This is a genomic window from uncultured Granulicatella sp., from assembly GCF_963521425.1.
GTDB lineage: Bacteria > Bacillota > Bacilli > Lactobacillales > Aerococcaceae > Granulicatella.
This window is the reverse complement of record NZ_CAUQUN010000010.1, coordinates 1-57,017: the sequence shown is the minus strand read 5'-3', so window position 1 is coordinate 57,017 and position 57,017 is coordinate 1. Positions and strand designations below refer to the sequence as shown.

Annotated in this window: 57 protein-coding genes, 1 pseudogene and 1 other annotated feature; of the genes and pseudogenes, 56 read left to right on the top strand and 2 right to left on the bottom strand. The window is 33.8% G+C overall.

Going from position 1 to position 57,017, the window contains the following annotated elements; all coding sequences use genetic code 11:
• The first annotated feature begins 62 nt into the window (after positions 1-62).
• From RWO76_RS04115 to RWO76_RS04025, 19 genes are all read left to right on the top strand, one after another.
• Entirely contained in the window at positions 63-1,028 is a 966-nt protein-coding gene (locus tag RWO76_RS04115; RefSeq protein WP_314354434.1) for a hypothetical protein, read from the top strand.
• Between the two features lie 51 nt (positions 1,029-1,079).
• Positions 1,080-1,276: a binding site (T-box leader), on the top strand.
• Positions 1,277-1,355: 79 nt separating this feature from the next.
• Positions 1,356-2,621 carry a tyrosine--tRNA ligase gene (gene tyrS / locus RWO76_RS04110; RefSeq protein ID WP_314354433.1) on the top strand — a complete coding sequence of 422 codons (1,266 nt, stop codon included), beginning with the start codon at positions 1,356-1,358 and terminating at the stop codon, positions 2,619-2,621.
• Positions 2,622-2,883: 262 nt separating this feature from the next.
• Entirely contained in the window at positions 2,884-4,188 is a 1,305-nt protein-coding gene (locus RWO76_RS04105; protein ID WP_314354432.1) for a CHAP domain-containing protein, read from the top strand.
• Between the two features lie 343 nt (positions 4,189-4,531).
• Positions 4,532-5,728 (top strand): tRNA epoxyqueuosine(34) reductase QueG, encoded by a 1,197-nt coding sequence (gene queG, locus RWO76_RS04100; protein WP_314354436.1) that lies wholly within the window; start codon positions 4,532-4,534, stop codon positions 5,726-5,728.
• A gap of 4 nt (positions 5,729-5,732) precedes the next feature.
• Positions 5,733-6,242 carry a tRNA (uridine(34)/cytosine(34)/5-carboxymethylaminomethyluridine(34)-2'-O)-methyltransferase TrmL gene (gene trmL, locus RWO76_RS04095; protein WP_314354431.1) on the top strand — a complete coding sequence of 170 codons (510 nt, stop codon included), beginning with the start codon at positions 5,733-5,735 and terminating at the stop codon, positions 6,240-6,242.
• Positions 6,243-6,254: 12 nt separating this feature from the next.
• On the top strand, positions 6,255-6,437 hold the full coding sequence (locus RWO76_RS04090; protein WP_314348543.1) for a hypothetical protein: 183 nt from the start codon (positions 6,255-6,257) through the stop codon (positions 6,435-6,437).
• 13 nt (positions 6,438-6,450) lie between these two features.
• Positions 6,451-6,621: a hypothetical protein gene (locus tag RWO76_RS04085; RefSeq protein WP_314354430.1), complete on the top strand. Its 171-nt coding sequence runs from the start codon at positions 6,451-6,453 to the stop codon at positions 6,619-6,621.
• A 122-nt stretch (positions 6,622-6,743) separates the two neighbouring features.
• Positions 6,744-8,411 (top strand): alpha-glucosidase, encoded by a 1,668-nt coding sequence (locus tag RWO76_RS04080; protein ID WP_399543088.1) that lies wholly within the window; start codon positions 6,744-6,746, stop codon positions 8,409-8,411.
• 231 nt (positions 8,412-8,642) lie between these two features.
• Positions 8,643-9,122: a hypothetical protein gene (locus RWO76_RS04075; protein ID WP_314354428.1), complete on the top strand. Its 480-nt coding sequence runs from the start codon at positions 8,643-8,645 to the stop codon at positions 9,120-9,122.
• A 51-nt stretch (positions 9,123-9,173) separates the two neighbouring features.
• Complete coding sequence (locus tag RWO76_RS04070) at positions 9,174-9,650, top strand: hypothetical protein (RefSeq protein ID WP_314354427.1); 477 nt, start codon at positions 9,174-9,176, stop codon at positions 9,648-9,650.
• A gap of 51 nt (positions 9,651-9,701) precedes the next feature.
• Positions 9,702-10,178, top strand: a complete 477-nt coding sequence (locus RWO76_RS04065; protein WP_314354426.1) for a hypothetical protein — start codon at positions 9,702-9,704, stop codon at positions 10,176-10,178.
• 12 nt (positions 10,179-10,190) lie between these two features.
• Positions 10,191-11,402 carry a biotin/lipoyl-binding protein gene (locus RWO76_RS04060; protein ID WP_314354425.1) on the top strand — a complete coding sequence of 404 codons (1,212 nt, stop codon included), beginning with the start codon at positions 10,191-10,193 and terminating at the stop codon, positions 11,400-11,402.
• Positions 11,395-12,087: an ABC transporter ATP-binding protein gene (locus tag RWO76_RS04055; RefSeq protein ID WP_314354424.1), complete on the top strand. Its 693-nt coding sequence runs from the start codon at positions 11,395-11,397 to the stop codon at positions 12,085-12,087. The genes RWO76_RS04060 and RWO76_RS04055 overlap by 8 nt, the downstream gene beginning before the upstream one ends.
• Positions 12,077-13,300, top strand: coding sequence for an ABC transporter permease (locus tag RWO76_RS04050; RefSeq protein ID WP_314354423.1), 1,224 nt, complete (start codon positions 12,077-12,079; stop codon positions 13,298-13,300). The genes RWO76_RS04055 and RWO76_RS04050 overlap by 11 nt, the downstream gene beginning before the upstream one ends.
• A 102-nt stretch (positions 13,301-13,402) precedes the next feature.
• The gene (locus RWO76_RS04045) at positions 13,403-13,897 is read left to right on the top strand and encodes a hypothetical protein (protein ID WP_314354422.1); all 495 of its coding nucleotides are present in this window, start codon (positions 13,403-13,405) and stop codon (positions 13,895-13,897) included.
• Positions 13,898-13,925: 28 nt separating this feature from the next.
• The gene (rpiA, locus tag RWO76_RS04040; protein WP_314354421.1) at positions 13,926-14,606 is read left to right on the top strand and encodes a ribose-5-phosphate isomerase RpiA; all 681 of its coding nucleotides are present in this window, start codon (positions 13,926-13,928) and stop codon (positions 14,604-14,606) included.
• A 334-nt stretch (positions 14,607-14,940) separates the two neighbouring features.
• Positions 14,941-15,414, top strand: a complete 474-nt coding sequence (locus RWO76_RS04035) for an S-ribosylhomocysteine lyase (RefSeq protein WP_314354420.1) — start codon at positions 14,941-14,943, stop codon at positions 15,412-15,414.
• 43 nt (positions 15,415-15,457) lie between these two features.
• Positions 15,458-16,342: a MetQ/NlpA family ABC transporter substrate-binding protein gene (locus tag RWO76_RS04030; RefSeq protein WP_314354419.1), complete on the top strand. Its 885-nt coding sequence runs from the start codon at positions 15,458-15,460 to the stop codon at positions 16,340-16,342.
• Positions 16,343-16,345: 3 nt separating this feature from the next.
• Positions 16,346-17,035 carry a 5'-methylthioadenosine/adenosylhomocysteine nucleosidase gene (locus RWO76_RS04025; RefSeq protein ID WP_314354418.1) on the top strand — a complete coding sequence of 230 codons (690 nt, stop codon included), beginning with the start codon at positions 16,346-16,348 and terminating at the stop codon, positions 17,033-17,035.
• Positions 17,036-17,087: 52 nt separating this feature from the next.
• Here RWO76_RS04025 and RWO76_RS04020 read toward each other — a convergent pair whose 3' ends face one another.
• Positions 17,088-18,245 carry an aminotransferase class I/II-fold pyridoxal phosphate-dependent enzyme gene (locus tag RWO76_RS04020; protein WP_314354417.1) on the bottom strand — a complete coding sequence of 386 codons (1,158 nt, stop codon included), beginning with the start codon at positions 18,243-18,245 and terminating at the stop codon, positions 17,088-17,090.
• A gap of 215 nt (positions 18,246-18,460) precedes the next feature.
• Here RWO76_RS04020 and RWO76_RS04015 point away from each other — a divergent pair, with 215 nt between their 5' ends.
• The 6 genes from RWO76_RS04015 to RWO76_RS03990 all read left to right on the top strand — a co-directional run bounded on the left by RWO76_RS04015 (position 18,461) and on the right by RWO76_RS03990 (position 26,660).
• A complete protein-coding gene (locus tag RWO76_RS04015; RefSeq protein WP_314354416.1) occupies positions 18,461-21,217 on the top strand; it encodes a DEAD/DEAH box helicase in 2,757 nt (918 codons plus the stop codon).
• Positions 21,218-21,424: 207 nt separating this feature from the next.
• Entirely contained in the window at positions 21,425-22,813 is a 1,389-nt protein-coding gene (gene mnmE, locus RWO76_RS04010; protein ID WP_314354415.1) for a tRNA uridine-5-carboxymethylaminomethyl(34) synthesis GTPase MnmE, read from the top strand.
• A 33-nt stretch (positions 22,814-22,846) separates the two neighbouring features.
• Entirely contained in the window at positions 22,847-23,323 is a 477-nt protein-coding gene (locus RWO76_RS04005; protein WP_314354414.1) for an 8-oxo-dGTP diphosphatase, read from the top strand.
• A gap of 18 nt (positions 23,324-23,341) precedes the next feature.
• Entirely contained in the window at positions 23,342-25,240 is a 1,899-nt protein-coding gene (gene mnmG, locus RWO76_RS04000; RefSeq protein ID WP_314354413.1) for a tRNA uridine-5-carboxymethylaminomethyl(34) synthesis enzyme MnmG, read from the top strand.
• A 9-nt stretch (positions 25,241-25,249) separates the two neighbouring features.
• A complete protein-coding gene (gene rsmG, locus RWO76_RS03995) occupies positions 25,250-25,963 on the top strand; it encodes a 16S rRNA (guanine(527)-N(7))-methyltransferase RsmG (protein ID WP_314354412.1) in 714 nt (237 codons plus the stop codon).
• A 10-nt stretch (positions 25,964-25,973) separates the two neighbouring features.
• Positions 25,974-26,660: a hypothetical protein gene (locus RWO76_RS03990; RefSeq protein ID WP_314354411.1), complete on the top strand. Its 687-nt coding sequence runs from the start codon at positions 25,974-25,976 to the stop codon at positions 26,658-26,660.
• Positions 26,661-26,699: 39 nt separating this feature from the next.
• On the opposite strand, the gene RWO76_RS03985 is transcribed toward RWO76_RS03990, so the two are convergent.
• Positions 26,700-27,701, bottom strand: a complete 1,002-nt coding sequence (locus tag RWO76_RS03985; RefSeq protein ID WP_314354410.1) for a nucleoid-associated protein — start codon at positions 27,699-27,701, stop codon at positions 26,700-26,702.
• 100 nt (positions 27,702-27,801) lie between these two features.
• Between RWO76_RS03985 and RWO76_RS03980 the strand changes: the two genes are divergently transcribed.
• The 31 genes and pseudogenes from RWO76_RS03980 to RWO76_RS03830 form a co-directional block, all read left to right on the top strand.
• Positions 27,802-28,293, top strand: a complete 492-nt coding sequence (locus tag RWO76_RS03980; protein WP_314354409.1) for a methylated-DNA--[protein]-cysteine S-methyltransferase — start codon at positions 27,802-27,804, stop codon at positions 28,291-28,293.
• Positions 28,294-29,238: an aromatic acid exporter family protein gene (locus tag RWO76_RS03975; protein WP_314354408.1), complete on the top strand. Its 945-nt coding sequence runs from the start codon at positions 28,294-28,296 to the stop codon at positions 29,236-29,238.
• Between the two features lie 162 nt (positions 29,239-29,400).
• Positions 29,401-29,826: a 50S ribosomal protein L11 gene (rplK, locus tag RWO76_RS03970; RefSeq protein ID WP_005607816.1), complete on the top strand. Its 426-nt coding sequence runs from the start codon at positions 29,401-29,403 to the stop codon at positions 29,824-29,826.
• Positions 29,827-29,926: 100 nt separating this feature from the next.
• Complete coding sequence (gene rplA, locus RWO76_RS03965; RefSeq protein WP_314255808.1) at positions 29,927-30,616, top strand: 50S ribosomal protein L1; 690 nt, start codon at positions 29,927-29,929, stop codon at positions 30,614-30,616.
• A gap of 508 nt (positions 30,617-31,124) precedes the next feature.
• Positions 31,125-32,576: an amidase gene (locus tag RWO76_RS03960; protein WP_314354407.1), complete on the top strand. Its 1,452-nt coding sequence runs from the start codon at positions 31,125-31,127 to the stop codon at positions 32,574-32,576.
• Between the two features lie 77 nt (positions 32,577-32,653).
• Entirely contained in the window at positions 32,654-33,862 is a 1,209-nt protein-coding gene (locus RWO76_RS03955; RefSeq protein ID WP_314354406.1) for an NADH-dependent flavin oxidoreductase, read from the top strand.
• Positions 33,852-34,820, top strand: coding sequence for an MsnO8 family LLM class oxidoreductase (locus RWO76_RS03950; protein ID WP_314354405.1), 969 nt, complete (start codon positions 33,852-33,854; stop codon positions 34,818-34,820). The genes RWO76_RS03955 and RWO76_RS03950 overlap by 11 nt, the downstream gene beginning before the upstream one ends.
• A gap of 14 nt (positions 34,821-34,834) precedes the next feature.
• The gene (locus tag RWO76_RS03945; protein ID WP_314255800.1) at positions 34,835-35,167 is read left to right on the top strand and encodes a glycine cleavage system protein H; all 333 of its coding nucleotides are present in this window, start codon (positions 34,835-34,837) and stop codon (positions 35,165-35,167) included.
• A complete protein-coding gene (locus tag RWO76_RS03940) occupies positions 35,160-35,954 on the top strand; it encodes a protein-ADP-ribose hydrolase (RefSeq protein WP_314354404.1) in 795 nt (264 codons plus the stop codon). The genes RWO76_RS03945 and RWO76_RS03940 overlap by 8 nt, the downstream gene beginning before the upstream one ends.
• 42 nt (positions 35,955-35,996) lie before the next feature.
• Complete coding sequence (locus tag RWO76_RS03935) at positions 35,997-36,869, top strand: NAD-dependent deacetylase (RefSeq protein WP_314354435.1); 873 nt, start codon at positions 35,997-35,999, stop codon at positions 36,867-36,869.
• Positions 36,856-37,878 carry a lipoate--protein ligase gene (locus tag RWO76_RS03930; RefSeq protein WP_314354403.1) on the top strand — a complete coding sequence of 341 codons (1,023 nt, stop codon included), beginning with the start codon at positions 36,856-36,858 and terminating at the stop codon, positions 37,876-37,878. The genes RWO76_RS03935 and RWO76_RS03930 overlap by 14 nt, the downstream gene beginning before the upstream one ends.
• 369 nt (positions 37,879-38,247) lie before the next feature.
• The gene (locus RWO76_RS03925) at positions 38,248-38,550 is read left to right on the top strand and encodes a hypothetical protein (RefSeq protein ID WP_314354402.1); all 303 of its coding nucleotides are present in this window, start codon (positions 38,248-38,250) and stop codon (positions 38,548-38,550) included.
• A gap of 153 nt (positions 38,551-38,703) precedes the next feature.
• Entirely contained in the window at positions 38,704-38,973 is a 270-nt protein-coding gene (locus tag RWO76_RS03920; RefSeq protein ID WP_314354401.1) for a hypothetical protein, read from the top strand.
• Positions 38,960-39,928, top strand: coding sequence for a replication initiator protein A (locus RWO76_RS03915; protein WP_314354400.1), 969 nt, complete (start codon positions 38,960-38,962; stop codon positions 39,926-39,928). Before RWO76_RS03920 ends, RWO76_RS03915 begins: the two co-directional genes overlap by 14 nt.
• A gap of 58 nt (positions 39,929-39,986) precedes the next feature.
• A complete protein-coding gene (locus RWO76_RS03910) occupies positions 39,987-40,754 on the top strand; it encodes an AAA family ATPase (RefSeq protein ID WP_314354399.1) in 768 nt (255 codons plus the stop codon).
• Between the two features lie 2 nt (positions 40,755-40,756).
• Complete coding sequence (locus RWO76_RS03905) at positions 40,757-41,629, top strand: ParB N-terminal domain-containing protein (RefSeq protein WP_314354398.1); 873 nt, start codon at positions 40,757-40,759, stop codon at positions 41,627-41,629.
• A 46-nt stretch (positions 41,630-41,675) separates the two neighbouring features.
• Complete coding sequence (locus RWO76_RS03900; RefSeq protein WP_314354397.1) at positions 41,676-41,987, top strand: hypothetical protein; 312 nt, start codon at positions 41,676-41,678, stop codon at positions 41,985-41,987.
• A gap of 29 nt (positions 41,988-42,016) precedes the next feature.
• Positions 42,017-42,394, top strand: a complete 378-nt coding sequence (locus RWO76_RS03895) for a hypothetical protein (RefSeq protein WP_314354396.1) — start codon at positions 42,017-42,019, stop codon at positions 42,392-42,394.
• A gap of 105 nt (positions 42,395-42,499) precedes the next feature.
• On the top strand, positions 42,500-43,381 hold the full coding sequence (locus RWO76_RS03890; protein ID WP_314354395.1) for a hypothetical protein: 882 nt from the start codon (positions 42,500-42,502) through the stop codon (positions 43,379-43,381).
• 161 nt (positions 43,382-43,542) lie between these two features.
• Complete coding sequence (locus RWO76_RS03885) at positions 43,543-47,325, top strand: SpaA isopeptide-forming pilin-related protein (RefSeq protein ID WP_314354394.1); 3,783 nt, start codon at positions 43,543-43,545, stop codon at positions 47,323-47,325.
• Between the two features lie 82 nt (positions 47,326-47,407).
• Positions 47,408-47,677, top strand: coding sequence for an HU family DNA-binding protein (locus tag RWO76_RS03880; RefSeq protein ID WP_314354393.1), 270 nt, complete (start codon positions 47,408-47,410; stop codon positions 47,675-47,677).
• 47 nt (positions 47,678-47,724) lie between these two features.
• Entirely contained in the window at positions 47,725-48,165 is a 441-nt protein-coding gene (locus RWO76_RS03875; protein WP_314354392.1) for a hypothetical protein, read from the top strand.
• Positions 48,166-48,201: 36 nt separating this feature from the next.
• Positions 48,202-48,429 (top strand): hypothetical protein, encoded by a 228-nt coding sequence (locus tag RWO76_RS03870; RefSeq protein ID WP_314354391.1) that lies wholly within the window; start codon positions 48,202-48,204, stop codon positions 48,427-48,429.
• Between the two features lie 9 nt (positions 48,430-48,438).
• Positions 48,439-49,218, top strand: coding sequence for a hypothetical protein (locus RWO76_RS03865; RefSeq protein WP_314354390.1), 780 nt, complete (start codon positions 48,439-48,441; stop codon positions 49,216-49,218).
• 3 nt (positions 49,219-49,221) lie between these two features.
• Complete coding sequence (locus tag RWO76_RS03860) at positions 49,222-49,578, top strand: PrgI family mobile element protein (RefSeq protein WP_314354389.1); 357 nt, start codon at positions 49,222-49,224, stop codon at positions 49,576-49,578.
• Positions 49,532-51,877: a VirB4-like conjugal transfer ATPase, CD1110 family gene (locus RWO76_RS03855; protein ID WP_314354388.1), complete on the top strand. Its 2,346-nt coding sequence runs from the start codon at positions 49,532-49,534 to the stop codon at positions 51,875-51,877. The genes RWO76_RS03860 and RWO76_RS03855 overlap by 47 nt, the downstream gene beginning before the upstream one ends.
• Positions 51,878-51,887: 10 nt before the next feature.
• Entirely contained in the window at positions 51,888-54,329 is a 2,442-nt protein-coding gene (locus RWO76_RS03850; protein WP_314354387.1) for a phage tail tip lysozyme, read from the top strand.
• Positions 54,330-54,370: 41 nt separating this feature from the next.
• Positions 54,371-55,075, top strand: a complete 705-nt coding sequence (locus RWO76_RS03845) for a hypothetical protein (RefSeq protein WP_314354386.1) — start codon at positions 54,371-54,373, stop codon at positions 55,073-55,075.
• A complete protein-coding gene (locus RWO76_RS03840) occupies positions 55,075-55,299 on the top strand; it encodes a hypothetical protein (protein ID WP_314354385.1) in 225 nt (74 codons plus the stop codon). The genes RWO76_RS03845 and RWO76_RS03840 overlap by 1 nt, the downstream gene beginning before the upstream one ends.
• A gap of 12 nt (positions 55,300-55,311) precedes the next feature.
• Positions 55,312-56,394, top strand: a complete 1,083-nt coding sequence (locus RWO76_RS03835; RefSeq protein WP_314354384.1) for a hypothetical protein — start codon at positions 55,312-55,314, stop codon at positions 56,392-56,394.
• A 2-nt stretch (positions 56,395-56,396) separates the two neighbouring features.
• A pseudogene (locus tag RWO76_RS03830) lies at positions 56,397-57,017 on the top strand (hypothetical protein); the annotation flags it as partial.

Genomic DNA, 57,017 nt, shown 5'->3' with positions numbered 1-57,017 from the left:
ATATTGACAAATAAAAGGTGGGTTTGCTAAGATATTCACACAAGTAAAGGGGAGTGAAAATAATGAGTAAAATGAAGTTTTTATTAGGTGCGATGGCGTTATCAACTTTTGTAGCAACAAACAATGTTCAAGCTGCTGAAAATGAAGGGATAATTCCAAAATGTGTAGTTCAAGAGAACGCTCTTGTTAAAGGGGATGCACATGTACCTGTATCGAAGTGTGGACAACCATTTAGATATAGTACGCCTAAATGGAAAGTTGAAAAAGACGGCAGCAAAGTATTATATCGTGATGGAAAACGTGCGTTAAAATGGCAAGCAGTCGATAATACTTGGGTATTTATTGGAGATAACTTCAAACCATTAAAAGGTTGGCAAGTATTACCAGTTGTTCAACAAGGTTTGATTAATGTTGTTGAAGGCGATGATATTCATACATCTGTGCCAGATAAAGGGTATTTTTACTTTAATGAACAAGGCTATTTACAAGAAAAATGGGTATTCGATGATGGACATTGGTATTACATTCCAGAACGTGGTGTTGTTTCAAAAGGTTGGGTAGAAGTAAAAGATAAATGGTATTATTTCGATATATCTGGAAAAATGCAAACAGGATGGAAAAATTTGAATGGAGTTTGGTACTACTTAAATGAATCTGGTGCAATGGAAACAGGTTGGGTTCAAGTAAAAGGAAAATGGTATTATTTGAATGAAAATGGAAGTATGCAAACAGGATGGAAAAATCTCAATGGAGTTTGGTACTACTTAAATGAATCTGGCGCAATGGAAACTGGCTGGGTTCAAGTGGAAGGAAAATGGTATTACTTCAACACTTCAGGTGGTATGGAAACAGGTTGGGTGCAATGGAATGATGATTGGTATTATTTTGCACCATCAGGTGAAATGAAGACAGGCTGGGTTGAGTCATCTGGAAAATGGTATTTCTTAAAAGACAGTGGTAAAATGGCTGTTTCAGAAAAAACATCAGATGGTTATCAAGTAGATGCAACTGGAGCGTGGGTTCGCTAGTAAAAGCAGTTGACAGTTTTAAGGATTGTCAGTATACTGATAACAATTAAATCGAGAGCAATGATCAAGCGCAGTAGAGACTAGCATCGGAGCAAAAAGAGAATTGTCGGTAGGTGCAAGACAATCCAACCTAGAATCGAAGTACACTTGAGAGCAAACTGTGACAAACAGCGTCTATCCGCGATAAGGATTTGAGAGGTAGTTTTTAACTACAAAATGGGTGGTAACACGGCAAAGTCGTCCCTAATAGCTTCTTAGCTATTAGGGGCTTTTTTTATTTGCTAGAAAACTGTGTAAGAAAATTGCAACAATATAAGGAGGATTTGTATGAATATTATTGATGATTTAATGTGGCGTGGTGCCATTAATCAAATGACAGATGAAGAAGGTTTGCGTCAATTAACGCAAGAAAAATCAGTTTCATTATACTGTGGTGTGGATCCAACAGGAGATAGTATGCATATTGGACATTTAATTCCGTTTATGATTTTGCGTCGTTTCCAACTAGCAGGTCACCGTCCAGTTATTGTAATTGGGGGAGCAACAGGTTCGATTGGAGATCCAAGTGGACGTACAAGTGAACGTGTTTTACAAACAAAAGAACAAGTGCAACATAATGTTGAAAAATTAACTGCTCAAATGAAACGTTTATTCTTAACAAGTCAAGAAGACCAAGAAGCTGTTCGATTAGTGAATAACTATGATTGGACAAAAGAACTATCTTTATTAGACTTCTTACGTGATTATGGGAAACATTTCAACTTAAATACAATGTTAGCAAAAGATGTTGTTGCAAGTCGTTTAGAAGTAGGGATTTCATTTACAGAGTTTTCTTACCAAATTTTACAATCCATCGATTTCTTACAATTATTCCGTAAAGAAGATGTTCAAGTGCAAATTGGCGGAGCTGACCAATGGGGAAATATTACAGCCGGTTTAGAATTAATTCGTAAAGTAGAAGGAGCAGAAGCTCGTGCGTATGGATTGACAATTCCATTGATGTTAAAATCTGACGGTACAAAATTCGGGAAATCAGCTGGTGGTGCAGTATGGTTAGATCCAGAAAAAACAACTCCATATGAATTCTACCAATTTTGGCTAAACCAAGATGACCGTGATGTGATTAAATATATTAAATACTTTACATTCTTAGAAAAAGAAGAAATTGAAGCATTAGAAACAGCTGTGCAAGAAGAACCGCATAAACGTCAAGCACAAAAACGTTTAGCAGAAGAAGTAACTCGTTTTGTACATGGTGAAGCAGCATTACAAGATGCCTTAAAAATTACAAATGCTTTATTCACTGGTGATGTTCAACAATTAAATGCGGATGAAATTGAACAAGGATTCAAAAATATGCCAACATTTGAAAGTGAAAAAGTAGAACAAAACTTAGCAACTTGGTTAGTAGACCTAGGAATTGAGCCAAGTCGTCGTCAATCTCGTGAAGATATTCAAAATGGTGCAATCTCGATTAATGGAGAAAAAATTACAGATTTAGAACATGTCTGGACTCCAGAACAATCCTTTGAAGGTCGTTTTGTATTAGTTCGTCGTGGTAAGAAAAAATATTTCTTAGTCAAATTAAAATAGTATTTGCTAAAAGGTTAGAGAAATCTAGCCTTTTTTGATGTTAGAAGTATGTCTATGGCATGAGATTCATGACAAAATAAAATAATAAATAGTGAATGATTTCAACAAAAAAACGGAATGTTACAGTTTTGTTACAATGACGATACAATTCTGCGAAAATCAACATAGGGTTTTAGTCCTATGTTATGATGTTACCAGTAAGAATTATAAGCACTTTCATTTAGTGCCATTTATATAAGTAAAGCCGTTTGGAGGGAATCATTTGAATAAGAAGTTATTAACTTTCGTAGTAACAGGAACAGTATTAGCATTAGGTTCTTTAGCACCATCAGTAAATGCTCAAGATATTGAAACACAAATTAACTCAGCAAATTCTCAAATTCAAAATTTAAATAATCAAAAACAAGCAGTAGCAAGTCAAGTAGAACAATTATCTCAAGATTTATCAAATGTACAATCAAGAATTAATTCAGTTCAAGCAGAACAAGAAACTGCTAAAGCAAACTTAGAAGTATTAAAATCAGAAATTTCAAAACTTGAAACATTGATTGCCGAACGTAATGTACGTTTACAAGATCAAGCTCGTGCAGTACAAGTGAATGGAGCACGTTCATACGTAGACTTCTTATTAAATGCGGATTCTATTACAGATGTAGTGAATCGTATTGGGGTTATTGTTGACTTAGTTGGTGCAAATCGTCAATTAATGCAAGAACAATCTCGTGATAAAGAGCAAGTTGAAACGAAAGAACAAGCTCAAAAAGCTAATTTAGCAAAACAAGAAGCAAATGAAGCACAATTACAAAATTTACAATCTGAATTAAGTGCAACATTTACAAAACATAAAGTTACTTTAGCAAATCTTTCAAATGAAGAATTAGAAGCAATTGCAACTCGTGATGGTTTAGTTCAAGAAAAAGAAAGATTGGCTGCTGAAAAAGCTCGTGCAGATGCTGAAAAAGCAGCAGCACAAAAAGCAGCAGAAGCAGCAAAAGAAGCAATGTTAAAAGCAACAGAAGAAGCAGTTGCAACAGCAGCAGCTACTCCAGCAGCCGCAACAGCAGCTACTCCAGCGACAATTGCAGCTAAGAGTGAAGCAGCTTCTACAACTTCAACAGTAGCAACAACTGTATCAACTCCAGCACCAGCTAAAGCAGCAAATATCGTGGTTGGTGGCTCGTTTGCAGCTCCAGACCCATCGTTTGTAGCAGCTTTAAATGGTGGATATTTTGGACAATGTACATATTATGTATATAACCGTTTTGCACAATTAGGAGCACCAATTAGCACTCCAGCATTAGGAAATGCTGCTGAATGGTCAGGAAATGCTGCTGCTGCAGGTTATGGAGTTTCATCAACTCCACGTGCTGGTACAGCAATTGTGTTCCAAAGAGGCTTAGCAGGAGCAGATCCTGTATATGGTCACGTTGGATTCGTTGAACGTGTAAATGCTGATGGATCATTATTCATCTCAGAAATGAACGTACAAGGTGTAAACGTAATTTCAACTCGTACAATTCCTGCAAACATTGCTGCTCAAGCAACGTATATCAATTTTGGATTATAATATGAATGAAGGATGAATCTCATTAAGGGATTCATCCTTTTTTCTTTATGGAAGAGGTGCTAGCGGTTTTATATGGTCTCAGTTACGGAATTTGGAGTGAGTGGAATTTTACAAAAAATCGCAAAAGATTTTTTATAAAAAATGTTGATTTTTTTATAAAAAAAAGTTAAGATAAGTTCATCGCTTTATTTAGTAAGTATTTGCTAAATAATCGACTCTCTAGACTAACGTTAACTTTCGCCGTGATTGACACCGAAGGCTAGCGTTTTTTTTTTATCGTTTTTTTATGAAAAATGAGTTACAATAAGAAGAGTAATCAATGAAAGTGAAAGGAAGTGAATCGATGGATACAGCTCTTTTAAAAGAAAAAATTCAAAAGAAAAGTAAGGAACTGGGTATCGATAAAATCGGATTTGCTTCTGCTGCACCCTTTGATCATTTAGCTCAAGGGATGCAAGAATCTAAAGAGTTAGGACATACAACGGGATTTGAGCATCCAATTTTAGAAGAGAGAATTTATCCAGAGAAGATTTTTGATTCTCCTAAGACGATTATTTCGATTGCTTTGGCATATCCGACTTTACCGAGTAAGAAGCCTGAACGTGTAAAAGGTGAGCGACGTGGAGCTTTTGCGAGAGCTTCTTGGGGAGAAGATTACCATTTTATTTTATCTAGAAGAATGGAAGCTTTAATTGACTATATTAAAAGTGAAGTGAATCAAGAAGATGTTGCGTTTAAACCAATGGTGGATACGGGAGAATTAATCGATGTCCGTGTTGCTGAACGTGCTGGGATAGGTTTTGTTGGAAAAAATGGTTTATTAGTGACAAAGGAATTTGGTTCCTATGTTTATTTAGGCGAATTAATTACGAATATTGAATTTCCAGTGGATAGTCCCGTTGATTACGGTTGTGGAGATTGTACACGCTGTGTAGATTTTTGTCCAACTAATGCTTTATTAGGAAATGGTAAAATGAATGCCCAACGTTGTTTATCCTATCAAACACAAACGAAGGGCTTTATGCCGAAGGAATATCGTAAAAAAATAGGGCATGTTATTTATGGTTGTGACATTTGCCAGCAAGTTTGTCCGTATAATAAAGGGAAAGATTTTCATTTACATCCTGAAATGGAACCATCTGTGGAAGAAACGCATCCATTGTTAAAACCATTAGTGACGATTTCGAATAAGGAATTCAAAGAGCGATTTGGAAAGATGGCTGGTTCGTGGCGTGGAAAGAAGCCACTGCAGAGAAATGCGATTATTGCGCTAGCAAATTACCGTGATAAAACAGCTGTTCCTCTATTATTGAAAGTAATGAAGGAAGATATGCGACCTGTTATTAAAGGAACTGCAGCTTGGGCTGTGAGTGAGATTATTTCAGAATCGAGTGAAGAACTGATTCATTATTTTACAGAAATGTTAGAAAAAGCTCGAAAAGTTGAAGCAACAACGAAAGAAGAAACCGATTTAGTTGTTGAATTAGAAGAAGCAATTCAAACATTACACGAAAAACTACCAAAAAATCCTGAGGAGTGATTTTATGACGATTAATCATATTGTATTATTTGAACCACAAATTCCAGCGAATACTGGAAATATTGCGCGTACTTGTGCAGCAACGAATTCACCGCTACATTTAGTGGGGCAATTAGGATTTTCAACAGATGATAAGCATTTAAAACGTGCGGGTCTAGATTATTGGAATGATGTGGATATTACGTATCATGATTCACTAGAAGCATTTATGGAATATTTAGGTAATCGTCCCATTTATTTAATTACAAAATTTGCGAATCATACTTATGATGAAGTCGATTTGGCAAAGGATGAAGAGCAATTTTTCATTTTTGGAAAAGAAACAACAGGATTACCAGAAGAATTTATGCGTGAACATGAAGAAAGTTGTTTAAGATTACCGATGAATGACACTCACGTTCGTTCCTTAAATTTGTCGAATACAGCAGCAATTGTTGTTTATGAAGCATTAAGACAGCAAAGGTTTAAAGGCTTAGAATTAGTTCATACTTATGAACATGATAAATTGAAATAAGGAGACAGGCAGATGAAGAACATTCCTTTGTATTTATGGAATACGATTATTTATGCATTATGTACCCTTTCGTTTGCGTTACTAGCAGTGATCGATAATAAATGGTATGCATTAGTCGCTGCTTTATTTGGAATTTCTAGTGCTTTTAATGCGTATCGATATGTTAAAGATAAACAGAAAAAAGAAGAGAAGTAATGGAGGTGTGAGAATGAAAGATTTAGTTTATGCAATAATCATGTTTATAATAGCATGTGCTTGTGTTATATTAACGGTTGTACATAATAAATTATTTGCTATTTTAGTGATTTTCTATTTATATCGTACTAGCGTTTATGCTTATAGATATTATCAATATCGTAAATATAGCAAGCGTTTATAAGACAGCAATTATTTTTCAAGAGATAGACGGAAACAATCGTTTATCTCTTTTTTGTTGCTTGACAGTGTGAGGGAATTGTATCAGAATAAAGTCATTAACGATTGTGAAGGAGGCTACCAATGATGGAAAAAGATTGGTGGAAAGGCAAAGTAGCTTATCAAATTTATCCAAAAAGTTTTAATGATAGTAATGGAGATGGAATTGGAGATTTAAAAGGAATTACTGAAAAACTCGATTACTTACAAAGTTTGGGAATTGATATTTTATGGTTGTCTCCTGTGTATAAGAGTCCGTTTGTCGACCAAGGATATGATATTGCAGATTATTATGCGATTGATCCACAGTTTGGAACAATGGAAGATATGGAAGAACTAATTGCTGAAGCGAAAAAACGTGGTATTTCAATTATTATGGATTTAGTAGTGAACCACTGCTCTGATCAACATGAATGGTTTCAAAAAGCATTAGCAGATCCAGATGGCCCTTATGCAGATTATTTCTATTTTATTGAAAGTGAAAAAGAACCCAATAACTGGGAAACTTATTTTGGAGGCAGTGTGTGGGATAAAGTTCCTGGAACAAATAAATATTATTTACACTCATTCCATAAAGGACAACCTGATTTAAATTGGCAAAATCCTGTCGTACGTGAAGAAATTTATACAATGATTAATTGGTGGTTAGAAAAAGGAATCGGAGGATTTCGTATTGATGCCATTATTAATATTAAAAAGGATTTAGAGTGGCGTTCATTACCATCTGAACAAGAAAATGGGCTTGTTCCTGTTCGTTATTCATTAGTAAATGCGCAGCCAATTGAACCATTTTTACAAGAAATGAAGGAAAAAACATTTGAGCGCTATAATGCTTTTACAGTAGGAGAAGTATTTAATGAAACGGATGAAGAATTACATTTCTTTATTGGTGAAGAGGGAGTATTCTCGTCTATTTTTGATTTCAAACAAACGATTTTAGGACAAAAAGGAAATGGTTGGTATAGCCATTATTTGCCTACTGCAGAAGAATTAAAAGATAGTATTTTCAAGGCGCATCGTCGTGCGGATTCCATTGGTGTATTATCAACGATTATTGAAAATCATGATGAGCCACGTGGAGTTTCTCATTATATTCCTGAAGGAGAAGTAACAGAAATTAGTAAAAAAGCTCTTGCGACCGTGCAAATGCTTCGAAAAGGGATTCCTTTTATTTATCAAGGACAAGAGATTGGGATGGAAAATCAAATTTTTGAATCGATTGAAGATTTTGATGATATTAATACATTAAATGAATATCATGTTGCAAAAGAAGCAGGGCTAACAGATGAAGAAGCGTTGAAGGCTATTTCAAAATATAGTCGTGATAATGCTCGTACTCCAATGCAATGGAATAGTGAAGAGAAGTTAGGATTTACAACCGGAGAAGCTTGGCTTGTTTCAAAACAGCCACAAAGAGACATTAATGTAGAAGCGCAGGAAGATAACCCACAATCCATCTTGAATTATTATAGAGCGCTAACTGCTTTGTATCGTGATGAAGTTTATGGTTCAACCATTCGTGAAGGGAAATTTGTTCCTGTTTTAGAAGAAGTGAAAAATATGATTGCTTATGAGCGACGTGGGGAAAAACGTGTGCTTGTATTAGTCAATTATCAAGCAGAATCTCAAACGGTAACTTTACCAACACCGATAAGAAAAGTATTGCTAGCCAATATTCCAGCACAAATGAATGGACAAGGAGATCAACTTTCTCTTGCTGGCTATCAAGCGCTTGTCTGTGAATTAGAAGATTAATAGACTGAAGGAAACGCTCTTTTTGGAAGAGCGTTTTTTTATTGTAAATCATAGATCCTTAAGAATGATTAAATACGAAAAATTCCTATATGAAAACGGAAACAACCGGTGTATAATGAGCGTAATAAAAAATAAAGAAACTTATTGACAAAAAAGAATGCTGGGTATATAGTTAGCTAAAAGAGTAACTAACCTATTCTTTTTAAAAAAAGTTTTGAGGAGGAATGTATCATGGATACACAAAAAGTTGAACAATATGCAGAAGTTATAAGAAAAGTTTCTAAGGGGTTAAAAGTTTGGAATATTATTGGGATTGTTGGAAATGCTTTTGGTCTTTTAGGAATGGCAATATTATTAATACCACAAGTTCAAGAAGAATTAGCAAAAGTAAAAAATCCATATCTCACAAAAGAAAATATTGGATTTGGAATAGCAGTTCTTGTAGTGTTTTTATTAATATGTATTTTTTCAACAATTTTATACCACAAAATTGGAAAAAGTGCTAAAGCTCAAGTATTACCTGATAAAAATTTATTACATTATGCGATTGGGGTTTTTGCGTTTTCAATTGTGATGCAAGTTGTGAATCAATTGATGAGTGGATTAGGATTTGATATTACTGCATATATTTTCCCTGCGATTGTTGCTGGATTACTAGCATGGGTATATGTGACATACCAAAAATGGGAGCAAGAAGTAGCGAAAAAATAAAAAAATGTGATTTTTTTGGAGTTGTAAAATAATCGCTAGGAGGAATGAAACATGGATACACAAAAAGTTGAAAAATATGCAGGAGTTGTTAGTAAAATTGCTACCGGCTTAAAAGTTTGGAATATTATTGGAATTTTTGGGAATCTCTTTGTATTAATTGGAGTAGCGTCTACATTTGTTCCAAGTGTGCAAGAGGAGTTAGCCAAAAAAGGTGTAGAACATAGTTCTGAAACGACAGGAGTTTGGGTAGCACTTTTCCTATTATTCTTCCTATTATGTATTTTTGCAACAATTTTATATCACAAAATTGGAAAGAGTGCTAAAACTCAAGCATTACCAGATAAAAATTTATTCATCTATGTGATTGGCATTCACGCATTTTCGATTTTAGTGCAAATTGCTAGTAATCTTTTCAATCATAAAGAATTCAGTATAACTACTTTTGTTATTCCTGTGATTATTGCTGGAGTACTTGCATGGTTATATGTGACTTATCAAAAATGGGCACAAGAAGTATCAAAAAAATAAAAATGATGTGATATTTAGAAGTTTGAAAACAACCGTTAGGAGGAATGAAACATGGATACACAAAAAATTGAAAAATATGCAGGAGTAGTTAGTAAAATAGCTACCGGCTTAAAAGTTTGGAATATTATTGGAATTTTTGGGAATCTCTTTGTATTAATTGGAGTAGCGTCTACATTTGTTCCAAGTGTGCAAGAAGAATTAGCCAAAAAAGGTGTAGAACATAGTTCTGAAACGGCTGGGGTTGGAGTAGCAGTTTTTCTATTATTCTTCCTATTATGTATTTTTGCAACGATTTTATACCACAAAATTGGAAAGAGTGCTAAAACTCAAGCATTACCAGATAAGAATTTATTCTTTTATGCGATTGGAATTCACGTCTTTTCAATTTTAATGCAAATTGCTAATGATATTTTCAATCATCAAAAATTCAGTGTAGCTACTTATGTTGTCCCAGCGATTATTGCCGGTTTATTAGCGTGGTTATATGTAACTTATCAAAAATGGGCACAAGAAGTAGCGAAACGTTAAGGAGAGTTATGAATGAGTAAAACATTAAAATGGAGCATGATTAGCGTAATGGTATTAGGAGCTGTTATTGTAATCGTATTAGGATTTTTAAAATTACGCTCTCCAGAAAAGAAAGAAGAACACCATTATACAATTATGGAGTTAACGGAACAGGAGCCTTTAGTATTAGATGGAAATATTGAAACGGCTAAAGAGCAAAGCTATCATGTGGATCCTCAAAAAGGGCAAGTCGCTCAAGTAAAAGTAACAGATGGTCAAGAAGTAGAAGCAGGCGATGTGTTATTTGAATATGATAATGAAACGCTTAGTGACGAAGTTGCCGATTTAAATCGACAAGTGAGTCGTCTAGTTGCTGAACGTGATCGTCTATATCAAGAATTAGAAACACAAAAGAATCGTAAAGCTCAAGCAAAACAAGAGTTAGAAAAAGAGGTTCCTGCTCAAAACCAACAAGGAGCAGCGAATCAAACAGCTCATGTAGGAGCTATGGATACGACAGCCTTTGACCAAGCAATCGAGGGAACTCAAAAAGCCATTCGTGATATGAACAATAATATTGAAGATGTAAACACAAAAATCGAACGTCTTTCTAAAAAAACAAGCTCAAGTGTAACAGCAGATATTGCAGGAACGATTAGTATTAATCCAGAAGGGAAAACAAATGTACAATTAGCCTTCATTAAAATTACAAGTAAAGATAGCGAAGTGAAAACGACAGTTTCTGAATATGATTATGAATCTGTTGAAAAAGGAACTGATGTAACTGTATATGTGAAAGCTCAAGATCGAGAGATTAAAGGAACGATTTCATTTGTTTCTACTGATCCGTCAGGAAGTGGTGCTAATCCAGTGCCAACATTGCCAACTTCTCCAAGTTCAGCTTCTAGTAGTGGAGGTCATAGTGTTGCTCGTTATGATGTAATTGTAAAACCAGAAATTTCTCTTCCGAATGGCTTTACGGTTCAAGTGAAAATCCCTCAAAAAGGCTTAGTATTAACTGAACAAGCCATTCAAAAAGATGGAGAACAAGAATATGTGTATTTATATGATAATGGGGTAGCTAAACGCAAAAATATTAAACGTGTGAAAAAAGGATTCCAATGGATTGTTCAAGAAGGATTAAGTATTGGAGATAAAGTGATTGCAAATCCAGATTCAGACATTACAGATGGAGCAGCGGTGTCTTCTACACAATTGGAAGAGTCGGTGAAGTCCCATGATTAAACTAGAACATATTCATAAATATTATAAAGTTGGAGATGAGCAGTTACATGTATTAAATGATGTGACTGTCCGTATTACTCAAGGAGAATTTGTTGGAATAATGGGACCTTCTGGTTCTGGGAAATCTACCCTCATTAATATATTAGGATTCCTAGATTCTAAATATGAAGGAAAATATTCTTTCAATGATGAGTCTGTTTCCAATTTGAGTGATAATCAAATTTCCAAAGTTCGCAATTCTACGGTTGGATTTGTTTTTCAAGATTTTAACTTAATTGAACAAGCAACAGTCGAAGAAAATGTTCGTCTACCTTTATTATATCGTGGATTAACGCCTCGACAAACTCATTCAAAAGTAAAACAAGCGCTTGAAAAAGTAGGTCTAGGAGATAAATTAGAAAAATATCCTCGCCATCTTTCAGGTGGTCAAAAACAAAGAGTGGCAATTGCTCGGGCATTAGTGAATAGTCCAAAATTCATTATTGCTGATGAACCAACAGGAGCATTAGATAGTAAAACTTCTACCAGTATTATGGATATTTTATATCGTTTAAATCGTGAAGATGGTGTAACGATTGTAATGGTGACGCATGATCCGACTTTGACGAAGTATTGTTCTCGTGTTATCCATGTAATTGATGGTGTGATTCATGAACAAAAGGAGGGGATTCCACATGAAATTTAGTGTATTATTAGGATCCGCTCTGCATTCTTTAAAAGGAAATGCTCGTCGTACAATTTTAACGATGTTAGGAATTATTATCGGAATTGCAGCTGTTATTACGATTATGAGTCTTGGGAAAGGATTCCAAAAAATGGCTGTTTCAGGATTAGCTGGTGAAGATAATGGGAAAGTAACTGTACAATTTTTCTATCAACCTGATAATCCACAATCTGTTCAAAAAGTAGAAAAAGCTTTTTCAAAACAAGACCGTATTGGTGTAGAAAGTATTGAAGGAGTTTCGGGAACAGAAATTCCTGAAACAAAGGAACAAAATTATATTTTCGGTGTTTCGATTCCAACAAAGAAATCGACAGAACATGTTGTACTTGGATTAGAAAAAGCTGCAACAAAAGAGTCTTTGACGGTTGGAGAAAATATTTCCCAAGTAGATATTGATGCGAATAAAAAAGTAGCCATTATTGATGAAGAGTTAGCAAAATTGTTGTTTGCTAGTTCAAAACAAGCGCTAGGACATGGGGTAACCATTGATGGAGAAGTGTACTATATTAAAGGGGTTAAACCAACGAGTAAAGTAGATGCGCTGCAAGCCATTTTTACTGGTGCAGATCCTTATAAAGCCGTCCATATTCCAGCTACTACTCATCAACATTATCATAAAAAAGAAGAAAACGTGAATGGACTAAAAGTATTTATTAAACCAGGCTATGTAGCAAAAGATGTCGCAAAAAAAGTGGAAACTCATTTAAATGAAGTGGGTTCAAAACATACTTCTGGGAAATATAATTTTATTGACGTAGCTGCTCAAATGGATATTATTGGAAAAGTGTTAGATGGCCTAACTTATTTCGTTTCAGCAGTAGCCGGAATTTCTTTATTCATTGCAGGTGTTGGGGTGATGAATATGATGTATATTTCAGTATCTGAACGAACAAAAGAAATTGGGATTCGTCGTGCAATGGGAGCTACTAAAGGTTCGATTCAATTACAATTTTTATTAGAAGGAATTATGATTACTTCTATTGGAGGAATTATCGGATATGTAACAGGGGTATTAATTGCGATGTTGATTTCGAATTTCCTACCATTCAAAATTTATACCGACTGGACAGCAGTAGCATTAACCGTTGGAGTATCTGTCTTTATTGGAATTGTATTTAGTGTATTTCCTGCTAAATCTGCTGCGAATAAAGATGTCATTGAAATATTACGTTAAGAGGTTGGAGAAACTCCAGCCTTTTTTCTTTGAAATGATTGAAACATGAAAGAGAAACTTGTACTATAGATATGGCAATAAAACGAAGAAAGAGGTGAGCGCATGAAGATTTCAGAAGGAGATTTTATATTTGAATTAAACTTTTTAGCTATCCATCCTCAAACTCACAACATACAAACAGATGTGTTCTTACAAGTTTCTCATCATGAACAAGCTTATCAAGAAGTCATAAACTTATTATCTGTAGCACAATTGGAAGAATGTCTGTTGGCGATGAAGAACTTATTAGAAAAAGGAGAAGAGTATTCTTCAGAATTTGAACAATCTAGATTAGCTGTGTTATTAGAAAAATTGGAAGAGGATTATGTAATGACATGGGTCATTGCACCAGAAAATATTTTAACAACGGCTTCTCAAGTCATTGGAATTGATCTGGCTCAATTGGATGAAGAAGAAGTGTTTCTTTATCAAGAAGAAGAGGAGAAGAAACAAACGAAAACGGTTGAAGTAGAATTGAGTTTGTCTGCTGAAGAAATGCGACAAATCTATGAGCAATTACAAGAAGATTTGAAACGAGTAAAAGAATTTATGCTATAATAAGAATAGTTGAATCATATTGGAGGGTATGCGTGTGAACATGAAAGAGATGGTCGGCAAACAGGCCGCAACTTATATTGAATCAGGTATGACAGTAGGTCTAGGGACAGGTTCTACAGCTTATTATTTTGTAGAAGAAATTGGTAGACGTGTAAAAGAAGAAGGCTTAGATATTATTGGTGTAACAACTTCAAAACGTACAAAAGAACAAGCTGAGAAGTTAGGAATTCCATTGAAAAGTGTAGACGAAGTAGATTTTATTGATGTAACAGTTGATGGAGCAGATGAAATTGCTCCTGATTTTTCAGGAATTAAAGGTGGCGGTGGTGCGTTATTATTTGAAAAAATTGTTGCAGAACAATCAAAACGTATTATTTGGATTGTCGATGAATCTAAAATGGTGGATTATTTAGGTCGTTTCCCACTTCCAGTAGAAGTGATTCCTTATGGTTCAGAACAATTATTCAAAAAATTCGAAGCAAAAGGCTATCGTCCAAAATTCCGAGTATTAGAAAATGGAGAACGTTATTTAACAGATAGTCAAAATTATATTATTGACTTAGATGTATTCCCAATTAAAGATCCTGTGACATTTGGATCAGAATTAAAAGCTCTAACGGGAGTAGTGGAACAAGGATTATTTACAAATATGACAGAAACAGTTTTAATTGGAACGCCGGCTGGTGTGAAAGTGCAAACTTTAGAATAATAGAGAGAAAAGGTCTGGGATTTTTATTCCAGGCTTTTTTTTGCGCTTACTTAAGAAAGTGTCGGTGAGATTAGAGATAAACTAATTTTTATGTTCATTATCATTCACAAATAACCTTTATAGCGGATTTGTATAGATTTGATACAGGTATAACTAATACGAATAACGAACTATATTTATTTAGTATAAGGGAAAGTTCGTTTTTACGTTGAATTTCAATGGGGACTACTGTATCATTTCGATATAACTTAATTGAAATGATATAAAAAAGAGTGGGAACGGTTCTTTTATTAGAAGTTTTATTCTTTTTTTATCATGACAGGGGGAATTCAATATGGCTGAAGTAGAAAGCTTTACATTAGATCACAACAAGGTGATTGCACCTTACGTGAGATTAATTTCAAACGAATACGGGAAAAAAGGAGATGTTATTTCGAATTTTGATATTCGCTTTTTACAACCAAATAAACAAGAAATGCCGACCGGAGTAATTCATACATTTGAACACTTATTGGCAGATTTACTTCGTGATCGTATCGATGGGATTATCGATATTTCACCGTTCGGTTGTCGTACAGGATTCCACTTAATTTTATGGGAAGAACGTTCCGCAGAAGATATTGCTCGTGCATTAAAATCAACTTTAGAACAAATTGTTGAAAAGATTCAATTTGAAGATATTCAAGGTATTTCTGCTGTTCAATGTGGGAATTACCGTGATCACTCTTTATTTGGAGCAAAGGAATATGCTAAACAAGTATTAGAGCAAGGAATCAGTATTGATCCATTTGAACGTAGAGTGATTTAATCGCATATACAAATATTAGTAACACCCAGGGGAGAATTTCCATATGAACTTAAAAACTATTACAAAATCTTTATTTGCACTTTCTGCAGTTGTAGCACTAGCTGCTTGCAGCAATCAAACTACATCAAACTCAACAACTTCAAATTCAAACTCTTCAAATACAGCATTAAAAACAGTGAAAGTTGCTTCTGTTGGTTCTGATGCTGAAATTTGGAGACATATTGCCGAAACAGATCAAGCAAAAAAAGCAGGATTAAAAATTGAAGTCGAAGAATTAAATGGGGGTGTGCCATTAAACCAAGCAGTTGCAGAAGGTTCCGTAGATGCGAATGCCTTTCAATCAATTGGATATTTACAAGGATTTAACGCCTCCAATAGTTCTAAACTAACACCGATTGGAACAACTTATATCGAACCTATGGGACTTTATTCTAAAAAAGTAAAATCATTAAATGACCTACCAAATGGTGCTAAAATTGCAATTCCAGATAATCCTTACAATACAACACGTGCGCTTCGTTTACTAGAAACTGCTGGATTGATTAAATTATCAGCAGATTTCAAAGAAGGTACAGGTACTCCAAGTGATATCGTAGAAAATAAGAAAAACTTTGAATTTTTATTAATTGATGATACTACAAGTATTCGTGTATTAGATGATGCAGATTTAATTGCTATCGGAAATACGATTGCTCTTGAAGGTGGATTAAATGTATTGAAAGATGCTTTATTCTATGAAAAAGCAGATGCATCCACTATTACAAGTATTAATGTGATTGTTGTGAAGAGTGGAAATGAATCTAATGATGATTATAAGAAATTAGTAGATTTATATCATGATGCAGATGTTCAAAAATTCATTTCAGATAAATTCCAAGGAACAAAAGTAGAAGTGAAGAAACCTATTTCTGAAGTGTGGGGTAAATAATCGATGAAAATAGCGATTGTTGCTGCGATGAAAGAAGAGCTTCATCCTTTTGAAGAACACTACGCACCAAAAAAAGAAGTGTTTTCAAAAGGTCCGATTCGAATTCTAGAAGTTCATGAGAATCTCTATCTTGTTCAGTCTGGAATTGGAAAAGCAAATGCTGCAGCTACAGCAGCATGGCTTTGTGATAAAGTTCAACCGGAACTAATCATTAATACTGGAACTACGGGGAGTTTTAATGAAGATTTTGCGCTTGCAGATGTCATTGTTTCAACGAAATTTGGATATAGTGATGTGGATGCGACAGGTTTTGATTATGCATGGGGTCAAGTTCCTCAAATGCCAGAATCGTATCCCGTAGATAGTGAATTGAAGGAAAGAGTTGAACGCATTTTACAGGAGCGTATTACAGAATTTGGGATTCACAGTGGTTTTATTGCAACGAGTGATTCTTTTATGAGCTCGATTGAAACTGTACAAAATATTCGTGAACATTTACCGGATATTGTAGCAAGTGATATGGAATCAACGCCATTAGCTCAAGTTGCTCATTTCTATGATATTCCTGTGTTGAATATTCGTGGGGTAAGTGATCATGTTGGGGGAGAAGCTCCAGATACATTTGAGGCAACTCTTGAACTAGCTTCAAAACATGCGTTTGAGGCAGTTTGTACTCTTGTGGAAGAGTTGTAGTAAGATTATGAATATAAAGTAAAAAGGCTGGGGTGAATCCCAGCCTTTTGTATTAAGCTAAATATTTTTCTAATCGAGTGACTACTTCTGTTAAGTTTTCCATTGAAGCAGCGTAGCTGAAACGAACGTAGCCTTCTCCACCAGGTCCAAATGAAACCCCAGGGATTAATGCTACTTTAGCATTTTTTGCAAGGTCACGAACGAATGCCCATGAATTTGTTCCGCATTTTGCAGGAATTTTAGCAAATAGATAGAAAGCTCCATCAGGACTTGCTACTTCGAATCCTAAGCGACGTAATTCTTTTGCAAGATAATCACGACGTTGTTGGTATTCTACTTTCATAATATCGCAGTCACCTTGTCCGTGTAACATTGCAGCTAAAGCTCCATATTGGCTTGAGCTACTTGGAGAAGTAACCATATATTGGTGAGTTTTAACAACTTCTTTAATAAATGGAACAGGTCCAAGAATGTACCCAATTCTCCATCCAGTCATTGCGTGAGATTTAGATAAACCTGTAATTACGATTGTTTGATCTGGTAAGAATGAAGCTAATGAAGTGTGAGTACCGCTATACGTTAATTCAGCGTAAACTTCATCACATAATGCCCAAAGTCCGTATTCTTTTAAGACAACGCTTAAAGCTTCTAATTGTTCTTTAGAATAAGTTACCCCTGTTGGGTTACTTGGATATACTAATACAACTGCTTTAAAAGTTTTTTCTGGATGAGCTTCGATAGTAGCACGTAATTTTTCTGGAGTTAAAATAAATCCATCTTCACTAGTGTCTACTGTAATAAAGTTCCCTTGGTTCACCATTGTAATTGGCATATATAATGGGAAAACTGGAGTAGGAACAATCACTGTATCTCCAGGATTCAAAATCGCTTGGAAGCTAGCGTTAATCGCTTCAGTAGCTCCGATAGTAGTGATAACTTGTTCTGCTGTATAGTTTAAATTGAATTTTTTATTGTAGTATTCTGCTGTTGCTTGGCGTAATTCAGGAATCCCAGCATTTGGAGTATAGTGGGAATGATTATCACGAATTGCTTGAATAGCAGCTTCTTTAATATGTTCTGGTGTGTTGAAATTTGGTTCACCTAATGTTAATTTGATGATTCCAGGAATTTGAGAAACTTCTGCATCAAATTGACGAATATCTGAAACGGCAATTTTTTCAACGACTTGATTGAATGGATGTTCTAACATTTGTTAACCCCCTGTGTTATAGATAGATAAATTGTACCTTTTTTATCAAACATTAGCAATATGGAAACGAAAAAAGTCGAAGGAATCTCTTTTCTTTAGATTGAAATAATTTAAAGAAACTTTGTGAAGAATGTGTTATGATGTTTTTAATCATTTGATATTGTAAAGAAATTTGTTGATTAACGGAAGTAATAGAATAAAAGGGGAAATTCTAATTGAATAAAAATGAGGCAAAAGAATTATTAAGAATTATTCAACCGAATATAAAGAAATTAGAAGAAGAAAGTTTACCAGTATTAGGGGAAAAAATAAAATCTATTATTAAAAATAAGCAGAAATTATTTTTTGAAGAATGGGAAAGTCAATTACCATTTGGATTATTGGATTTATTAGAAAGATATAATGGATTATTAAGAAAAAATAGTGTGAAAAAAGAAAAATTTTATCCTTCTATTTTTCATGAGAAGGATGAAGCTTTAGGGGATTTATTTGTATCCTATGCTTCTTCATTAAAAGAATTGAAGCAGTATAAAAGCGACAATCTACATAAATTAAAAGTATTAGAAGAAAAGCTATCCTTTATTGTTGAACAGGATGCCATGTTTTTATTGATGCTATTTAAAAATAAAGCTACAAAAACGAAATTATCTGAAGCTAAATATTTAGTAGATACAAATAAAAGTTTGTTAGATGAGTTTTTATTTAAAATGGGATATTTAGACAAAGAAAGTAGTGGGCTAACGAATCCATGGCAAGATTTGGTGCTAGATGCAGAATATTTATTTTCATTTTTTGAAGAAGATATTAAGAATCATAGTGTTGAGTCTGATATATTAAAAGAATTCTATCAAAAAGCAAAAGAAAAACAAGAATTATTGGAAGGGGATAGTAAACGATATGTAGAAAAACAAATTATAAAAGATTGGGAAATCTTATTTAATCAACAGTTTGAAAAAGATTTATCGATGCTTTCATTTTCGACTATTGAAGATTATTATCAAAAAGAGCAAAAAGTCATTCCAATCAGTATTCAAAATGGCTATAAATCAGTATTTACAATGATACAATCTGGAGAAGAACTAAAAGATAAGTATGCTTTAACTGAAGAGGAGTACGTGTTTCTATCAGATGTATTAAAAGATATAGCTGATAAAGTAAAACAGTCTACTCGTCCAAAAATTCGCGTTAGTAATTTGAGTTTTGAACAACGTAAATTAATCACAGAATTATTTGTTTATAAAAATTATTCGAAACAAAGAGAAGAAGCTGAAGAAAAGTTTTTTGAGCAACTGACTAAGTGGTTTGAAGAATATGATAAATTAATGATTTTAGCAGAAAATCGTTATATTGCAGATACTTTGTTGGATGAAAAAGATTTTTCAATATGGTGTCAGTTAGAAAATTGGTTATATCAGGAAATCTTAGAAATTAATCAAAACTTTAACAAATTATTAGCCCTTACGACTCTTAGATATAATGAAATACTTTTTGACGCAGCAGAGCGGGAGTTTAAAGAAGAAGCAGCCACGTATTATGCTCTGTTAGAAAAAATTACTGGAAAAGGATTAGATAATAGTACTTCGGACTTGCCTAAATTTATTATTGAAAAAGTGAATCAAGTTCAAATTAATGAAAATCAATTAAAAGTAACGATGCGTCCATATCAAGAATTTGGAGCGAAATTTTTACTTTATCAAAAAAATATCCTTTTAGGAGATGAAATGGGTCTTGGTAAAACGATTCAAGCGTTAGCAGTAGCGAATCATCTGTTCCAAGAGCATCAAAGAAAATGTATGATTTTGTTACCTTTAAGTGTATTAGAAAATTGGAATAAGGAAATTCTTAAGTGGACAGAATTACCGGTATATCGATTTTCTGCTTCAAACAAAAATAAAAAGGAAGATTTTATAAAGTGGAATCAAGAAGGTGGGATCATATTAGCGAACTATGAACAGGCGAAATACTTTGTTCAAGAATTAGAGGGATTACAAATTGATTTATTAATTCTAGATGAAGCTCACTATATTAAGAATGCTAATGCTATGAGAACAAAAAATTCGATTGCACTTGCACAAAGATCAAATTATAAATTATTCATGACGGGAACTCCGTTAGAAAACAATGTAAGAGAGATGCAACATTTAGTGAGAGTTTTAAATCCTGATTTACCAGAAAGTGTGTTTAGAGAACGACCAGATGAAGACAGTTTTAAAAAGGATCTAGCCAATGTCTATTTGAGAAGAAAAAGGGTTGAAGTGTTGGATGAATTACCTGAAATGGAAGTTGTTAATCTATGGTCAGAATTTTCGGAAAAGCAAATTGAATTATATGAAACAGAAGCTTTTAGCCAAGAATGTAGCGTTATGAAGTTAAGACGTATGGCGTTCTTAGGCGAAGAATCTGAAAAAATTAAACAAATTATAAGTATTTGTGAAGAGGCAAGAGAGAATGGTATGAAAGTACTCGTATTTTCATTTTTTAAAACAGATGTTCTATATAGATTACGAGAACTTGTACCACATACTGCTAGTGACATACTATCTGGAGATATTAGTCCTGCTAGAAGACAAGAAGTAATTGATGAATTTTCTCAAGATAGTAATCAAACGGTGTTGTTAGCTCAAATTGAAGCTGGTGGAGTGGGGTTGAATATTCAAAGTGCTAATATTGTTATTTTATGTGAACCTCAATGGAAACCTTCCACGGAACAACAAGCGATTAGTAGGGTGTATCGAATGGGACAAACGAGAGATGTTTTAGTTTATAGACTTCTAACGAAAGATAGTATTGATGAACCGATTATGGCATTAATTCATAAAAAAGAAGTAGAATTTGATAAGTACGCAAAAGACTCTTTAGTGGCTGAGGCGTTTGTTGCTTCAGAGAAAATGACAGAAAAAGAAGTACAAAGTAAAATTATTGAAATTGAGAGAAATCGTATTTCTGAAAGGAAGAAAAAGAATATTGCGTAAGATTGGTTTTCTATATTGAATTTATTTTAAATAGAAATGTGGCTTCTTTTTCAGGGTAGAAGACTCCTTCTACTAGCGCTTGTTAGAAAAGTATTGTATAATATCACTGAAATATAGGTAAGCAGTCAAAGTGCGAGCCACCCTTTTATCCATAAGGGGTGGAGTGTGCACTTTTTTTGTGCAATGAAGTCAAGAAAGGATATCAGTATGCAAACAGAATTTGATACGATTGCTGTGATTTCGACAGCACCTGGTGAGGGGGCTATTGGGATTGTCAGAATTAGTGGAGATTTGGCGATTTCAATCGCAAGTTCGATTTATCAATGTGGAACAAAACAATTAGAAGAACAAAAGACTCATACCATTCATTATGGTCATATTGTCGATCCTAAATCTGGGGAAGTCTATGATGAAGTAATGGTAAGTGTCTTAAGAGCCCCAAAAACTTTTACACGAGAAGATATTGTTGAAATTAATTGTCATGGAGGGATTGTGGCGATTAATCGAGTATTGCAATTAGTGCTACGTATGGGAGCAAGATTAGCGGAGCCTGGAGAATTTACGAAACGTGCCTTTTTAAATGGGCGTATTGATTTATCTCAAGCAGAGGCAGTGATGGATTTAATTCGAGCAAAAACGGATAAATCAATGCAATTAGCGATGCGTCAATTAGATGGTCAATTATCACATTTAATTCAAAACTTACGTCAAGAAATTTTAAATACATTAGCACAAGTAGAAGTGAATATTGACTATCCAGAATATGATGATGTAGAAGAAATGACTTTGCAATTATTACGAGAAAAGACACAACAAGTATTGCAAGGAATTCGTGCCTTATTAAATACAGCTAGCCAAGGAAAGATTTTGCGAGATGGATTAAAAACAGCTATCGTGGGTCGTCCAAATGTTGGGAAATCTAGTTTATTAAATGTGTTATTAAGAGAAGAAAAAGCCATTGTAACGGATATTGCAGGGACAACAAGAGATACGATTGAAGAATATGTTAATGTCCGTGGAGTGCCTTTACAATTAATCGATACAGCAGGAATTCGTGAAACGGATGATGTCGTAGAAAAAATTGGGGTAGAACGTAGTCGTAAAGCGTTAAAAGAAGCGGATTTTGTATTGTTATTATTAAATCAAAGCGAAACATTACAAGAGGAAGATATTCGTTTACTAGAAACTACAAAGGGAATGAAACGTATTATTTTATTCAATAAAACAGATTTGCCTTCAAAACTTTCAAAAGAGGATATCGCTCCTTATGCTAAGGAAGAAGAAATTGTTACAACTTCTATGTTAAATAAAGAAGGAATCGACCAATTAGAAGAAAAAATTGCGGGATATTTCTTCCAAGGACAAATGAATGAACGAGATGCGACTTACTTATCAAATACTCGTCATATTGCCTTGTTAGAAAAAGCAGAACAAGCATTAGTCGAAGTGCAAAATGGGATTGAAATGGAAATGCCGGTTGATCTAATTCAAATTGATTTTACAAGAGCATGGGATTTATTAGGAGAAATTACAGGAGACAGCGTTCAAGATGAGCTTCTAACTCAATTATTTAGCCAATTCTGTTTAGGAAAATAAGAAAAAGCCACTGTTGGAGAAAGGGAGTTTCGTATGACCAAGTTAGCAACGATTTGCTATATCGATAATGGAAAAGAATTGTTATTACTAAAGCGCAATAAGAAACCAAATGATGTGCATGAAGGTAAATACATCGGAGTAGGTGGCAAAATTGAAGCAGGTGAATCTCCAGAAGAATGTGCCATTCGTGAAATTTTTGAAGAAACAGGTTTGAAGGTTCATCAAATGGCGTTAAAAGGGATTATTACTTTTCCTGAATTTACTCCCGAACATGATTGGTATACGTATGTGTTTCGAGTAACGGATTTTTCTGGGGAATTAATTGATTCTCCTGAAGGGACTTTAGAGTGGGTTCCTTATGATCAAGTATTGACGAAACCAACTTGGCAAGGAGATTTAATTTTTTTGAGTTGGCTATTAGAGAATCGTCCATTTTTCTCAGCTAAATTTATATACGAAAATGGTGAATACATTCGTCATCAAGTGGAATTTTATACAACGAATGAATAATAGAAAGTAGGAGGAAGTATGGTAACAACTTATGAAGCTGGTAACTATGATGTTATCGTAGTAGGTGCAGGTCACGCTGGAAGTGAAGCTGCACTAGCAAGTGCTCGTATGGGTGCTAAAACATTATTATTAACAATGAATTTAGAAATGGTGGCATTTATGCCTTGTAATCCGTCTGTTGGAGGTCCTGCCAAAGGAGTCGTTGTGCGTGAAATTGATGCACTAGGCGGAGAGATGGGCAGAAATATTGATAAAACCTATATCCAAATGCGTATGTTAAATACAGGGAAAGGTCCTGCAGTACGTGCTTTACGTGCGCAAGCAGATAAGCATCTATATGCGCAAGAAATGAAAAAAACAATTGAACAACAAGAAAATCTTGATTTAAAACAAGGGATTGCGGAACGTTTAATTGTAGAAGATGGGGTTTGTAAAGGAGTCGTATCTCATACAGGAGCGATTTACCGTTCAAAAGCAGTCGTTTTAACAGCTGGAACATCTTCTCGTGGGCAAATTATTATTGGAGAATTGAAATATTCTTCTGGGGCTAATAATTCTCAACCTTCGATTAAATTATCAGAAAACTTATTAGAATTAGGATTTGAATTAGCTCGTTTTAAAACAGGAACTCCTCCAAGAGTGAAAAGTTCTTCCATTGATTATAGTAAGACAGAAATCCAACCAGGAGATGAAACACCAAACTTATTTAGTTTCACTTCTAAAGATGAAGACTATCGCTATGATCAAATTCCATGTTGGTTGACATATACAAATGAAGGAACTCATGAAAAAATTCGTGAGAACTTACATCGTGCGCCAATGTTTACAGGAATTGTAGAAGGAGTAGGAGCTCGTTACTGCCCATCTATTGAAGATAAAATCGTACGTTTCAGCGATAAACCTCGCCACCAAATTTTCTTAGAACCAGAAGGGGAAAATACGGAAGAAGTGTATATTCAAGGATTGTCGACTTCTCTACCAGAAGATGTTCAAATTCAAATGATTCATACGGTAGAAGGTTTGGAAAAAGCTGAAATGATGAGAACAGGTTATGCTATCGAGTATGATGTTGTCATTCCTCATCAATTAAAAAATACATTTGAAACAAAAATTGTTGAAAATTTATTTACAGCTGGACAAATGAATGGGACAAGTGGGTATGAAGAAGCTGCGGGTCAAGGACTTTATGCCGGAATTAATGCCGTTCGTAAAATCCGTGGGGAAGAACCATTTATTTTAGGTCGTAGTGATGCGTATATTGGAGTATTAGTAGATGATTTAGTAACAAAAGGAACGACAGAACCGTATCGTCTATTAACGTCTCGTGCAGAATATCGTCTATTATTACGTCATGACAATGCAGATTTACGTTTAACAGAAAAAGGTCGTGAACTAGGATTAATTTCAGATGAACGTTATGCAGCTTTCCAAGAAAAACAAGCAGCCATTCAAGCGGAAATTAAACGTATCCAATCAATTCGTTTGAAACCAACTGAACAGCTTCAAGCATTTTTAGCAGAAAAAGAATCCGCAGAATTAAAAGACGGTATTTTATTAAGTGATTTATTAAAACGTCCAGAGTTATCTTATGATGACTTAATTGGTTTTGCAGCAGAAGAAGTAGCTGTTTCTCGTGAAGTGAAAGAACAAGTAGAAATTTCTGTGAAATATGAAGGCTATATTGCAAAAGCCATTGAAAAAGTAGAAAAATTAAAACGTATGGAAGCAAAACGTATTCCATCGAATATTGATTATGATGCCATTAATGGGCTTGCCACAGAAGCGCGTCAACGTTTGAAATTAATTCAACCAGAAACGATTGCACAAGCAAGTCGTATTAGTGGGGTAAATCCTGCCGATGTATCGATTTTAATGGTGTATATCGAACAAGGAAAAATTGCGAAAGTTCAAGAATAGGAGAATTGTATGAAACCAGAAGAATTTTATCAAAGACTCCAAGAAGTGCATGGTATTACATTAACAGATGTACAAAAAGAACAATTTCATCAATATTTTCAATTATTGGTGGAATGGAATGAGAAAATGAATTTAACGGCGATTACCGATGAAGAAGGAGTGTATTTGAAACATTTCTATGATTCCTTAGCGTTAGGATTTCATCATGAGTTATCGAATCAAACATTGTGTGATGTCGGAGCTGGAGCAGGATTTCCAAGTATTCCATTGAAAATTGTATTTCCAGATTTAAAAGTGACAATTGTGGACTCGTTAAATAAACGAATTATGTTTTTAAACACTTTAGTAGAAACGTTAGGATTAACAGATGTGCAATGTTTCCATGATCGTGCAGAAACTTTCGGGCAAAATAAAGAATTCAGAGCATCTTATGATGTCGTAACAGCAAGAGCGGTAGCAAAATTGAGTGTACTAAGCGAATTTTGTATGCCATTAGTGAAGAAACAAGGATACTTTTTAGCGTTGAAAGCTGCTCATACAGAAGTGGAGTTAGAAGAAGCGAAAAAAGCGATTGCCATTTTAGGTGGAAAAGTGGAAGGTGATGTGTCCTTTGATTTACCGTATGAAGGTGGAAATCGTCATGTCGTAACGATTTTAAAAACCAAAGAAACTCCAAATAAATATCCACGAAAACCAGGGATTCCATTGAAAAAACCATTATAAGGAGAGTTTTATGAATAAAAAGCTTATGGGAATTGTTGCAAGTTCCATTATATTATTAACGGCTTGTGGATTAAATTCTTCTACTACAAACTTTTCATCAAATCGTTCTTCAGCGACAACACAAGTAGCAGAGTCTACTACAGAAAGTTCAACGACTGTTACAAAACCCAGTGATAAAGAATTATATCGAGATGTGTTAGATTATTTCAAAGAGATTAAGGCAAAGGGTGTACAAATTACAAAATCTCCTTTGGGATTAGCACCAGTTATTCAAGAATCGATGAATAAAAATCCAAATGAATTTTATGTTGATTTTCGAGATTTAAATGAAGACGGTGTTAATGAATTACTACTAGCTCATAAAGGAAAAGGTACTGATTCTCAATATTATATGCATGCGGTATATTATTTAGATGATGGAACAACACCTAAACTTGCTGTACAAGGATATGTAGGCTCAGGCGGAGCTAGACAAGGATTCAATGTGTTTCCGGAAGGAAAACTTTCAGAAGTAGGTTTTTCATCTGGAACAGGAAATGGATCGATTTTTGTATATCAATTAACGAAAGATTCTATGCGAGAACTGATTGCTAAAAAGGAATTTGAACGATTAGAATTTGAGTTAGAAGATGTGGGGCTAGATAAAAATAATATTATTGATTATCAAGATTTTAATTGGCAACCATTATTTAACTAAGAAAAAAGCGAAATGAAGCAGAACTTCATTTCGCCTTTTTTATGCATTGAATCGATTCATGATTGAATCGATATTTTTAATTAATACAGAAATGGATCCATCAGGATTATTGATAAACTCCACCATTTCTTTATTTTCGTAAATGTCACTTGGAATGGTAATTTCAATCCCGTTATCGAGTTTGAATTTTTGTTTGCTATATTTTTTTTCATATTTTGGTACATTTGTAACTGGAATTTTCTCTGGAATTTTTTCAGTCGCAATAGCTTGGTAAGCTGCTTCTTTTGCAAGAGGTTTATCCTTGAAGACCGTATCGAAAATAATTCCTGCATCAATTTCATCACTTTCTTCTAATTGTGTTAAGATTGCCTGTTGTGTTGTTGCGAGTGCAAGATAATTTTCTTCATCATATTTTTTAGCAACATGTGTGACTGTCTTTTTAATTTCTTTGATTTGTTCCTGTGTACTTGTTGGAGGAGTGATTTCTAAAAATTGTTCAGAGAAATACGGGATTTTTTTACCTTCTACAATATATTTTCGTTCGATTAATTGGTACTGTCCATTACTTGTATCCACAATGAATGCTTCTGATAACTTTTGAGAAGGATTTGGTAAAATCGCATGATTTTGCAAAACGGTATTTAATACTTGGTCGTCTTCATAATCTAAAAAATGCGTATATTTAGAGCTATAGTCTAAACGTAAAATCGCAAAGAAATTTCCACCTTGATCATTAATGCCTGATGCGAATACATAATCAGCAGCAGGAATATCTTCTGCTGGAGCGATAATTTCATATAATTTATGAGCAAGTTGTTGAGTTTTTTCAATAAAAGGGATACTGTCGTCTGCTAAAAATCCTAGAAGTGGTTCTTCTGGAGGTAAGACACCATGACGAGGATCGCTTTTCAATGTTTTTTCAATGATTTTTGTAAAATATTCTGTAATATAGGGATTCGATAAAGGTAATTCTTTTTGGGATAATAGTAAGTTTCCACTGTTTTTATCGAAAATGTGTAAATAAGCTTGGTGTAAAATCATAAGAACTCCTTAAAAATATTAGTAATACAAACATACCATTTCTTTTTTTGTAAGTAAATGGAGTATACTATTTTTATTCTGAGAAATGGGAGGTTGAGAAGTGTTTGAAAGAATTATACAAACCCCTTTAGGAGAAGTTCGGTTAAGAAGTGATGGTGAGTCTTTAATAGGGTTATGGTTTGTAGGGCAAGTGAATGATGCTAAGGACAACCGTGATATTGAGATGAAAAATGATTTACCGATTTTTGCGCAAGTCGAAAGTTGGTTAGAAAGTTATTTTTCTGGAAAGCAAACGCCGATTACATTTCCGTTGCAGCCGAAAGGAACCATTTTTCAAGAAAGAGTTTGGCAAATTTTGCAAGAAATTCCGTATGGAGAAACAATGACTTATGGAGAAATTGCGCAGAGAATCGCAAAAGAAAAAGGTGTAGCAACATACTCGGCTCAAGCAGCCGGGCAAGCCGTTGGAAAAAATCCAATTAGTATTCTCATTCCATGCCATCGAGTGCTAGGGAAGAATGGAGCATTAACCGGATATGCAGGTGGAGTTCATAGAAAAGAACAATTGTTAAGGATAGAAAGGGGAAAATAAATGGTATTAAAAGGAATTAAAATGATATTGGCGGCATTTGGAGCTTTAGTAGTTGCACAAGCGATAGGATTATCTTCAGCTTCCGTTGCTTCTATTATTGCGATATTGAGTGTGGTAGATACAAGAAAGTCTTCGATTGTCATTGCTTGGAAAAGAATTATTTCTATGTCCTTAGCTTTAACAATAGCAGTGTGTGTATTTTTGCTACTCGGACATTCGACAGTTGGTTTTGGAGTTTATTTACTCATTTTCATTCCACTAGCCTTTTTATTTAAAGTAGAAGTAGGGATTGCACCAAGTTCGGTTCTAGCAATTCATGTTTGGTTAAGTAAGGAGATAACTCCAAGTTTATTACTTAATGAAGCATTAATTTTATTTATTGGAGCCGGTGTAGCAATTTTAGTCAACTGGTATATGCCGAGTTACCAACAAGAGATTGAAAAGAAAAGAGAAGAAATTGAAGCAAAACTTCGTGAGATTCTCTGTTTAATGGCTTCATTTTTAAGAGAAGGTAATGGAACAAATGATGCTAAATTAATTTCAGAAGCAAAAGCAACATTAACTGAAGCGCAAAAATTATTGTATATCGAGAGTGAAAATCAATTATTTAGTCAATTTAATAAAGATTTATGCTATTTTGAAATGCGTGCGGAACAATTACAATTATTAGAAGTAATGGCAAAAAATTTAAATGATTTCCATTGTCCTGCTAGAGAAGCCGATTTGTTAGCAGAAATGTTCCATTCAACAGGAGAACAATTACATCTAACAAATACAGGTGTATCATTAATGGATGAGATTCAAGATTATATTGATGAATTTAGAAACTTAGAGCTACCAAAAACAAGAGATGAATTTGAATATCGTGCAACATTATTTCAGTTATTAAGAGATTTACAACGTTTTATTGATCTTAAAGTATGTTATTTTAGAGATCATCAATAATCGTCAAAAAATATATCAAAAAAGTTGCAAAATAGCTTGCATTTTACAAGAATTCTTGCTAGAATATCAAGGTGCATTTGTGTGCACTGGAACAAAACGTGGGAGGAGAAATCTTCATCTCCATTTAAACCACGCGCGAAACAATCAAGGAGGTAATGTCTCGTGGCTAAAAAAGTTGTAAAACTAGTTAAATTACAAATTCCTGCAGGTAAAGCTACACCAGCTCCACCAGTAGGTCCAGCTTTAGGTCAAGCACAAGTTAACATCATGGGCTTCTGTAAAGAGTTCAACGCTCGTACAGCAGATCAAGCTGGTTTAATCATTCCGGTAGTGATTTCAGTATATGAAGACCGTTCATTCGACTTCATCTGTAAAACACCACCAGCAGCAGTATTATTAAAGAAAGCTGCTAAAGTAGAAAAAGGTTCAGGCGAACCAAACAAGAAAAAAGTTGCTACTGTAACTCGTGATCAAGTTAGAGAAATTGCTGAATTAAAAGCACCTGACTTAAATGCAGCAGATGTTGAAGCTGCAATGCGCATGGTCGAAGGTACAGCCCGTTCAATGGGATTTGTAGTAGAAGGCTAACAAACATGCAGCTTCCAAAAGTCCCTAACACGAGTGTTTCACTCATGGACTTTGTGGGAGGTAGAACCGTTAAAACCACACAATAGGAGGAAATTATACAATGGCAAAGAAAAGCAAAAAATATTTAGAAGCCGCTAAAAAAATCGATTCTTCAAAAGCTTACTCAGTTCAAGAAGCAATCGCATTAGCAAAAGAAACAGACTTCGCTAAATTTGATGCATCTGTAGAAGTTGCATATCGTTTAGGATTAGATCCAAAGAAAGCTGACCAACAATTACGTGGAGCAGTAGTTCTTCCAAACGGAACTGGTAAAACTCAACGTGTATTAGTATTCGCAAAAGGTGAAAAAGCTAAAGAAGCTGAAGCAGCTGGCGCAGACTACGTTGGTGATAGCGAATTAGCTCAAAAAATCCAAGGTGGATGGTTTGAGTTTGACGTTATCGTAGCTACACCTGACATGATGGGTGAAGTTGGTCGTTTAGGTCGTGTATTAGGACCTAAAGGTTTAATGCCAAACCCTAAAACAGGTACTGTTACAATGGACGTAACTAAAGCTGTTGAAGAAATCAAAGCTGGTAAAGTAACTTACCGTGTTGACAAAGCTGGTAATATCCACGTTCCAATCGGTAAAGTTTCATTCGAAAACGAAAAATTAGTAGAAAACTTCAAAACAATTCACGAAACATTATTACGTATCAAACCTGCTACAGTTAAAGGTCAATACGTACGTAACGTTTCTGTAACTACTACTTTTGGCCCTGGGGTTAAAGTAGACGTAGCTTCTCTATAATTTTAACAATACGAAAAGAGTCGAGATATCTCGGCTCTTTTTTGTGTATAGAAAGGTTTTTTCTAATTGTAGCATTAAGACGCAAGCAGCCAGCTAAAGCTGTCTCATTGCTAAAACTTGAGCCTAAGGTCTCAAGTTTTCTTGTGCTAGAATCTGTCGTAACAGATTCTAGCGCTCATGCTACGGGAAAAATCCTTTCTATCTTTTGTTTTGTAAATGAGATAAGTTAACAAGTGACTTCTTGGAATAGTAGCTGAAGACGGCAGCAGCCTGGTAAGCGAGTCTCATGTATAAATGCTACTATGGGAAGTCCTTTCTATTTTTTTGATTTGAGGGAAGGACGTTTAAAAATGGGACTTTTCTAATTGTAGCATTAGGATGCTAGCTGTTTCGCAAAAATGCGAGTTTCATGCTATTATGAGAATTTTTTCCCATGCATTCTCATTGCCAATAAAGAACGTACATGTATATAATGACAATGCGAAATATTGTGAAAGAAGGTGGGGAGATGTTTCGAGATGCCACTAGTATGGCGCAAGCGGTTCGTAATCAACAAGTGAGTCCGTTGGAATTGGTGTTAGAAACAATTGAAAAGGCAGAGCGGTTGAATCCAAGGTTAAATGCGATTGTTTCAACACGTTATGAAGAGGCAATAGAAGAAGCAAAGAATTTTCAAGTGAAGAATCAACCTTTTGCGGGAATTCCTTTATTTTTAAAAGACTTAGGGCAAGAGAAAAAAGGGACACCTTGTACCTATGGTTCTCGTTTGTTTAAAGATTATATTTGTCATGAGACAAGTCATTTTGTGAAACGTCTAGAAGAGCTTGGGTTTATTATCTTAGGAAGAACGAATACTCCTGAGTTTGGGTATAAAATGGTAAGTGATGCTCAGTTGCATGGTTCTGTTCGTCATTTTTTAGACGAAACTGTAAATGCAGGTGGTTCTAGTGGGGGAGCTGCTGCGATTGTTGCTGCAGGAATTTCTCCAATGTCGGCTGCAAGTGATGGGGGAGGTTCGATTCGTGTTCCTGCTAGTCATAATGGGTTAATTGGGTTGAAGCCGACTCGTGGTCGTATTCCGGTGGGGCCAGGTTCTTATCGTGGGTGGAATGGAGCAACGGTTCAGTTTGCTTTAACTAAGACGGTGAGAGATACTCGGAATTTGTTGTGGCATTTGCAAACGTGTCAATTAGAGAGTCCGTTTCCATTCCCTTTGTTGCAAAAAGAACATTTATATTCCCCTAAATTAAATCGTCCATTGAAAGTGGGGATGCTATTAAAGCATCCGATTGGTGGAAAAGTTTCTAGTGAAGTGGAACAAGTTGTTCATCAAATGGCAAAGAAATTTGAATTAGATGGACATGAAGTCAGTGAAATAATAGAAGATCCGATTAATGGAGTTGAACTTCAAAAAGGATTTTATCTTATTAGTGGAGCAGAGACCGTTGTGATGTTTCAAAGGATGGAGAAACGATTGCAACGTCAAATGACTCGTTTTGATATGGAATTGATGACATGGGTGATGTATCAAAGTGGCTTAATGGTGACGGGGGCGGATTATGCACGAGTTGCGGGTGATTGGGATTGGTATGCAGAAGCGATGATGCAACTTCATGATACATATGATGTGTTATTGTTGCCGACGGTTGCGAATACTGCACCGAAACAAGATGCGTATTCGTTAGATGCTGACATAGTCGATAAAATGGAGCATATTCATGAATTATCACATGAAGAACGTCAAGAAGTTGTGTGGAAAATGTTTGAGTCGAGTGTGGAAGATACCCCGTTTACGCAACGAATGAATATTACAGGTCAACCGGCAATTAATCTTCCAGTTGGTCGTTCAAGTGACGGGATGCCAATTGGAGTGCAGTTAGTTGCTGCAAAAGGTAGAGAAGATTTATTGCTAATGATTGCTGAACAGTGGGAACAAGATAAGCTATGGAAGTTTTCATAAAAATCAAAAAATTTCCAGTATGAAGTCAGAAAAGTGATACAATAGAAATATGTGTGGTTAAGGAAGGTGTTTTAAAAATGAAAACAATAGATGCATTGTTTGAACCTTTTACATTGAAGGGAAATATTGTATTAGAGAATCGTTTTGTATTATCTCCAATGGTGACGAATTCTTCAACGGAAGAAGGGTATATTACGCAAGATGATTTATTATATGCAAAGAGACGTGCTGGTTCTGCTGCTTTACAAATTACAGGGGCAGCGTACGTTAATAAACAAGGGCAACTATTTGAATTTGGATTTAGTGCGATGGATGAGGCGGCTATTCCAGGGTTGAAGAAATTAGCTCAGGAAATGAAATATAAAGGAGCGACGGCTATTTTACAATTAACCCATGCAGGACGTTTTGCCAGTCATGCATTGAATCGAGATAAAACGGTTGTAGGGCCAAGTGCAATGAAATTACAATCGCCATTTCCGCATGAAGTGCATGAGATGACAATTGAAGAAATTCATCAAGTAATTGAAGATTATCGTCGTGCTACTAAAATTGCAATTGAAGCAGGATTTGATGGAGTGGAAATTTCTTCTGCTCAACGATTGTTGATTCAAACATTTTTCTCTACTTTTTCCAATGAGCGAACAGATGAATATGGGTCACAATCTTTAGAAAATCGTTCTCGTATTGGGATAGAAGTGTTGAAAGTCGTTCAAGAAACGATTCAACAATATGCTGGGGAACAGTTTATATTAGGGTTTAGAGCGACTCCAGAAGAAACTAGAGGAAATCAAATCGGTTATAGTATTGATGAGTTTCTAGAATTTTTCCATCAAGCTCTAACAATAGCTTCCATCGATTATTTAGCAATTGCGAGTTGGGGTCATGATGTATTCCGAAATAAAATTCGTGCAAAAGGTCCTCATCAAGGTGAATTAGTGAATGCGGTGATTTATAAAGCATTAAAAGGAAAAGTAGCAGTGATTGCTTCAGGTGGGATTAATAGTCAAGAAAAAGCGTTAGAAGCATTAGAGCATGTCGATCTTGTTGGCTTATCAACTCCATTTATTACAGATCCTGAATTTGCTGAAAAAATTAAAGAAGGTAAATCAGAAGAAATTCAATTGTCGATTAAACCGGAGAATTTAGAAGAATTAGCGATTCCTCAAGCTGCATTTAAAGATATTGTGCCGTTAATGGATTTTGGAGAGTCGCTTCATAAAGATGCTAGAGATTTCTTTAGAAGTTTGGAAGTTAACTATAAGGAGAGAGCTGTCGATGAAAATTAGTGTACTGGATTATGGCGTTGTTGATTTTGGGAAAACAAATGAAGAAGCCATTCAAGAAACGATTCAATTAGCTAAAAAAGCAGAAGAATTAGGTTATGAACGTTTTTGGGTAGCAGAACACCATCAAGTAAAAGCTTTGTCAATTAGTGCACCTGAAGTTGTGATTCCAGCGATTGCTTCTCAAACAAAGAACATTCATGTTGGTTCAGGTGGCATTATGGGCTTGCATTATGCTCCGTACAAGGTAGCTGAAGTGATGCATTCGTTAGAAGTGCTATTCCCCAGAAGAATTGATATCGGTCTAGGGAATTCGATAGGGACAAAATCTGTTTCGACAGCTTTGAAAAGTCATTATACTAAACCTCAGTTTGGGCAATGGGTAGCTGATTTACAGGAAATGATTCAGTCTAATGAAGTTGGTCCTCATACAAAGAGAGTTCCGGAACAATTTTTATTAGGAATGGGCGGTGAATCCGTTCATATTGCTGCCAAAAATGGCTTAGGATTTGTTTATGGAATTTTCCCTTATATTCCACAAGAGCCTCTTGTATTAGCAAAAGAATTATCAACGGCATATCGTAAAGAATTTCAATCGGTAAATGAGTCTGATTCTCGCTTTATTTTAGCAGTTTTTGTCGTGATTGCAGATACTGAGGAAAAAGCCGAAGAGATGGCTCAAGCATTAGACTTATGGATGTTAGGAAAACAAGATTTTAGTGAATTCGAAACATTCCCAACAAATAAGGATGTGAAGACTCGAGAAGTAACACCAACGGAAAGAAAAACAATCGAAGTCAATCGTCAACGGTTAATTGTTGGAGATTCTCAGGCGGTAAAGGCGCAACTGGATGAGTTATGCCAAGTTTGTAATCCAGATGAATTATTAATGATTCCATTAGTTGGAGGATTTGAAAACCGTAAACGTGCGTTAGAATTATTCGCACAATTGTATCAGTAGAAAGGATGAATAAAATGAGAAAATTTGCAAATTTTTTATGGATTGATAAGGAAGGAGACCGTTATACGATTCGTATGACACCAGAATTACAAGATGATGTGGGTACAATTGGCTTTGTTCAATTTAGCCAAGATGAAGTGTTAGAAGCTGAAGAAGAAATTGTTAGTATTGAAGCTTCTAAAACAGTGATGTCTATTGTGACTCCAATTGGAGGAAAAGTAGTGGCATATAATAAAGCTGCAGTAGATGAGCCAACATTATTAAACTCTGAAAAGCCAGAAGAACATTGGTTAGTCGTATTAACAGATGTTGATGAAGCGCAATTTATGGCATTAGAAGATGAATAAAGATACACAGGTTAATCGATTACAGCAAATGATTGCTTTTTTGATGGAGGAAAAAGGCGAGGTTGTTCCAGATTTCTCTCGAAAATCAGAAAAAGAATTAGAAGAAATTTGGCGAGGGTTGGTCAATATTCGACCTGCTAGTCCAGCGGATATTCGTTATTTAGAATTGGAAGAGGCTTATTTAAAGCAATACCATACGGGGGCAATTGTTGGATTGGAAAGTTGCCAAGATACCAATGAAGAGAGAGTAAAATTATATCATGGAGACTTATGTCATTTAGAAGTGGGTGCAATTGTAAATGCGGCGAATAGTGATTTGTTAGGATGTTTTATTCCAAATCATCGTTGTATTGATAATGCAATTCATACGTTTGCAGGAGTCAAGTTAAGAGAATGTTGTCATCAAATTCAACTTGCTCAAGGGAAAAAAGAACCGGTAGGCTCTGTGAAGGTGACACCAAGTTTTCATTTGCCATGTGAGTATGTTTTTCATACAGTGGGACCGTTTATTCCAAGTGGAAAGCCCGTTACGGCTATTCGGCAACAATTATTAGAGAAATGTTATATGAGTTGTTTGAAGCAAGCAGAAGAAATGAAGTTAGAAAGTATTGCTTTTTGTGGGATTTCAACAGGCCAATTTGGTTTTCCGGTAGAAGATGCTGCCCAAATCGCAGTTTCTGTTGTAAAAGACTGGGCTAAGCAACATGTCTTTCCAGTAACGATGATTTTATCAACTTATACAAATGAAGAACAAATGGCTTATAGAAAATTATTACAATTATCATAGAAGGGAGGGGAAGTAGTGGAGTGGATTACACCGATACAAAAGATGGAAAGTCAGGCGCAACAATTAAAAAGTTTATTTGAAGAAGCAGATGCTATTGTTGTAGGAATTGGTGCAGGAATGTCTGCTGCAGATGGATTCACTTATATTGGGGAACGTTTCGAGTCAGCATTTCCAGATTTTATCGAAAAGTATCAATTATTAGATATGCTACAAGCTAGTTTGTTTCAATTTGCTAGCTGGGAAGAGTACTGGTCTTTCCAAAGTCGTTTTATTGCATTGAATTACTTCGATCAACCAGTGGGAGCAGCTTATGTTGAGTTGAAAAAAATGCTTGAAATAAAACCGTACCATATTATTACTACGAATGCTGATAATGCCTTTGAAGTAGCAGGATTTGATATGGATAAAGTATTTCATATTCAAGGGGAATACGGGTTGTTACAATGTAGTCAACATTGTCATCCGCAAACTTATCGAAAAGATGAGTTGATTCGTGAAATGATTGCTCAACAAAAAGATATGAAAATCCCGTACGAATTAATTCCATTTTGCCCAGAATGTGGAGCGCCATTAGAAATTAATAAGCGTAATGCGGAAAAAGGGATGGTGGAGTCTGCAGATTTCTTTGCACAAAAAGCTCGTTATGATGCTTTTTTAAAACAATATGAGACAGGAAAAGTAGTATATTTAGAAATTGGAATTGGATTTACAACACCACAATTTATTAAAACACCATTCCAGAAGAAAGTTACAGAAAATCCAAATGCGGTTTATGTAAGTATGAACCATAAACATTATCGAGTGCCTTTAGCCATTCGAAATCGCACCCTACTATTATCAGAAAATATTGCAACATTAATACACGAAACACATCAATTATTAAAGGAAGAAGGAAAGCTTTATGTATTTGATTGAGCCAATTAGAAATGGAAAGTATGTTACAGATGGAGCAGTAGCTCTTGCGATGCAAGTATATGTCCAACAAAATGTATTTTTAGATGATGATATTTTATTTCCGTATTACTGTGATCCAAAAGTGGAAATTGGAAAATTTCAAAATACAGTTGCAGAAGTGAATGAACAATATTTAAAAGAACATAATATTCAAGTCGTTAGAAGAGATACGGGTGGTGGTGCCGTATATGTAGATTCAGGTGCTGTTAATGTTTGTTATTTAATTCAAGATAATGGAGTGTTTGGAGATTTCAAGAGAACATATGCTCCTGCGATTCAAGCGCTGCATGAGTTAGGGGCAACTGGAGTAGAACAAACTGGTCGAAATGACTTAACTATCGATGGAAAGAAAGTTTCTGGAGCTGCAATGACGATTAGTAATGGTCGTGTTTATGGAGGCTATTCTTTACTATTAGATGTGGATTATGATGCAATGGAAAAAGTTTTGAATCCAAACAAAAAGAAATTACAATCAAAAGGGATTCAATCTACAAGAGCAAGAGTAGGTTCAATACGTCCGCATTTAGCACCAGAATATCAAGAAATTACCATTGATGAATTTAAAAACTTAATGACTTGCAAGTTATTAGGAATTGATTCAATAGATGAAGCGAAACGTTATGTGTTAACGGAAGAAGATTGGAAAGCGATTGATGAATTGACAGCTAAAAAGTATAAAAATTGGGACTGGAATTATGGAGAATCTCCACAATATAGCGACTATCGTGATGGAAGATTTAAAGCAGGAACAATTCAAGTTTATTTAGAAGTAGAACAAGGAAGAATTACAAAATGTAGTATTCGTGGAGACTTCTTCTCTAAACGAGAAATTCAAGATGTAGAAACTCAATTAATTGGTGTTCGTATGGTAGAAGAAGATATTAAAGCTGTGTTAGACACATTTGAGTTAACAGAATATTTTGGAGCAGTCACTTCTGAAGAGTTAACAAAACTCATTTTAGGTGAGTAAGTAAAAAATATTCAAAATTGCAAAGTAAGTGTCTAGAAATTAGTTAGAAGTGAAAATTTAAAGAGAATGGAGAAATCCGTTCTCTTTTTTTCATTATAAGAACGGAAATTGTTCTTTGAAAACTGAATACCCCCATCGGCTCGATCAGCGTGACTAGGAATAAAAAAGAAAAGGAGCAGATGGTGTAAATAGTGGAGTAACGAACCACTTCTGTCACATAACGAAAGTACATTAAGATTATGGAGATGAGTTTGAGGTGAACACGACTAAAAACCTTGCGTAAAAAATACCGTGGAAGGATACGTTCCGTCCCAACATTTTATTTTATTACTTTTTGCCTTGAAGGCGAAAAGTGAAAGGAGAATAGAAATGGAAATCAAAATTAGTGACTTACGACAGTTAGGATTAAGTGGAAATGCAACTGTCAAATTAGGAAAAGATTATAAATTTCCTTATATAATTGCAGAAATTAGAAAAGATGGAGTTTATGTTCCAATTAAAAATGCCATTATTAATGGTAAAGAAGCAGATATAAAGATGAGAGAATCATTCCCAAATATCTACAAACATATCTTAACAATTAAGCAAGGAAATATTCTTGTAGCTGAAAGAAGAAACGATAAATTAATTGTAAATGTATCGTATGAGAAGAGATTGAAAAAAGAGAAATAGTGAAAAGAGACTAAGAGAAGAGTTTGAGAAAAGAGAAATAGCGAGAAGAGACTGAGACAAGATATTGAGAAAAGAAAATATGGACGGCTTTGAAGTGATTATTAAATATAATAGCTAGTTTAAAACCGTCCATAAGAAGAATAGGAGAAATTAATGAAAACATTAGAGAGAAATATAAGAGTTCCAATTGAATTAGTGATGAATACAAATTTAACATCAGATGAGAAAATGTTTTATGTAAAGTTGCTTGATTCTATTGTACAAAATGAAATTGCAATTATTCCTTACAAAATAACTTTTAAAGAAAGAGTAACTCTTAAACGATTAAAACAAATGCACTTTATTGAAAATTTTAACGAACAACCGCAAGTAACAACCGTTAAATTTGATTTGAAAGGATTTGTATCAGATGGTATTAAATGAAGAGCAAAAAGAGTTAATTCTTTCAAATAGAGTAAAAGCAAATATTTATGAAAAAGCAAAACAGAGGTTTTTAATGCTACCAGCTGGATTAGCTTATGGAGAGTTATACAAAGACCTTTCTTCTGATTCTAAATTTGCATGGACAATCTTAAACGATAGAGCAAAACTGTCTAAACAAAATGGTTGGTACGATGAAGATGGTAGTATTTATTTTATCTTCAGCAATAATGATTTAGTTGAAATCATTAGGCAAAGCGAACCTAAAATCATAAAAATAAAAAAAGAATTAATAGAGTTCGGATTGTTAGAACAAAGAAGAATGGGAAGAGGACTTAGTAACAGATTGTATATCTATGAACCAGTATTAACAAAAACTGATTTACATTTAATGATCAATCAAGATAACGAATATGAGAACCTTGAAACCCTTGATAATACTAAGAACTTAAAAAATTTAAGTTCTAGAACTAAAAATTCTTTAGTTCTAGAACTAAAGAATTTTAAGCCTAATAATATTAATATTAATAATAATAATATTAATAATATAACAGAATCAGCTAAAGCTGAATCACATAATGATTTATCCACAAATCAATATTTTAAAAATTCAAAATTGTTAACAGATTATCGAATCATGGGGATTCCTGAATTTGTCACAAATGAATTGTATCGAGCAACTCATGACACCGAAAAAATAAGCTATATTTGTGGTGTTATTTTTCAAGCAAAACGTTATGTAACCAATAAAAAGAACCACGAAATATACTTAGAAGAATTAACTGAAGATGATTTCAGAAATCTCACAAAATGTATTTTAAGAGCGTTGAAAAAAGACTTGACTGAAAGAAAAATTGAATCGTTTGATAAATACTTGTTTGTTACAATTCAAAAATTTTTTGAAAGTTACGTAGCGAGAGAAAAGGCAGAAGTGCCATTAATTGATTGGAATTCATAAAAGAGATTGAGAAAAGAGAAAATGAGAAATAGAGAGATAGAGAAGGAGATTATGAGTTATGAAAATAATTGCTATTGCGAATCAAAAAGGTGGAGTTGGTAAAACTGCCACTACAATGAACTTAGGAGTTACGCTTGCTGAAGCTGGAAAGAAAGTGTTGTTGTTAGATTTTGATCCACAACACAATCTTTCAAATTATCTGAAAGAGAAAAATTACAAAATGACGATTGCTGAAGCAATTCAACAAGAGTTGAATAGTCAGTTTGATTATGAAAATACGTTAATTCAATCGTATTCAGAAAATTTAGATTACATTCCGACCAGTCTAAATCTTTCAGCGATTGAAATGAGTTTGATAATGGCGAGTGCTAGAGAATATATCCTATCGGATATTTTTAATCGCTTGAAAGTTAAAGAAAAATACGATTATGTATTAATTGATTGTATGCCAGCATTGAATATTTTGTTAATTAATGTATTAACAGCGAGTACTAGCGTTTTAATTCCAGTTGAAGCAAGTTATGGAGCATTTGAAGGATTAGGGCAATTATTTCAATATATTGAATTAGTAAAAAAACGATTGAATCGTGAATTAGAGATTGAAGGAATCTTGTTTACGAAAGTTTCAAACACAAAAATCTCTAAAGAGGTAAAAAATAGATTATCTGAAGAATACGGTAATGTATTACTCAAACAAGAAATTAAAGAATTAACTGAAGCCAGAAGAAGTTATGCTGAAAGAGTGCCATTACAACAGATGGCAAATAGTAAATTAGCTGAAAACTATGAAGCACTTGCTAAAGAGATTTTAGAAAAAGGAGAATAACAATGGTAAGTATTGAAGCAATGTTTGGACTTGAAGAAACGAAAGAAACGAATGTAAGAGAGTTACCAGTAAATAAGATTTACCCATATCCTAATCAACCTTTCATGAATTATTCTGAAGAAAGACTACAAGAACTTGCGGACGACATAAAAGCAAGAGGATTGGATAATCCGATTGTAGTTAGAAAAATTAATGAACATGAATATCAAATTATTGCTGGACATAATCGGTTTAACGCTGTTAAACGATTAGGCTGGAATCGTATTCCAGTGAATATTAAAGAGTTAACAGACGAAGAAGCAATGATTTATTTAGTACAAAGTAATCTTTTACAACGTACTAATATCAAAGAAAGTGAAAAAGTTAAAGCATATGCGTTGAGAGCGAACGCTTTAAAAAAACAAGGACAAAAAGGGCAAGCTAAATATAACTCTTTAGAAAAAATTAGTGAAAGTGAACAGATTAAGCCACGAACACTTTCAAGATATATTGCTTGTAACAATTTAATTCCTGAATTTTTAGATTTACTAGATGAAAAGAAAATTTCTTTAAATATTGGAGAACAATTAGCAAAACTAAGTCCTGAACAACAAGAAAAAGTCGCAAATTATTTAGCAAATTCAGAACACAAACTAACTCTTTCTGAAGTGAAATCAATCGTTGAAAATCAAGATGAAAGTTTGGAGTTAGAAGATTTAATTGGAACTGAAAAGAAAATTCCTTTGTCAGATGACAAAATTGATAAGAAAATAAACAAGATACTAAATCAACTGACAGAATCCGTAGACTATCAAATATTTCTCTCGCAAGACAGCTTGAATGAAAATAAAGTTACTGCTTTATTAAAAGTTTTAATTGTTGAGGGAATATTGTAAAATAAAACCATATAGTTCTATTATTAACAAAGAGGAGAAGATATATATGGAACAAATAGGATATGCAATTGCGATGGTTGTCGTCTTAGGATTTTTTGCTATGATAATTTGGGAATTATTCATTAGTGGATTAAAATTCATTTTATTTATAATAGGATTAGCGATTGTTGTAGCTATCTATCAATTTATTCAAGCAAATATGGAAATTATTCAAAATATTTTGGGATATGCAAAGTATCTTCTTGTGATTTTTCCTTTTGTATTATTCGCCTACCTATGGAAACGAACAAAAGAAAAAAAACGTATAGAGGAATTAGAAGAAGAGGATATTACCTTTTGCCCTGAAGGCGAAAAGTAAATTTAAAAATCATTTTGGAGGTGTATTCAATGGCTATAAAGAATAAAAATGGTCATTTAGTTTCATATTCATGTGAAGAATTAATAGAAGATATATCCGAAGATATATTTTTATTTGGAGAAGATTATAAAGTCTACGCTGTCCTTCAATTTTTCGGTGTTGTAGACGGAAAGGTAATGGATGTTGAGTTTATTGTTGATTACATAGACTATGAAATGCCTACAGAAAAAGACTTGTTATTGGATAGTTGTGGTTTAGATTTCCCTGATGAAGAAGATGAAATAACATTAGAAATGTTACAAGAGGCTTATAGAAAAAATATGAAAAGTGTTGAAAATGAAAGACTGGTTTTGATGACTGCTAAAGAACTTTTAGATAAACTTTTAGTTCAAAACTCACTAGATTAACAAAATGTAGGAGATTAAGATGGAAAAGTTGTTGTAACAGAAAAATTATAAGTTAACTTTTCGCCCTGAAGGCGAAAAGTGAGGAGTAAAAAAGGAGATGGAATTATGAAAGAACCATTAGTGCGAACAAAAGAACGATTAGTACAAGTGAAAGAAAAATTTATGAGTTTATCAACCCCTAAAAAAGTTGGCATTATTACAGCTTGTGCCGTAGTCCTTTTAGGTGGTGGGTACGCAGTATCTACACTCCTTAGTCCTTCTGACAGCACACAACAAATTATTCAAGTCACAAAAGTGGCTACTGAAACAACTAGCAAGACTGAAAATAAAGAATTAAAAGAGTTACAAGAAAAAGTCACAAATGGAACTTCTGAAACAATGAAGAAAGAGGATAAAGAAACTCTGGAGAAATCTATTAAAGATTCGAAGTTAAGTGACAAAGAAAAAACACAATTATTGAAACAATTAGATACGGTTACGGTAGCTGAACAATCAAATGCTTCTGAAAATAAAAATGAATCTGTTCAACAGGAAACAAAAACAGAAAAGAAGAATTCTGAATCAACAGTTGTTGCTAATAATCAACAAGCAACTCCTTCTAATTCAGTGACAAGTTCAAGTGGAAATACTTCTTCTCAAGAAAATAACCAACCTCAAGCAGAAGTAAGAACACAGACTGTACAAGAAACAAACTCAACACCAACACCAAAACCTCAAGAAGAAGCGAAGACAGAAACAAAACCAACTCCAGCACCACCACAAACACAAGCCCCTAAAAAAGCTCCTGTACGTTTAACAGCGTTAGGAAATACAGGATTAGAATTTGCAACTTTAAAAGAAGCGGGGGCATGGCTTGAAGCTAAAATGGAAGAATCGTTTAAAGCTGTGGAAGAAGGAAAACAAAATTGGGCATATACAGGAAATTATTTTGAAATTCCATGGAGTGATGGACATACAACCGCAAGCGTTAACCTTAGAAAACAATAACAAAAACAATTGAATCTAAATAGTAAAAAGCAATGTTAGAGAAATCCAACATTGCTTTTTTATTTTATAAGGAGAACATCATGAGTTATTTAAGGAATAAAGAACCACCTTTCGCCCTGAAGGCGAAAAGAAAACTAAAGAAGAAAGGATTTTAAAGAAGAATGAATTATAAAAAACGAATAAAAAAAACACTTTTAAGTTTAATCGCTTTAACGGGATTATGTACCAGTTTAGGCAATGCTTCTCAAGCTCAAGCAAATACCTATCTATTAACTGATGAACATGGCGGTACGGGAAATGTAAAGCTTTATCATAAAGCATATAACTATAATTGGTGGGTTTATACGGAAAACAGTTTTGGTTTTTTAAAAATTAATGGAGAGGTTGTTTTCTGTGTCGATCCACCAACGAATGCAATTCCTGGAACTTATTATTCAAGCGAAGAAATTCGAGAAGGAGCTTTAGTCGACCATTTTGGAACACAAATCACACAACAACAAATTGACGAAATTAAAAATACTATCTTTTGGGGTTGGGATATGTCAGAAGATAAAAGCTATGATCGTTATTTCTATGTACAAACTAAAGTTTGGGATATTTTGGGGTGGACACCTCAAGAATTTCGTGCGGGGACGTCTTGGGATAGTTATAATGCTGTATCAGATTTTGTTAATGGGAAATTAAATGGAGAACGTGCCACAAGTTGGCATAATGAAAATCATACTTTAAAAGTGGGAGAATCTATTACATTAACAGACACAAATCAAGTGTCACCTTACATTTCTAATCCAACTGACACAAAAGGTTGGATTTTTGAGAAAATTAATGATTCTCAATTAAAAATCACTGCTACAAAGGATTCTCAAGATGCAACATTTGTTTTTAGACCTAAATCTTTACCAGATAACTATACTCCAGCTTCTTTATTATTTACTTATCCAACAAGTCAAAATGTAATGATGTTTCGTGATCCTGACAGATTATTTTCTTTACTAAAATTAAATGTCATTAAAAACGGGCATATTAAAATTGTAAAATCCGATGAAAAGAATGGTAAAGTTCTTGCGGGAGTGGAGTTTGGTTTGTTTGCAAAGGGAAATGATACTCCAATAAAAACGGCTGTAACTAACAAAAACGGTGAAGCTTTCTTTAATGATGTGGAAGCAAAAGAGTGGATTGTCAAAGAAACAAAAACAATCCAAACTCACCGATTAAATCGACAAACTTTTAAAGTGAATGTTGTACCCAATGAAACAGCAACCGTTAAAGTCACAAATGCACCGAAAGAAGGAAATATTAAAATCGTTAAAACAGATGATGAAACAAAAAAAGTTTTATCAGGAGTAGAGTTTGGTTTATACGAAAAAGGCAGTAACAAACCTGTTGCGACTGCAACAACTAACGAAAAAGGTGAAGCCTACTTCAATAATTATTTCCCTAAAGAATGGGATATTAAAGAAACAAGAACATTAGAAACATATCGTTTGAATGAACAAGTATATAGCGTACAAATCAAAGATGGACAAACGACAACAGTAAATGCAACTAATGTATCAAAAAAATACAAAGTATCTGTTTCAAAACACTTAGATCAAGGATTAGATGGAAGTGGTACTCGTCAAGCTGGGAAAGGGATTCAATTTGATTTAGTTGATTCATCAAATAAGGTCATTACTTCATTCATTACAGATGAGAATGGATATGGAGTATCTCAAGAGATTAGCTATAATACACCAACATGGTTAGTCGAACATGCCCCAACAGGCTACAAAGCCACTGAACCAATTCAGGTAGCATTAGATTCATCAAAAGATAATCATACGTATCATTATGTAGTTGAAAATAATGCGAAAAAATCATATTTACAATTAATAAAGACTGATATTGAAACAGGAAAAAACATTCCAGCTTCAGGTGTCCGTTTTAAATTATATAAAAATGGAAAACAAGTAAGCCAACAAGTAACTTATCCAGCTATTCAAACAATTGATGTATTTGAAACGGATAAAAACGGTCAAGTAACATTCCCTCAACAATTAACTTATGGGGATTATGAAATCGAAGAAGTACAAGCTCCAACAGGCTATGTATTATCAGACAAACGTTTAGCTGTTAATATTTCAGGCAATGAAACAGTTGTAACCGTTAAATTTGCGAATACACCTCAAAAAGGTCAATTACAAATTACTAAAACAGGTTCAAAAATCGTATCTTGGGTAAAAGATGGTAACGGAGTAAATGTTCCTAACATTCAAAGTTTACCGCTTGCTGGAGTAACGTTTGAATTAATTAAAGATGGCAAAGTTGTTGAACAACAAACAACAAATGACAAAGGAATTGTAGAATTTATAAATAAACCATTAGGAAAATATCAATATCGTGAAGTGTCAGCACCAAAAGAATATGTTGTTGATAATACAGTAAGAGAAATTACATTTACCCCACAAGCTCAAACCGTAAAAGTTGATAGTCATAGTGTTTCTGTTCACAACGAACGTAAGACTATTTCAGTTCAATTTAATAAACAATTTGAAAAATCTAAGTACTTTAAAAATGAACAAAAAGCAACCTTTGGACTTTATACAGCTAATGCTGTTGAAGGCTTGCCTGCTAATAGTTTAGTCGGACTTGCACAAGTAAATGGTTCAGGAACATATACATTTGGAAACCTTCCAATTGACGGAGAATTTTACTTGAAAGAAATCACTACTGGAGAAGCATATAGCTTAAATGATTCAAAAATTGGTGTATCTTCAAGCTTTGCGACAAGCGGAAGTCCAGCACAAACAGTTGTTGTTGAAAAACCAATCGTGAATGAATTAAAACGTGGCGATCACGAATTAGTTAAGGTTGAAGCAAATAGTAAAGAAAGAATTGAAGGTGTTGAGTTTAAATTAGTAGCAGTATTAGAAAATAACAGCGAAATCGAAGTAGGACATTATTCTACTGATAAGAATGGACGAATTGTCTTTGAAAATTTAGAATACGGAAACTACTATGCAGAAGAAACAAAACCAGCAAAAGGATTCCTAGCAACGATTCAAAAATTCTTCTTCACAATTAAAGGCGGAGAAAAATTAGATAAAAATAATCATTCTACAGAAGCAACAGATACTCGTACAGTAGTTGAGAATGAACGTCAACCTTTAATCCATACAGAAGCTACAACGCAAACTGGTGGGAAAAAAGGATATGTGTTTGAAAAACATATCGAACGTGCGGATATGACAAACTTAACAATTGGCAAAAAATATACAGTAGTCGCTACTCAATACGATAGCAATGGAAAAGTGTATGCAACACAAAAACGTGAATTCGTGGCAGACAAAGCGATAAGAACTGAATTCTTTGAATTTACAGTTCCTGTAGGATATACAGGTAATATCGTATATGGAGAAGACTTGTATCGTGACAAAGAAAAAGTAGCAACTCACTTTGACTTGAAGAACGAAAAACAAACTGTTGAAGTCTTAAAACCAACAATCAATACCTTTGCAAAAATTGGTGGTAAGAAAGTTATGACAGTCGGTGAAAAACAAGAATTAGTCGATACACTTACTTACAAAGATTTCAAAGATGGTAAAGTCCTAGTTCGTACATGGTTAGTAAAATATGGTACGAATGAAGTCGTTGGTGAACCAGTTGAACAAATCTTAGAATTAGATGGATCTGGCGAAGTAGAAGTGAAATTAGACAAGATTGATACAAGTAAATTACCAGTAGGTAAATACACAATCATGGAACAAGTTTTTGAAGTAAACAAAAATGGAGAAAAAGGAAACTTAATCTCTGAACACGTAGATTCAAAAGACGAAAACCAATCGTTTGAAGTGAAACCAATGTTACCAAAGACTGGTACACAAGAAAGCGGAATGACAATTCTTGCTGGAAGTATTGCATTAATTGGTGCATTAGTCTTATTAAAAAAGAAACAACAAAACTAATAGAAGGATAAGAGTGGTACAATACCACTCTTACCTTTTGTCTTGAATGCGAAAAGTGAGTAAGAAAGTGAGGAAGCATATTGTGACAAAATATACAAATCACGACCTTGTAAAAATGATTAGTAGTGATATTGGAACAAACGAAATCATTGTTGAATTAATATTAAAAGATTTATTTAAAAAAATAGTTAGTCTAGCAGAAGAAAATCATAAGATTCAATTTAGAGAATTTGGAACATTTTTCAAGAGTAGCAGAAAGATACCAATTAAATCTCAAAGAACCGAAAAACAATTGTATAGCTTGGGATTTAAGACGTCTGAAGTTATCAAAAAGAGATACAGAGAAGATTAGTAACCTTTCGCCTTCAGGGCGAAAAGTGATAGAAAGGAATTAATAATATGAAATTTGAAAGAAAAGGTGCAAGACCGAAACCTAATTTTTTAAAAGAAGGAAAGCATGATGTGACGATAATTAGTTGTGAGATGACTAAATCTAAAAAAGGATCACAAATGTTGAAACTAATTTTGGAAAATAATCAAAGTGGAAGAGGTTACTACTATCTTGTTTTTGGAACAGATTATACAGAAGATTATCTACAGTATCTTTTAACGAGTGTAGAAGACCACGGTTATGACATTCCTGAAGTGGATTTTGGTTACAATAAAGAAACCGTTGATTTTTTAAAAGACAAAGAAATTTATGTTGAAATTGATTCAGATACTGAAGGAAAACAAAAAAGATATTTTGTATCAAGAATCTTAACTCTTTCAGAATATGATGATTCATTTGACGATTCTTATGAAGATGAAGATGATGATTTTTCGTTTCCTGAAGAATAAAACTATTTATAAAGATTTAATTGAGGAGGAAATCAAATGGAAATCGTAACAAAATTAGTAACAATTATAGGGTCAATCATTACAGTGATTGGATTATTCAATGTTTTAATGGGGCTTTTTACATGGTACAAAGGCTTCAAAAATGAAAATCCCGATAAAATTGACCAAGGAATCAGCTCAATGCTATTAGGTGGTGTCGTAGGGGTAATTGCAAGTGGTGTTACTGTAGCTGTTGTTGCAGCTTTAGGGAACATTTCGTTCTAGGAGAATCACATGATAAATGAAGGAACATTAGAGAAACTACTTTCGTCCTTAGAAAGTTACAATGGAGTTGCCAATAACTATGCAACGAGCATTTCTACTGCATTGAATGTAGTTGGCACAACCCTTTTGGGAATAATGCTGTATATAGAACTTGCCAATTTGCAAAAGAAGCTTTCTAGTGAACAAGGAATTCTAAGTATTGAATTGCTTATGTCTGTTGTATGGAAATATGTAATAGCATTAGCATTTGTGATGTTGAGTGATAAAATTATTGATTCCTTTATTTGGTTTGCAAATGCCATTGGACACATCATTAATAGTGTATCTATTGAGGGAGATGTAAGTTCAGGAACAGTGCCATCAATAAATGGCGATTTAAGTTGGAGCCAAAGCATGATTATTAATATAGTACAAGTCTTTAGCAATTTTGCTTTGTGGTGTGGAGAAATCGTTACAGATATTCTTATTTTCATGCGTTTTTTAACGCTGTACGTTTATAAAATGATTGCTGGAGTAATGTTTGCGTCCTTTGTAAGTGATGAATGGAGTTCAATTGCTAAAAGTTACATTAGACAGGTATTAGCACTAGTCATCCAAGGATTTGCTTTGATACTCATTATAAAAGTATTTCAAGCAATTAGAATAGGGGAAGTTCTGGAAGTAACTTCTAACGGAGATGACTTTGCTAAAAATTTAGCTAATCAATTTATGTTTATTGTCAAATCTGTAGCATATGTTGGAATTGTGTTAGGTTCACAACGATTAACTCAGAAAATGGTAGGTGGATAACTAGTGAATTTAGAATCAAGATTCTATACAGACGTATCAAAATATGAACCTGAAGTAATGCTAGGAATGACAAAACGACAATTAAAAACTGTAGCGTTAAGTATTCCTGGAATAATTCTAATAGTGTTAGAAATGGTAGTTCTTCCTGAAGTAGTGGCATATTTATTAGCGTTTCTAACATCTGGATTAATGGTTGCACCGCCAATCTTATCATATTTAGGTAAAATACAACAATTTAAAAAGGATATTGAATTCTTTCTTGTAGATCAGAATAGAGTTTATCAAGTAGAGCAGATAAGGAGGTATGAGCCTAGTGAATTTATTCAAAAGAAAAGTGTCAAAGAAACAGACAGAATCTGAAAAATTAAGATATGAGCGAATGATAGCTTCAGCAACAAGTCCGAATACTATAAAATATACAAGTTTATACGAAAATGGATTAATGCACATTGTAGAACATGAGTATTCTAAAATGGTTGAATTAGGAGATTTAAACTACAGTGTAGCTGATGAAGAAGAAAAAATAGATACTGTTGTTAGTTATGCTGAAGCATTAAATTCATTGGATAAAAATTCAAACTATCAATTGTTTGTAGTTAATAAACGTATTGATGATAGCATGATTGATAATTTTCTTTTACCTTATCAGGAAGACAAGAATGATAAGTATCGCAAAGAAATCAACAACATAATTGAAGCAAACTATATGTTGGAACAAAAGAACTTTGAAACAAAACAATATGCTGTATTTTCTACAAAAGCAAATGCACCTAAACAAGCAGAATCACAATTGTCCTCAATAATACTTAATTTTAGTACAAAATTTCATTCTAAAAGTGTTAACCTAACTTTCACTAATTTAGATGGGGTTGAACGCTTAAAACAATTTCATAATTTATTACGCCCAAAACAATTCTTTAAAATGAAATATAGTGATTTGGCATTAACTGGATTAACTACAAAATCATTTATAGCACCGAATAGAATTAAGTTTTTCGATGATTATTTTATGATTGACAACTATTGTGCGAGAGTATTATATATTCGTGAATATCCTCAACAATTAGAAGATGTTTTAATTAAAAATTTATGTGATTCAGAACATGAATTATGTATATCTATTCACGCAAGACCATATAATCCTACTGAATTTAGAAAAGCAACTACTACTAAACTGATGTTGAATAAACGTGCAATTGCTAGAGAACAAAAAGAAAATCTAAAAAGTGGATTATCTGAAGATATGGTTTCGGGAGTTGCATCAGAAGTCAAAAGAAATATTGAAGAACTATTTCGAGATATGAAAGAAAATAAGCAAAAAATGTTTTCAGGAATTTTTGCAGTTCTCTTAATGGAAGAGGATAAAGAAAAATTAGAAGAAACAACAAAAAATATTCAAGCCGCAGTTAGTCATCATGAAGTTTACTTTGATGTAGCATATAAAATGCAAGAAGAAGCGTTAAATACAATTTTACCGATTGGAAAAGCATATTTAGACGTTGAAAGTAACTATATGAGAGATATGACAACTAATAATATTGCTACGCAAGTTCCTTTCTCAACAATAGATTTACAAGATAATACAGGACAGTACTTAGGAAAAAATCAATTAAGCCGAAATATTATTACTGTAAATCGAAAAAATCTGAATACCCCTTCAGGCTTAATTTTTGGAACGAGTGGTTCAGGGAAGGGTATGACTACGAAATGGAGCATTATTTCTACCTTGCTAAGCAATAAAAACGATATATTTCGTATTGTGGATCCTGAAGACGAATATGCAAAAATTGGTAAAGAATTTGGTGCTACAATTTTAGATATCTATGCTGGTTCAGAACACCACTTAAATATTTTAGATATGGCGGACACAGGGCTTCTTCAGAAAGAAGATAAGTATGTGGATTTAATCAAAGAAAAAGCAAATCTATTATCAAGTTTATTTGAATCTTTACTGAAGGAATATACAGATATTGAAGCTAGTATTGTCGACCGTGTGACTCGTAAAGTTTATGAAAAATATGAAAATCCTACATTGGTTGAATGGTATCATATCTTAAAAGAACAACCTGAAAACATTGCTGAAGAATTAGCACTGAAAGTAGAGCCTTACACGGTTGGAAGTCAGGATATATTTTCATATAAAACCAATATTGATTTGAATGATAAATTTGTTATCTTCAATATTAAACGATTGGATGAAAAGTTAAAACCATTTGCTATGAAAGTCATTCTCGATCAAATTTGGAATCAGGTAGTGCAAAATCAAGGTAAAGTTACAACATGGCTATTCTTTGATGAATTGCAACTCAATTTTGACAGTGCCGAAAATTCAAAATGGTTCATGAAACTGTGGTCAAGGGTTCGAAAGTATGGAGCAATTCCAACTGGAATTACTCAAAATATCGCAACACTATTGGAAGATAGTGAAGGACGAAAAATGCTTTCAAATAGTGAGTTTTTCGTACTTTTAAGACAAAAGAAAGTGGATATAGAATCTCTTCAAAGTGTAATAAGTATTCCACCTAACCTACTTAAATATGTTGGAGAAAAAGTACCAAAAGGGACAGGATTAATCTCCTCTGGAGGTGTTGTTGTTCCATTTGAAAATATTATTTCTGAAGATACAGAATTGTTCCGTCTAATGGAAACGGACGCCTAGAGGTGGTTAGATGGGAAGAAGAAAAGATAAGAAAGACGTTAAAAAAAATAAAACAGACTATAAAGTAGCTAAAGCTGAATATAAAGGACTTAAAAAAAATTCAGATAAAAATACTCGAAAAGAATTAAAAAATAAATTAAGAGAAAAAAGGAAGTCTTATAAAAAGAGCAAGAAGAACTTCGAAAAAAAGCATATTACTTTTAAGAAAACAACAATATACTCTTTAAAATCAAAAATTAAAAATAGTACAAAAAAACAAACATCTAAAGATGAAAATTTAGCAGAAATCAGTCAACTTAAACAACGTGCAACACAAAGAAGTCAGATATACAGAAGCTTAAAAGGGACAGGAAAAGCTACTATTAAAATTGGTACAAAAACAAGTAAGCACGTTTATAGTTTTTCCAATAAGTCCTATAACTTGGTTCGTGGTAATGGATTTAAACAATTACCAACAAGATACCATAACCATTTTAGGAAATTACAACAGGCTAAATTTCGAGTAAAACAGCATAAAGCAACGAAAGTTTTTAGCATAAGTAAAAGGATTTTAGGAAAGGGAATAAGCGTATTAAATAATCCTTTTAAGATTCAAAATATAGGAATTATCCTAGCTATTATTGTTCCATTTGTTATTGTGATGAGTTTTTTTGCTCCAACAATAATAAAACCTTCAATTGTTCAAAATGATAGAAATCTAACTGAAGCTTATTTGGAATTAACAAAATTAGATGCAAAACATACCAATAGTGTAGATACTTTTTATACCAATTGGAATGATCCGCTGTTTTATTTGAATTTCAGATATGATAATTTCAATCCTAAAGCTGAAGCTATCAAAGACTATTATCGTAAAGAGGAAGAACCAAAATCATTTGAAAAAATCAGTACAGATTTATGGGAAACAATCAATGGAAAAGAATCTTATACAGTTACTCCACTAGACAAATTTATTAAAGATTCCTCAAGTCCATGGTTTTTAGATTCGAAAGATTTTAATGCTTTTGATAAAGCTCGTAAAGAAATAGGTTTTTCTTCATTATCTAAACGTTTAGGTAAACTATATGATAAAGACAGTTACTTAATTACAAGAAGAATGGGCTATGAACATAAACGAGATTCTGTTGGAATAAATGAAGAAACAGAAATTAAAGTTGATGTAGGAACAAATTTATTATCACCACTTTCAGGGAATTTGGAAGAAGTGGGAATTAATCGAATCGTGATTAATCAAGATAATCATGCAAGATTAACGATTGTCGGAATTGATACAAGTCGTTTAAATAAAGGCGATAGTTTAAATAAAGAAGATTATATAGGAAATGCGATTTCTGAACGTATTAAACTTGTTTATGAACTAAACGATGGAAAATGGTATAAAGTGAATCCAGCTTTTTACTTAAACAAAGTATCGTATGCTCAAACAACGATTATCGCAAGTTCCAATTTTTCTCCTAATTCCAATGTATTAGAACGTGCAAAACAAATTTATGATTTTTTCATTAAAAAAGGCTATTCAGTTGAAGGGATAGCTGCAATGCTTGGTAATTTTGATATTGAATCAAAAATAAATCCAAAATCTGCTGAAGGAGAGTTTGGAAATTCAATTGCAGCTAGTTGGGATATTGATGAATGGTTAGCCAAATCGGGACCTGAAATTTATGGAGGACGATATCCTAACATTTTAAAACGTGGGTTAGGATTAGGTCAATGGACGGATACAGCTGATGGTAGCACAAGACATACTATGTTGCGAGAATATGCGAAAAGTAAAGGGAAAAAATGGTATGATATGGAACTTCAGTTAGAGTTTATGACTAATGGAGATACTTCTACTTCAATTCATATATTAGAAGCAGTATTGAACAAGAAACTTGGAGATACTGTATCTGAGTTAACAGTTGCTTTTTTAACAAAATGGGAAGGAAATCCTGGAGACAAAGTACAAGAAAGAATTCAATCTGCTCAAAACTGGTTTCAATATTTTACAAGACAAAGCACTATCCCATTAAATACAAATAGTGCTGAAATTTACAACAAATACAAAGATAAAATGTTGAAACCATATACGAATAAAGAAGTACGACCTGGAGAAGGTTGGGAAGGAAATGCTTATGCGTTAGGAAATTGTACCTGGTACGTCTATAATCGTATGAAACAATTAGGAAAGAGTATTTTTCCATACATGGGAAATGCGAATGAATGGAGTTCCTCTTATTATCTTACAGAAGGTGCTACATTAGTAGACAGTCCACAAGCTGGAGATATTGTTATTTTTAATACAGGAGTTTACGGCTCACATCCAATTTATGGGCATGTTGCCATTTGTGAAGCAGTATTGGAAGATGGAAGTTTTATTATTTCTGAAATGAATGCTTCTGGAGAATACTCTATGAGTTATCGAATTTTAAAACCAGCGTATGGACTATACTTTATGCATGTAAATCAATAACTTTTTGCCTTCAAGGCGAAAAGTAAGAAAGGAAGAAGAATGTGTACGATGATAATAAAGTGAAACTAGTACGAAAAGCAATTACTGCAACAATTGGAGTTCTCTGTTTAATTGTTGGGATTGCATGTGGAATGTGGATTGGTGGTTCAAATTCGCCACGACAACAAGCAATTTCTACAGTAGAAGAAGCAAGAAATACAGATGAATCTAAGACACTAACTGCTAATAAAGTAAAAGAATTTCTTTTAGCATATTATACGAAAAAAGACGTTGGTGAAAATCAAGAAAGATATAAAGAGTTTATGACAGAACAACTATATGCCCAACAAGTAAAATTAGATGAATCTCCAGTAACACAAGCCTATAAAGGTTATGTACTAAATCAAGTTTATGATAAAGCAACGATTTATATTGATGAAGAAAATCTAAGTGCATTAGTAGAAGTATCATATACAAATGTACAAACAACCAAACGTAACAATGCAGAAGCAGGTGTTAAACTTTCAGAAAAAGCAACAATTAAACTATTTTATACAAAAAATAAGAATCAGTATCTAGTGAATAGAATTGAGCCTATTTTATTAAAGAATGCAACTAATAACGAAAAACATACATCTTCAACAACACCTGAAGTTAACACTGAAACAACTGAACAAACGAAAAAGGTAGAAACAACTCAACAACCATCTACTACAACAACAGAAACAACAGAAGTTGGGACAGTCAAAGTAAGGGGGACATTATAATGAAACCAAAATTAACACAATTCGAGCGGTATAAGCAAAAGAAAGAAAAGTTAGAAGAAGAGGTTCTTAAAGGAGAAATATTAATTAAAGATACAACAGAATCTATTAGTCAAAAGAAGAAAGAAATAGAACGTTTAGAATTATTGATGACAAAGGAAATTTTAATTCAAAACAACATGAGTGTAGCAGATCTTGCGGAGTTATTGAATGGAGAAAATGGTTAGAGAGGTGGTTAGATGGCTTTATTTAAGAAAAAACAAACCTTCCACTTTGAGTTTGAAGAGATTGATAATGTAAATACAACGCTAATTGAATCATTTGAAGAACTCTGTGATTGGGCAGAAGCTGAAAATAGCCGTTTATCTAATGCTGGAGAAATGGGAAGTGTCCTAATTTTAAGAAAAGGCGATAGAGATGAAAAGGTTTATTCAGAAGTCCATATTCAATTCCCGTTTAAAACCGATACAGAAGAAGTATTGCTTCCTCTAGTATCTTCACATAGAGAAAAAAGAAAGCCTGTAAAAGAAAAGCAGTTCGAAAAAACACCGACTGTTCAGGAAAAAGAACACGAAAAAGTGACAAAGAAATCTTTAAAGGAAAAGCCTATAAAGGTAACAGAAGAACGACAACCGTTTAATTTGAATAGATTAAAAGTGTCCTTACTCATTCTTTGTGCTGGCGTAGCAATTGCTTTAGGTGTAATTTTTCTTCCTGAAATGTTAAAACCAAAATATGAAACATTGATTCAACAACACGAATATGTAAAAGCTGTTGAAGAGTATCCTAAAAATAAAGAAAAGGTTGAATCTATTCTTTTCGATAAAGGTCAAGAAGGAATATCTGACTTAGAAAATTATGTACAACAAACAGATTCCACTCAAGCAAAATTTGACTTAGCTTATTTAAAGCAAAATTTTGAGAAGGTTGTGGATTTGAAAGCTGAAGCTACAACACCTATACGAAAAACAGCTCTAGCAGTAAGTTACGTAAAATTAGGAATGACTGATGAAGCCTTTGAATTGAATCAGGAATTAGGAAGTAGTAGGCTAAAACAATTGATTGCAGAATCCTATGAAGTAAAAGCTGTTGAAGCATTAAAGGCATTGGATTTAAAAACTGCTGAAAAGATTCAAGATAAAATTCATCAATTAACTTTGCAAACGAAAATTGACCATGTCACAACAGCTTTGAATGAAGAAAATAATCTGAAGGACAAACTCAAAGATAGTTCGCTTACAGACAAACAGAAAGAAGATTCCAATAAACAATTAAAACAAATTCAAGAAAAAATTGAAAAAATTAAAAAAGGAGTGTTTTAATCATGGAACAACAAAATAAAAAGAAGACGCTAAAAATAATTGGATCAAGTGCTTTATTATTATTATCACTAGGAGCTTGTTCCTTCTATTCTTTAACACAACAAAATAATCAACAAACACAAGTTGCGGTAGAAGAAACTACAAAACAAGCTGTAGTAGAAGTTGAAAACAAGTCTACTAAGGAAACACCAGCACCAAAAACTCAAGAAGAAGCGGTCGATAAAGTGGTAGAACTAAGTAAACAATCTGTATCTGAAGAAACCGTCAATACTATTATTGCATTTGCGGAAGCAAGATTAACACAACCGGAAGAACTGGATAAGGTTGTAACACTAATCGAAAAGCCGACTACTGAATTGGATAAAGTAGTTGGACTAGCAGAAAAAGATAATAAGAAGCAAGATACTGTTGCAGTATTACCAACACCATCGAAACCAATTGAAGAAGAAAATCCAACAGTTTCATCAGATGATAATAATAAACCAACAACACCAACAGTAGAACCAACGAATCCAGTAGCACCAGTTGAGCCAACAACACCAACAGTAGAACCAGGAACACCTTCAGGTGATACAACACCAAGCGTACAACCAGGAACACCTTCAGGTGATACAACACCAAGC

Coding starts and splice junctions, on each gene's coding strand:
- RWO76_RS04090 (WP_314348543.1), top strand. CDS start 6,255: ATGAAGAACATTCCTTTGTATTTATGGAATACGATTATTTATGCATTA.
- rplA (WP_314255808.1), top strand. CDS start 29,927: ATGGCAAAGAAAAGCAAAAAATATTTAGAAGCCGCTAAAAAAATCGAT.
- RWO76_RS03985 (WP_314354410.1), bottom strand. CDS start 27,701: ATGATTTTACACCAAGCTTATTTACACATTTTCGATAAAAACAGTGGA.
- RWO76_RS04060 (WP_314354425.1), top strand. CDS start 10,191: ATGAGTAAAACATTAAAATGGAGCATGATTAGCGTAATGGTATTAGGA.
- RWO76_RS03895 (WP_314354396.1), top strand. CDS start 42,017: ATGGCTATAAAGAATAAAAATGGTCATTTAGTTTCATATTCATGTGAA.
- RWO76_RS03960 (WP_314354407.1), top strand. CDS start 31,125: ATGTTTCGAGATGCCACTAGTATGGCGCAAGCGGTTCGTAATCAACAA.
- RWO76_RS03850 (WP_314354387.1), top strand. CDS start 51,888: ATGGGAAGAAGAAAAGATAAGAAAGACGTTAAAAAAAATAAAACAGAC.
- rsmG (WP_314354412.1), top strand. CDS start 25,250: ATGAAACCAGAAGAATTTTATCAAAGACTCCAAGAAGTGCATGGTATT.
- RWO76_RS03975 (WP_314354408.1), top strand. CDS start 28,294: ATGGTATTAAAAGGAATTAAAATGATATTGGCGGCATTTGGAGCTTTA.
- RWO76_RS03945 (WP_314255800.1), top strand. CDS start 34,835: ATGAGAAAATTTGCAAATTTTTTATGGATTGATAAGGAAGGAGACCGT.
- RWO76_RS04070 (WP_314354427.1), top strand. CDS start 9,174: ATGGATACACAAAAAGTTGAAAAATATGCAGGAGTTGTTAGTAAAATT.
- RWO76_RS03950 (WP_314354405.1), top strand. CDS start 33,852: ATGAAAATTAGTGTACTGGATTATGGCGTTGTTGATTTTGGGAAAACA.
- RWO76_RS04025 (WP_314354418.1), top strand. CDS start 16,346: ATGAAAATAGCGATTGTTGCTGCGATGAAAGAAGAGCTTCATCCTTTT.
- RWO76_RS04020 (WP_314354417.1), bottom strand. CDS start 18,245: ATGTTAGAACATCCATTCAATCAAGTCGTTGAAAAAATTGCCGTTTCA.
- RWO76_RS03955 (WP_314354406.1), top strand. CDS start 32,654: ATGAAAACAATAGATGCATTGTTTGAACCTTTTACATTGAAGGGAAAT.
- RWO76_RS03910 (WP_314354399.1), top strand. CDS start 39,987: ATGAAAATAATTGCTATTGCGAATCAAAAAGGTGGAGTTGGTAAAACT.
- RWO76_RS04050 (WP_314354423.1), top strand. CDS start 12,077: ATGAAATTTAGTGTATTATTAGGATCCGCTCTGCATTCTTTAAAAGGA.
- tyrS (WP_314354433.1), top strand. CDS start 1,356: ATGAATATTATTGATGATTTAATGTGGCGTGGTGCCATTAATCAAATG.
- RWO76_RS03870 (WP_314354391.1), top strand. CDS start 48,202: ATGGAAATCGTAACAAAATTAGTAACAATTATAGGGTCAATCATTACA.
- RWO76_RS03885 (WP_314354394.1), top strand. CDS start 43,543: ATGAATTATAAAAAACGAATAAAAAAAACACTTTTAAGTTTAATCGCT.
- RWO76_RS04005 (WP_314354414.1), top strand. CDS start 22,847: ATGACCAAGTTAGCAACGATTTGCTATATCGATAATGGAAAAGAATTG.
- RWO76_RS03865 (WP_314354390.1), top strand. CDS start 48,439: ATGATAAATGAAGGAACATTAGAGAAACTACTTTCGTCCTTAGAAAGT.
- RWO76_RS03915 (WP_314354400.1), top strand. CDS start 38,960: ATGGTATTAAATGAAGAGCAAAAAGAGTTAATTCTTTCAAATAGAGTA.
- RWO76_RS03935 (WP_314354435.1), top strand. CDS start 35,997: ATGGAAAGTCAGGCGCAACAATTAAAAAGTTTATTTGAAGAAGCAGAT.
- RWO76_RS04035 (WP_314354420.1), top strand. CDS start 14,941: ATGGCTGAAGTAGAAAGCTTTACATTAGATCACAACAAGGTGATTGCA.
- RWO76_RS03920 (WP_314354401.1), top strand. CDS start 38,704: ATGAAAACATTAGAGAGAAATATAAGAGTTCCAATTGAATTAGTGATG.
- RWO76_RS04085 (WP_314354430.1), top strand. CDS start 6,451: ATGAAAGATTTAGTTTATGCAATAATCATGTTTATAATAGCATGTGCT.
- RWO76_RS04115 (WP_314354434.1), top strand. CDS start 63: ATGAGTAAAATGAAGTTTTTATTAGGTGCGATGGCGTTATCAACTTTT.
- RWO76_RS04045 (WP_314354422.1), top strand. CDS start 13,403: ATGAAGATTTCAGAAGGAGATTTTATATTTGAATTAAACTTTTTAGCT.
- RWO76_RS04065 (WP_314354426.1), top strand. CDS start 9,702: ATGGATACACAAAAAATTGAAAAATATGCAGGAGTAGTTAGTAAAATA.
- RWO76_RS03890 (WP_314354395.1), top strand. CDS start 42,500: ATGAAAGAACCATTAGTGCGAACAAAAGAACGATTAGTACAAGTGAAA.
- RWO76_RS03900 (WP_314354397.1), top strand. CDS start 41,676: ATGGAACAAATAGGATATGCAATTGCGATGGTTGTCGTCTTAGGATTT.
- mnmG (WP_314354413.1), top strand. CDS start 23,342: ATGGTAACAACTTATGAAGCTGGTAACTATGATGTTATCGTAGTAGGT.
- mnmE (WP_314354415.1), top strand. CDS start 21,425: ATGCAAACAGAATTTGATACGATTGCTGTGATTTCGACAGCACCTGGT.
- rpiA (WP_314354421.1), top strand. CDS start 13,926: ATGCGTGTGAACATGAAAGAGATGGTCGGCAAACAGGCCGCAACTTAT.
- RWO76_RS04030 (WP_314354419.1), top strand. CDS start 15,458: ATGAACTTAAAAACTATTACAAAATCTTTATTTGCACTTTCTGCAGTT.
- RWO76_RS03930 (WP_314354403.1), top strand. CDS start 36,856: ATGTATTTGATTGAGCCAATTAGAAATGGAAAGTATGTTACAGATGGA.
- RWO76_RS03840 (WP_314354385.1), top strand. CDS start 55,075: ATGAAACCAAAATTAACACAATTCGAGCGGTATAAGCAAAAGAAAGAA.
- RWO76_RS03940 (WP_314354404.1), top strand. CDS start 35,160: ATGAATAAAGATACACAGGTTAATCGATTACAGCAAATGATTGCTTTT.
- trmL (WP_314354431.1), top strand. CDS start 5,733: ATGACGATTAATCATATTGTATTATTTGAACCACAAATTCCAGCGAAT.
- RWO76_RS04055 (WP_314354424.1), top strand. CDS start 11,395: ATGATTAAACTAGAACATATTCATAAATATTATAAAGTTGGAGATGAG.
- RWO76_RS03835 (WP_314354384.1), top strand. CDS start 55,312: ATGGCTTTATTTAAGAAAAAACAAACCTTCCACTTTGAGTTTGAAGAG.
- RWO76_RS03925 (WP_314354402.1), top strand. CDS start 38,248: ATGGAAATCAAAATTAGTGACTTACGACAGTTAGGATTAAGTGGAAAT.
- RWO76_RS04080 (WP_399543088.1), top strand. CDS start 6,744: ATGGAAAAAGATTGGTGGAAAGGCAAAGTAGCTTATCAAATTTATCCA.
- RWO76_RS03875 (WP_314354392.1), top strand. CDS start 47,725: ATGAAATTTGAAAGAAAAGGTGCAAGACCGAAACCTAATTTTTTAAAA.
- RWO76_RS03990 (WP_314354411.1), top strand. CDS start 25,974: ATGAATAAAAAGCTTATGGGAATTGTTGCAAGTTCCATTATATTATTA.
- queG (WP_314354436.1), top strand. CDS start 4,532: ATGGATACAGCTCTTTTAAAAGAAAAAATTCAAAAGAAAAGTAAGGAA.
- RWO76_RS04075 (WP_314354428.1), top strand. CDS start 8,643: ATGGATACACAAAAAGTTGAACAATATGCAGAAGTTATAAGAAAAGTT.
- RWO76_RS03905 (WP_314354398.1), top strand. CDS start 40,757: ATGGTAAGTATTGAAGCAATGTTTGGACTTGAAGAAACGAAAGAAACG.